This is a genomic window from Microbispora sp. H10885 (assembly GCF_014161415.1).
In the GTDB taxonomy this organism is placed as follows: domain Bacteria; phylum Actinomycetota; class Actinomycetes; order Streptosporangiales; family Streptosporangiaceae; genus Microbispora; species Microbispora triticiradicis.
Map to the genome: position 1 here is coordinate 115,344 of NZ_JABBWY010000006.1, position 57,671 is coordinate 173,014.

42 protein-coding genes (1 of these 42 only partly in view) are annotated in these 57,671 nt (G+C 72.0%); 21 read left to right on the forward strand and 21 right to left on the reverse strand.

The annotated features are described in order from the left end of the window. The 4 genes from HHX37_RS17230 to HHX37_RS17245 all read right to left on the reverse strand — a co-directional run. Positions 1-1,183 carry the 5' portion of an alpha/beta hydrolase family protein gene (locus HHX37_RS17230; protein ID WP_182886065.1) on the reverse strand. The gene continues 647 nt to the left of window position 1, outside the view, so only the first 1,183 of its 1,830 coding nucleotides appear in the window; the start codon lies at positions 1,181-1,183; its stop codon lies beyond the left edge, outside the window. Then, a complete protein-coding gene (gene lanL / locus HHX37_RS17235; protein ID WP_182886066.1) occupies positions 1,180-3,960 on the reverse strand; it encodes a class IV lanthionine synthetase LanL in 2,781 nt (926 codons plus the stop codon). Before lanL ends, HHX37_RS17230 begins: the two co-directional genes overlap by 4 nt. Positions 3,961-4,179: 219 nt before the next feature. Then, the gene (locus HHX37_RS17240; protein WP_182886067.1) at positions 4,180-4,980 is read right to left on the reverse strand and encodes a methyltransferase domain-containing protein; all 801 of its coding nucleotides are present in this window, start codon (positions 4,978-4,980) and stop codon (positions 4,180-4,182) included. Between the two features lie 123 nt (positions 4,981-5,103). Further along, entirely contained in the window at positions 5,104-5,346 is a 243-nt protein-coding gene (locus tag HHX37_RS17245; protein WP_182875266.1) for a hypothetical protein, read from the reverse strand. A gap of 587 nt (positions 5,347-5,933) precedes the next feature. Between HHX37_RS17245 and HHX37_RS17250 the strand changes: the two genes are divergently transcribed. From HHX37_RS17250 to HHX37_RS17260, 3 genes are all read left to right on the forward strand, one after another. Then, on the forward strand, positions 5,934-6,758 hold the full coding sequence (locus tag HHX37_RS17250) for a ThiF family adenylyltransferase (RefSeq protein ID WP_182886068.1): 825 nt from the start codon (positions 5,934-5,936) through the stop codon (positions 6,756-6,758). Next, complete coding sequence (locus HHX37_RS17255; protein ID WP_182886069.1) at positions 6,755-7,600, forward strand: pyridoxal-phosphate dependent enzyme; 846 nt, start codon at positions 6,755-6,757, stop codon at positions 7,598-7,600. Before HHX37_RS17250 ends, HHX37_RS17255 begins: the two co-directional genes overlap by 4 nt. A 531-nt stretch (positions 7,601-8,131) precedes the next feature. Further along, complete coding sequence (locus HHX37_RS17260; RefSeq protein WP_182886070.1) at positions 8,132-8,416, forward strand: hypothetical protein; 285 nt, start codon at positions 8,132-8,134, stop codon at positions 8,414-8,416. Between the two features lie 34 nt (positions 8,417-8,450). Here HHX37_RS17260 and HHX37_RS17265 read toward each other — a convergent pair whose 3' ends face one another. Further along, positions 8,451-8,627, reverse strand: a complete 177-nt coding sequence (locus HHX37_RS17265) for a hypothetical protein (protein WP_182886071.1) — start codon at positions 8,625-8,627, stop codon at positions 8,451-8,453. A gap of 74 nt (positions 8,628-8,701) precedes the next feature. Between HHX37_RS17265 and HHX37_RS17270 the strand changes: the two genes are divergently transcribed. Further along, the gene (locus tag HHX37_RS17270) at positions 8,702-9,430 is read left to right on the forward strand and encodes a glyoxalase (RefSeq protein ID WP_182886072.1); all 729 of its coding nucleotides are present in this window, start codon (positions 8,702-8,704) and stop codon (positions 9,428-9,430) included. A 97-nt stretch (positions 9,431-9,527) separates the two neighbouring features. Further along, positions 9,528-10,394 carry a dihydrodipicolinate synthase family protein gene (locus HHX37_RS17275; RefSeq protein ID WP_182886073.1) on the forward strand — a complete coding sequence of 289 codons (867 nt, stop codon included), beginning with the start codon at positions 9,528-9,530 and terminating at the stop codon, positions 10,392-10,394. Here HHX37_RS17275 and HHX37_RS17280 read toward each other — a convergent pair. Both HHX37_RS17280 and HHX37_RS17285 read right to left on the reverse strand, forming a co-directional pair. Next, positions 10,391-11,617, reverse strand: a complete 1,227-nt coding sequence (locus tag HHX37_RS17280) for a DUF6716 putative glycosyltransferase (RefSeq protein ID WP_182886074.1) — start codon at positions 11,615-11,617, stop codon at positions 10,391-10,393. The genes HHX37_RS17275 and HHX37_RS17280 overlap by 4 nt on opposite strands. After that, positions 11,614-12,666 (reverse strand): hypothetical protein, encoded by a 1,053-nt coding sequence (locus HHX37_RS17285; protein WP_310740413.1) that lies wholly within the window; start codon positions 12,664-12,666, stop codon positions 11,614-11,616. The genes HHX37_RS17280 and HHX37_RS17285 overlap by 4 nt, the downstream gene beginning before the upstream one ends. 98 nt (positions 12,667-12,764) lie before the next feature. Between HHX37_RS17285 and HHX37_RS17290 the strand changes: the two genes are divergently transcribed. The 7 genes from HHX37_RS17290 to HHX37_RS17320 all read left to right on the forward strand — a co-directional run bounded on the left by HHX37_RS17290 (position 12,765) and on the right by HHX37_RS17320 (position 21,497). Next, entirely contained in the window at positions 12,765-13,583 is an 819-nt protein-coding gene (locus tag HHX37_RS17290; protein ID WP_182886075.1) for an aldo/keto reductase, read from the forward strand. Between the two features lie 379 nt (positions 13,584-13,962). After that, complete coding sequence (locus HHX37_RS17295) at positions 13,963-15,414, forward strand: sulfatase (RefSeq protein WP_310740414.1); 1,452 nt, start codon at positions 13,963-13,965, stop codon at positions 15,412-15,414. Positions 15,415-15,717: 303 nt separating this feature from the next. After that, complete coding sequence (locus HHX37_RS17300; RefSeq protein ID WP_182886077.1) at positions 15,718-17,067, forward strand: ABC transporter substrate-binding protein; 1,350 nt, start codon at positions 15,718-15,720, stop codon at positions 17,065-17,067. Between the two features lie 84 nt (positions 17,068-17,151). After that, on the forward strand, positions 17,152-18,126 hold the full coding sequence (locus tag HHX37_RS17305) for a carbohydrate ABC transporter permease (RefSeq protein WP_150934900.1): 975 nt from the start codon (positions 17,152-17,154) through the stop codon (positions 18,124-18,126). Further along, positions 18,123-19,016, forward strand: a complete 894-nt coding sequence (locus HHX37_RS17310) for a carbohydrate ABC transporter permease (protein WP_182880586.1) — start codon at positions 18,123-18,125, stop codon at positions 19,014-19,016. Before HHX37_RS17305 ends, HHX37_RS17310 begins: the two co-directional genes overlap by 4 nt. Before the next feature lie 41 nt (positions 19,017-19,057). Continuing rightward, entirely contained in the window at positions 19,058-20,449 is a 1,392-nt protein-coding gene (locus HHX37_RS17315) for a GH1 family beta-glucosidase (RefSeq protein WP_182880833.1), read from the forward strand. Between the two features lie 28 nt (positions 20,450-20,477). Continuing rightward, entirely contained in the window at positions 20,478-21,497 is a 1,020-nt protein-coding gene (locus HHX37_RS17320) for a LacI family DNA-binding transcriptional regulator (protein ID WP_111701018.1), read from the forward strand. Between the two features lie 90 nt (positions 21,498-21,587). Here HHX37_RS17320 and HHX37_RS17325 read toward each other — a convergent pair whose 3' ends face one another. The 9 genes from HHX37_RS17325 to HHX37_RS36785 are packed head-to-tail and all read right to left on the reverse strand — an operon-like array spanning position 21,588 to position 39,936. Next, positions 21,588-24,764: a non-ribosomal peptide synthetase gene (locus HHX37_RS17325; protein ID WP_182886078.1), complete on the reverse strand. Its 3,177-nt coding sequence runs from the start codon at positions 24,762-24,764 to the stop codon at positions 21,588-21,590. Further along, positions 24,761-26,752 carry a non-ribosomal peptide synthetase gene (locus tag HHX37_RS17330; protein ID WP_182886079.1) on the reverse strand — a complete coding sequence of 664 codons (1,992 nt, stop codon included), beginning with the start codon at positions 26,750-26,752 and terminating at the stop codon, positions 24,761-24,763. The genes HHX37_RS17325 and HHX37_RS17330 overlap by 4 nt, the downstream gene beginning before the upstream one ends. 13 nt (positions 26,753-26,765) lie before the next feature. Beyond that, on the reverse strand, positions 26,766-28,196 hold the full coding sequence (locus HHX37_RS17335) for a condensation domain-containing protein (RefSeq protein WP_182886080.1): 1,431 nt from the start codon (positions 28,194-28,196) through the stop codon (positions 26,766-26,768). Between the two features lie 8 nt (positions 28,197-28,204). After that, positions 28,205-28,387: an MbtH family protein gene (locus HHX37_RS17340; RefSeq protein ID WP_182875280.1), complete on the reverse strand. Its 183-nt coding sequence runs from the start codon at positions 28,385-28,387 to the stop codon at positions 28,205-28,207. Between the two features lies 1 nt (position 28,388). Next, positions 28,389-30,245, reverse strand: coding sequence for a condensation domain-containing protein (locus HHX37_RS17345; protein WP_182886081.1), 1,857 nt, complete (start codon positions 30,243-30,245; stop codon positions 28,389-28,391). Further along, entirely contained in the window at positions 30,242-30,553 is a 312-nt protein-coding gene (locus tag HHX37_RS17350) for a phosphopantetheine-binding protein (RefSeq protein ID WP_182886082.1), read from the reverse strand. Before HHX37_RS17350 ends, HHX37_RS17345 begins: the two co-directional genes overlap by 4 nt. Beyond that, positions 30,547-32,130, reverse strand: coding sequence for a condensation domain-containing protein (locus HHX37_RS17355; protein ID WP_182886083.1), 1,584 nt, complete (start codon positions 32,128-32,130; stop codon positions 30,547-30,549). The genes HHX37_RS17350 and HHX37_RS17355 overlap by 7 nt, the downstream gene beginning before the upstream one ends. A 1-nt stretch (position 32,131) precedes the next feature. Next, entirely contained in the window at positions 32,132-33,754 is a 1,623-nt protein-coding gene (locus HHX37_RS17360; RefSeq protein WP_182880593.1) for a class I adenylate-forming enzyme family protein, read from the reverse strand. Further along, entirely contained in the window at positions 33,751-39,936 is a 6,186-nt protein-coding gene (locus HHX37_RS36785; RefSeq protein WP_310740415.1) for a non-ribosomal peptide synthetase, read from the reverse strand. Before HHX37_RS36785 ends, HHX37_RS17360 begins: the two co-directional genes overlap by 4 nt. A gap of 558 nt (positions 39,937-40,494) precedes the next feature. On the opposite strand from HHX37_RS36785, the gene HHX37_RS17375 reads away from it, so the two are divergent. The 6 genes from HHX37_RS17375 (at position 40,495) to HHX37_RS17400 (ending at position 47,605) form a co-directional block, all read left to right on the forward strand. Beyond that, complete coding sequence (locus HHX37_RS17375) at positions 40,495-41,400, forward strand: thiamine pyrophosphate-dependent dehydrogenase E1 component subunit alpha (protein ID WP_310740416.1); 906 nt, start codon at positions 40,495-40,497, stop codon at positions 41,398-41,400. Continuing rightward, positions 41,397-42,374, forward strand: a complete 978-nt coding sequence (locus HHX37_RS37760) for an alpha-ketoacid dehydrogenase subunit beta (RefSeq protein ID WP_111701027.1) — start codon at positions 41,397-41,399, stop codon at positions 42,372-42,374. Before HHX37_RS17375 ends, HHX37_RS37760 begins: the two co-directional genes overlap by 4 nt. Beyond that, positions 42,371-43,768, forward strand: coding sequence for a 2-oxo acid dehydrogenase subunit E2 (locus tag HHX37_RS17385; protein ID WP_182886085.1), 1,398 nt, complete (start codon positions 42,371-42,373; stop codon positions 43,766-43,768). The genes HHX37_RS37760 and HHX37_RS17385 overlap by 4 nt, the downstream gene beginning before the upstream one ends. 4 nt (positions 43,769-43,772) lie before the next feature. Continuing rightward, complete coding sequence (locus HHX37_RS17390; RefSeq protein ID WP_182880596.1) at positions 43,773-45,095, forward strand: GH1 family beta-glucosidase; 1,323 nt, start codon at positions 43,773-43,775, stop codon at positions 45,093-45,095. 606 nt (positions 45,096-45,701) lie between these two features. Continuing rightward, on the forward strand, positions 45,702-46,592 hold the full coding sequence (locus HHX37_RS17395) for an aldose 1-epimerase family protein (RefSeq protein WP_182886087.1): 891 nt from the start codon (positions 45,702-45,704) through the stop codon (positions 46,590-46,592). Continuing rightward, entirely contained in the window at positions 46,592-47,605 is a 1,014-nt protein-coding gene (locus HHX37_RS17400; RefSeq protein WP_182886088.1) for a phosphotransferase family protein, read from the forward strand. The genes HHX37_RS17395 and HHX37_RS17400 overlap by 1 nt, the downstream gene beginning before the upstream one ends. Positions 47,606-47,696: 91 nt before the next feature. Here the strand turns inward: HHX37_RS17400 and HHX37_RS17405 are convergent, their stop codons facing one another. Then, a complete protein-coding gene (locus tag HHX37_RS17405) occupies positions 47,697-47,864 on the reverse strand; it encodes a hypothetical protein (RefSeq protein ID WP_165900698.1) in 168 nt (55 codons plus the stop codon). A gap of 171 nt (positions 47,865-48,035) precedes the next feature. Between HHX37_RS17405 and HHX37_RS17410 the strand changes: the two genes are divergently transcribed. Beyond that, complete coding sequence (locus tag HHX37_RS17410) at positions 48,036-49,286, forward strand: FAD-dependent oxidoreductase (protein WP_182886089.1); 1,251 nt, start codon at positions 48,036-48,038, stop codon at positions 49,284-49,286. A gap of 11 nt (positions 49,287-49,297) precedes the next feature. Beyond that, positions 49,298-50,632 carry a class II 3-deoxy-7-phosphoheptulonate synthase gene (locus HHX37_RS17415; protein ID WP_396700325.1) on the forward strand — a complete coding sequence of 445 codons (1,335 nt, stop codon included), beginning with the start codon at positions 49,298-49,300 and terminating at the stop codon, positions 50,630-50,632. A 105-nt stretch (positions 50,633-50,737) separates the two neighbouring features. Here HHX37_RS17415 and trxA read toward each other — a convergent pair whose 3' ends face one another. Next, a complete protein-coding gene (trxA, locus tag HHX37_RS17420; protein WP_111701033.1) occupies positions 50,738-51,103 on the reverse strand; it encodes a thioredoxin in 366 nt (121 codons plus the stop codon). A 127-nt stretch (positions 51,104-51,230) separates the two neighbouring features. On the opposite strand from trxA, the gene ctaD reads away from it, so the two are divergent. Beyond that, complete coding sequence (ctaD, locus tag HHX37_RS17425; protein WP_182886090.1) at positions 51,231-52,916, forward strand: cytochrome c oxidase subunit I; 1,686 nt, start codon at positions 51,231-51,233, stop codon at positions 52,914-52,916. A 101-nt stretch (positions 52,917-53,017) separates the two neighbouring features. Here ctaD and HHX37_RS17430 read toward each other — a convergent pair whose 3' ends face one another. The 3 genes from HHX37_RS17430 to HHX37_RS17440 form a co-directional block, all read right to left on the reverse strand. Beyond that, positions 53,018-55,516, reverse strand: coding sequence for an ExeM/NucH family extracellular endonuclease (locus tag HHX37_RS17430; protein WP_182886091.1), 2,499 nt, complete (start codon positions 55,514-55,516; stop codon positions 53,018-53,020). A gap of 252 nt (positions 55,517-55,768) precedes the next feature. Next, the gene (locus tag HHX37_RS17435) at positions 55,769-56,701 is read right to left on the reverse strand and encodes a universal stress protein (protein WP_182886092.1); all 933 of its coding nucleotides are present in this window, start codon (positions 56,699-56,701) and stop codon (positions 55,769-55,771) included. Positions 56,702-56,793: 92 nt separating this feature from the next. Continuing rightward, positions 56,794-57,264: a universal stress protein gene (locus HHX37_RS17440; RefSeq protein WP_111701037.1), complete on the reverse strand. Its 471-nt coding sequence runs from the start codon at positions 57,262-57,264 to the stop codon at positions 56,794-56,796. Positions 57,265-57,671 lie beyond the last annotated feature (407 nt).

A 57,671-nucleotide genomic window follows, 5' to 3' on the forward strand; every position in this document is an offset into this window, starting at 1 on the left:
GGTCGTAGGTGAGCTGCCAGGCGGCCTCGGGCCCTCCGTGGAGGGCGAGCACCACACGCGCGGCGCGGACGGGATCACCGTAGACGACGGCTTCGAGAGGGCCGGCTGGTCCGTCGAAGCGGCGTACCACCGCGGGCGCCCAAGGGGTCCGTTCGCCGTCCGCCACGAGATGCGCTTCACGGGAATCGGACACCGTTACCACCCGTGGCGGACGGTCGGGAGCGGAGTGGACCACGTGCAGCCCGTCCTCGTTCCAGCAGGCGGCCGGCAACAGGCTGCCGCCCGCGGGGCCGATCTCCCGGAGGCCGCCCTCCTCCAGGTCGTACAGCAGGACGACGGAGCGGACGCCGCGGGTGACCGACAGCGCGAGACGCCTTCCGGCCGGGTCGAGGGCGAGCGGCCTGACCATGCCCTCGACGGCGTTCAGGTCCTCGGGGAAGACGGTCGGCCCGTCGTCGTCCCGCCGCCGGATTCCCAGCCGGTGGACGCCTCCGCCCTCGAGGGCCGTCAGCAGGACTCCGCCGCGAGGAGCGGCGAGCAGCAGATGCTCGCCCTGGCGCAGGCCGGGAAGGGGGGAGACGGTGCCACGGGACGGATCCAGCACGACGGTTCGCGTCGTCCGCCCCTGCGACCTCGCCAGGGCGAGGAGGTCCCCGCTATCGTCGAGCCACACGCCTCCGGACAGGAAGCTCGGCACGTCGGCGACCTGTTCGGGGCGTTCGGGCGAACCGGGGAGCCGCCACACGGTCGTGCCGCGCCCCGGGGTCCTCAACAGGGCCAGGGCGGCGGTTCCGGAGGTCCGGCCGGCCACCAGCGCGAGGTCCCCGTCGTGGACGGTGAGCAGCTCCCGGACCGAGGTGACGGAGCCGGTCGCGGCCGGGACGGCGAGGAGGACCCGGCGGGTCCCTCCGGCTTCGACGCTGTTCACCAGGATGTTCCCGTCGCCGGTCGGCACCGCGGCGCTCCACGGGCTCACCCCGTCCCGCAGGCGCAGGACACGGGACCGAGGACGCGTACCAGTGAGATCCCACAGCTCGGGAGCCAGGCCGTCGCGGTCCCGGGCGGTGAGGCACCCGGCGTACCGCCCGCTTCCGGAGAAGCGGAAGTTGATCCGCCACACCTGCGGGGGATGCGACGGTCCCAGCGCCCCGTCGATCACCGCGCTCGTCGTCGGCGCGTTCATCGCGTCTCCCCGCCTCGGGCCGGCACGGTGAGGCGGGCCGGGACGTCGGCCATCCAGGGACGGGCGCCGCCGTGGCGCAGCCGCCACAGGAAATCGAGGACGCCCGCCAGGCCGGTGTTCCAGCCGAAGCTCACCTTGTCGCCGCTTTCGTCCGGCACCACCAGCAGCCCGTCTCGTGTCACCGCGCGCGCCCACAGGCATGCGGCGAGTTCCTCGGCCTGGGCGCGATAGGCGGGTTCGCCGAGCAGGTCGGCCATGTCGAGCAGGAACTGGCCCTCCCCGGCCAGGCCATGGCAGGCGACGGTTCCGGAGGACAGGCGGGAGGAGTGGACGGCGATCGCGGCCGCCCTGGCGGCGTCCAGGAACCGGGCCTCGCCGGTGGCGGAGTGGAGCCGCACCAGGAAGGTGCCCACCCCTGACGACCCGCTGCACCAGTACGGTTGCCTGATGGTGTTGCCGGGAGACTCCGTCCACCAGGCGGCGTCGCCCGTGTGGTGGGCCGCGGCCAGCAGCGTCCGCCCGCCGAGCAGGGCCGTCTCCATGCAGTCGTCGCGGTCGAGGACGGCGGCGGCGGCGAGCAGGAAGGTTCCGATCCCGGCCACGCCATGGGCGAAGCCGTAGTGGACCGCACCGGCCAGCGCCGAGGCGAAGTCCTCGGGGATCTTCCACAACACGGTGCCGGGCGTGCGCTCGGCGGCCGCGAGCAGGGCGTCGGCGCACCGGCCGGCCATGTCCCTGAACCGGTCGTCGCCGGTGGCGTGCCAGAAGTGCAGCAGTGCCAGCCCGGTCCCGGCGAGGCCGTGGCAGACGTCCGGATTCGGCCAGGCGACCGGCAGGCCCAGCGCCAGGTCGACGCCCGCCGAGCGTAACCCGTCGTCGCCGAGCGCGCGACCGGCCTCGTGGAGGCCCCAGGCGATACCGGCCCGGCCGAAGTACAGCCCCGGCGAGGGCCTGGCCTCGCTCGCCAGACGCCGGACGGTCCATTCCGCCGCGTCCCTCAGGGTGGCGGTGACATCGGCGTGCCAGGACCGGAGCCCGGCGCTTTCCCTGTGCTCTTTCACCGCGGCCAGCAGTGTGAGGATCCCGGCGGTGCCGAACTGGACGGCACAGGGGTCCGAGGTCGCCCCGAACTCCATGACGGGCCACAGATGCCCCCTGCCGGCGGGATCGGCGGCGGCCTCCCGGTTCATCCGCCGGAGCGTGTGCGTGAACCCGTCGTGGAGCAGACGGTCCTGTTCCGCGACGCCGAGGCGGTAGGTGGTGACGTGCGCCGGGTACGGCCGGGGCTCTGTGTCCGGTTCGGCGAGGAACTTTTCGACCCGCCGCAGATCCCAGCGCCGGGCCGGGTCCTCCCGCATCAGGCCAAGGATCATCGGTGCCATCGCCTGGGCCAGGGCGTTGCCCGCACTCGCCACGTCCCACAGCGCCCGTACGCGGGAGTCCCACGACCGGCTCCCCGGCGGCTCGTCGTCGCCGAGCATCGGCCGGCAGGCCGTGATCAGATAGAAAACGGTCGCTCCCAGGGCGTACAGGTCCACCTCGATCCCCGGCGCGGGACCGTACCTGGGGCCATGGGCCTGCTCGGGCGGCGCGTACCCAGGGGTGTAGGCCCTCGACACCGGGGTGCCGGGAGTGGCGGCCATCTCCAGATCGACCAGCCGGCAGTCGCCGTCCGGGCCGACGATGACGTTGTTCGGGGTCAGGTCCCGCAGCACGAAGCCCTGCTCGTGTACGGCGTCGACCAGGCGGACCAGCCCGTGTACCACGGTCACCGCCAGCCCCTGCCGGCGACCGGGGTCCGCGAGTCTTTCCTCGCCGGCCCAGGTCGTCAACACGGCGCCCTCGAGATGCTCCTGCGCCAGGAACAGGTTGTCCCCCTGCTCGAACAGGCTCACCTTGCGGCTCGTGATGCCCAGCGGCGCGAGGAGGTCGAGCATGTGCGCCTCGTGACGGAGCTGGTCCCGCTGGTCGTGTCCCTGCAGGGTCGAGCTGATGTGCGGGCGAGCCTGCTTGATGACGACGTGACCCCCGGAGAGCCGGTCCTCCGCCAGGAAGACTCCGCCCTTGGCGTTGTGGCGGATCGCCTGGCGCACCACGAAGCGGCCGGCCAGCAGAACGGCCTCCGGTGCGGTGGACCGCACCGGGGCCTGGCCCGACTCGAACGGGCAGGTGGCCCATCCCGGCGGGGAGTACCATGCGTTGCGCTGGTCGACCATACGGGTGCCGTCGGGAGCGGTCAGCGTAGAACTGTAGGTGCCGTCGTTGTCGAGCACGTTCTGGGCCGAGAAGACCCCGAAGCGGTAGTGGACCAGGCTGCCCGGCCGGTACGCCCGGTCGGACAGGATGGACGGGCCGGGCAGGCCGTAGGTGGCCGTGTGCAGGTCCTCGGCGATCACCGTCGCCGCCTCGTCTCCGGGCGGGTAGACGGTGACGAACTTGCCGACCGATCCTCGCCTGGCACCCCTGGACGTGAGACCGGCCAGATCGGCGAAGGTGGCCGCGAACTTGAACGGGCAACGGTGGCGGGCCAGCACCTCGACCACCCGCGCCAGCACGACGGGAGCCGACAACTGTGTCGCCGACACGTGGAGCTTCCAGCCCTGTGCCGGTGTCTCCGCGCCCTTCGGGGTCACATACGTCCACGGCGTGCGGTGGCGGATCTCCCACTCATCCTCCGCACCGGGCGCGTTGCGGTGCAAGGCGGCCCTGGCGACGTCCTCCAGCAGGTGGATGTCCGCGCCCGCGCGCTCCGCCATGCCCGCACCGTTCTCGCTCACGCCGCAACCCTCATATCCGATGTTCGTCGGGACGTCTTCGGCGACCGCCGAGGCCCGCCTGCACAGAGAACACGAGCGGCCTTCTCGATTACTGATGAGCCGCTTAAGGACACCGTCCCGCGGGTGTCTTAAGCGGCCGCCGCCACGCACCGCTGCCCGTCGAGAGATTCACAACCGGTCTTTCAGGCTCTGCCGCTCGGCGCGGCGAGCGGCCGCCGGCTACCTCGGTCTCCTGGCCACGGCCACGTAGATCGGGAGGGCGATCGTGAGCTCTCCCCGCGCGTCGGCCAGGTCCAGTGACCGGAACCACAGGGACCTGTCGACGTCCGGGACGAGGCCTGATTCCCGCCGGTCGAGAACGGGGACCACGGATGCCGCGTCGTCCAGACGCGTGGACACCGCCTGGACCGCCCGCAGGACGGGATCGACGAGTCCTGCCCGGAGAAGCCTGCGTCGCAGGGTACGGCCGACGGTCGGGTGGGACACCTTGCCCCGGAAGGCGTGCAGAACCCGCGCGGTCAGGGTCTGGTCCACTCCGTCGACGACCAGCCCGCTCCAGTCCACATCGATGACGCACAGACGCCCGCCGGGGCCGAGCATCCGGGCCAGGGCGTGGACGGCGGAGCCGGGGTCGGCCACATGCTGCAGGACGCGCTCGCACCACACCACGTCGAATGCGCCCGAGTGGTCGAGGGAGGCGACGTCTCCGATCCGGTAGGTGATCGTTCCCGCTTCCGGGACGACGACGTGCCTCCTCCGCGCCGCCGCCAGCATCGCCGGGTTGAGGTCCACGGCCATGACCGATCCGGCCGGCCCGACCAACCGGGCGAGGTCCCGTGCCACCTCTCCGAGCCCGCACCCGGCATCGAGCACGCGTTCGCCCGTGCGGACGGACAGCAGGTCCAGAGCCGAGGCTCGTACGCTCAGCACCACCTCGTGCCGGGAGATCCGGTCGAGATACTCCTCCATGATGGATTGCGCTTCCGCGGTGGAACCGGCCTGAAAGATCTTGTCGTCCACGGAGTGTCTCTCCTTGTCGATGACGCGGGTCCGGTCCGGACGAAGCCTGTGTCAGGCCTCGGGCAGCCGGGCGGCCGTTCCGGGCCGATGCGAACGCCGGCCCGGAACGGAGTCGTCAGCGGTTCAGTAGTAGAGATAGAGGGCGTATCGGGAGCCGGCGAGCTCGCACTTGAAGTCCTGGACGATGCCGCCGCTGGTGATGGCTTGGAAACCGGCCCTGAAGCACTGGTCGCGATACTGGTAGTACCCCGTGAGGTGCCACGTCTCAGCGGCCTGCGCGGAGGCGGCCGTGGCGGAGCCGGTCACGGCGCCGAAAGCCAGCCCACCGGCTACCAGCGCCGCTGCGGCCAGACGACGGGTTCTCATTTTCTTCCTGCCCTTCATGAAGGAGCGCGTGCCACATGAACGACGATTTCCCAGAGAGAATTCGAATCGTTCACGTGATGTCCTGCACCACTGTGCGCGGGCATGCTTGAGGATCACTTATGGCCGCTCTTAAAAGGCGCTGCAAATAACCTTAACCACGCGAAGCCGAAGTCGCGGATCGCCGCAACGCCCCCGTGGCGCCGGCTTCCCGCGCACGGCGCATCGGGCCGGTACGCGAGTGAGCGCCCGGCCCACTCACCTGAGGACGACGACGTTCTCGCTGGCCATAATAATCTTGACAGTGTCACATCGGGTATGCCTAGGATGTCGGCGTGGAACCCGATGACGGTCGCCGTGGACGTCAAAGGGCGGCCCGTCATTCCGAGGAGGGCGGCGGCCGCCGCCTCCCCCTCCTGTATCCGTGACGCCGCGCGCATCTGCGCTGAGACGAACACCGAGACGCCCGTCGGGCATTCCGTGAGGCGTTTCCTCGGCAGGATTCAGATGCACGCCCCCGGCTCGGAACACAGACTCGGCCTGCCGAGGGCGCTGCGGCACTCCACAGCGGAATGGCTCCGTGTGCAGAAATGAGGTTGCCCGTGGAAGGCTTCACCGTGAATCCCCGGCTTCAACGTAATCTGGGAATTCTGGACGAGGAGTCCATGCAGAAGGTCGCGGACACCCATGTTCTCGTGGCCGGGGTGGGCGGCGCGGGCGGGCAGTGCGCGGTGGATCTGGCCCGCCTGGGCTTCGGCTGGGTGACGCTGGCGGATTTCGACGTCTACGAGGTGCACAACGCCAACCGCCAGATCGGCTGCTTCGACAGCACCCTCGGTCAGCCGAAGATCGAGGTCGTCGGCGACATGTGCCAGGACATCAACCCGGAGCTACGCATCCGCAAGGCCGCCGAGGGCGTGACGGAGGACAACATCGACTCGCTGCTGTCGGGATTCGACGGCAAGCCGGTGGACTACGTGGTGGAGACCATCGACATCGCCGGCGCCCGGGCCAAGGAATGGTTGCATCAGGAATGCCGCAAGCGGGGCATCGTCGTCATGACCGGCCTGATGCTGGGATTCGGCGCCGCCCTGCACGTCTTCCAGCCCGAAGCGCCCCTCTACGAAGACCTGTTCATTCTCCCGGACGGACGCGTCGACCTCCCCAAGATCGTTCCCGGGCTCGGCAGCTACGTCGTCCAGGAGTACTGGGACGCCTGCTTCGCCGGACGCGGACACGCTCCCACCTGCGTTCTCGGAGCCACCACCGCGGCCGGGATGATGGTCGGCGAGATGATGCGCGGCATCCTGCTGGGACGCGATCAGATGGTGTCCCACCCCGAATACCTGTACGTCGACCTGTTCGACCACCGCTATGTCCGAGGCTCGGTCGCCGGCTGCGTCTCCCCCACATGAACGCCACGCCCACTCGTTTCCCCCTCACCCGGCCCGAGGAGAACGGCCCCGCCGTGCTGTGGGGCGGGATGTACGAATCCGGCAGCCTCAAGCACCTGACGTACGAGCCGTGCCTGAACGCGGTTCCCCGGGCCGCCCGGGGATTCGTCGAGATCTCCGGCTCCTCGACCGCGCTCGCCCTGGACCTGCTCGGGAGAAGACGACGACTGCCGACCGTCGCCGTCGCCGACGCGTCCGGCCGCGATCACCTCACCCGGCGCGGCTTCCGCGGCCGGGTGCACACGATCACGAGCATCGGCGAAGCACACGAGGTGTGCCTGGAGTACGAACGGGCGGGCTGGTACTGGCCCAGGCAGTTCACCAACCCGGCCCTGGTGGGATACGTGGAGCGATGGGCGTGGCGTCTTCTGCGGCAGCTCCGCGCGGACTGGCCCGGCGTCCGCCACCTGGTGTGCGGGTTCGGCACCGGCGCCACCGTCGCGGGACTGCACCGCGTCTTCGCCCCGCTTGGGTACGCGGTCGTGGGACTGCAGGCCAGGCGAGGCGACCCCGTTCCCGGATGGCGGAACTACGCCCTGCAGAACGTGGGCGAGCGGGATCTCTTCCACCGCTACCAGGCGGACGTCCCGCTGGCCACCGCAGCCGGAGCGGACGCCCCCGGTAGAGGTGCGCTGCAGTCGCTTGTGGCGTTCGCCCATACCCACACCCATCCCGAACAGGTACTGGTGATCTCCCACGACGGCCGGCCCCGCCCGGATCTCGCAGGGCGATCCGATGACCGGCCACAGTGGGTTCAGCCCAGGAGCCCGGCCCCTACCGACAGGCCGCGGTCACTCGGTTAAGAGCGACCCGCTGCACCATGCGACACCACCGGTTCGGAGGTACGGATTTTGCTCCACGAGATCCCGGAGACAGGGCGTGGACGGATAGTCGCCGCCACGGTACTGGACGATCTCCTTCGCGAGTGTGAAGCCTGGTTCAGCCGGCGAGGGCTGACTCTGAGACACGACGAGGACGTCTCGAACTGGGTCCTTCATATGCGAACAGCGCCCGCGACCGACGGCATAAATCCTACTTATGACCCGGAACACAGCCCCGTTTCCCCAGGGAACAGTTACTGGCTGGACGTCAGGGACCGCGACGCACGGACCGTCGCGTGCATCGCCGCTCGAATGATTCATACGGACGACTTCGCGCAGCACATGAGCTCCATGCGGCTGTGGTTCGACCCGCTCCCCTCGGAGATGGGAGGGCCACTGAATCTTCTTCTGCCTTCGGATACGCAGGTCATCTCCGGCGCGGTGGCGCACTACGGTGGACATTGGGTCCACCCGGACTGGCGGGGAAACGGAATACCGGGAATCCTCCTCCCCATGGCGAAGATCCTCACGATGGAGCTGTTCGGGAGCGACTGGGACACGGGGATCGTGCTCTCGAACAGTGCTCAGAGACGCGACCTCATGGCCGCGTACGGTTTCGCGAAGGCAGAACTCTGCTACTCCGGCTTCTTTCCTCCTCTGCATCGCGACGAGACCTTCTTCCTGGTTCGCAGCACCCGGGAACAGACCCTGCGCGACCTGCCCAATGTGATGGCCGGTTTGCGCGAGGACGGAGAGACCCCGGTCCTCACAACCCGGGCCGGAAGTAGAAACGGTTGAGGCCGGCGGCGTTGGAGATGACGCCGCCCGCGGCTCAGGCATGGGAGGAGTCGGAGCGGGTGATGTCCTCCAGGCCGCCGCTCGCGTCGGTGGTGTAGCCGTTCAGGTGGGTGCCGGGATGGTGCGGCCGGTGGTGGGCAGCGCGGGACAGGTTCCGGCCCGTGACATTCCCGGCTCCAGCGCTCCCGGCGCACCTGGTGACGTGAGGCACGGCGTCTGGAGCGATCCATGTGCGAGTGCCGCCGAAGGCTGTAACCATCGCCGGGCGACAGGAAGGTGACTGACTTGAGTGAGCCCGCGGTCCGGCCGAACGAGACGACGGTGCCCTTGATGCCGTGCGCGTCGGTGGAGGAGACCCTGGCGTTCTACGAGGCGCTGGGATTCGAGGCGACCTACAAACAGAGCAAGCCCTATGTCTATCTGGCGTTGCGGTGGAGCGGATTCCAGCTCCACTTCGGTCCGGCGCCCAAGGGCCTGGATCCGGCCCGGGAGGAGTCCGGCGGCTGCCTCGTCATGGTCGACGCCGTGGCGCCGTACCACGCGGCGTTCGTCGCGGCGATGCGCCGCGTCTACGGGAAGGTGCTGAGTTCCGGCCTTCCCCGCATCACCCGCTACCGCCCCGGCGCGTCCCGGTTCACGCTGATGGATCCGTCCGGGAATTCGATCATATTCATCCAGCGCGACGAGCCGGCCGAGGTGGAGTACGGCGGCTCGAAGAAGCTGACGGGCCTGGCCAAGGTGCTCGACAACGCCCGGATCCTGCGCGAGTTCAAGAACGACGACCTGCAGGCCTTCCGCGCGCTCAAGTCCGCGGTGCGCAGGCACGGCGCGGACGCCTCGCCGGTCGAGCGGGCCATCGCCCTGTGCCACCTCCTCGACCTGTCCACGGTCCTCGGTGAGCCCGCCGATCCCTGGCTCTCCGATCTGCGTGGTCTGGAGCTCACCGCCGACGACAGGCGGCGCGTCGAGTCGGAACTCGGGCATCTCGCCGGACTCCAGGAGTGGCTCCCCTGAAAGGAACGCGGCATTGATGCCGCGATTAGAGGTGCTAATAAATAAATTCAGGAGAATTAAATTGTTCTTATAGATCGCGGTGCCGGACGCTGCCGTCATGACACTGACCGGTTTGTACGTCCCACTGATCACCCCCTTCGACGTCGAGGGCGCCGTCGCCCTGACAGTGTTGGAAGCCCTGGCGCACGACGTGCTGGACGCCGGCGCGACGGGCGTCGTCGCGCTGGGCACCACGGCGGAGCCGGCCTCGCTGACGGACGGCGAGCGGCGCGCCGTCCTCGACGTGGTCGCCGGGGTCTGCCGGGCCCGCTCGGCGGAGCTTCTGGTCGGCGCGAACACGGCGGAGGCGCTGACGGCGCTACGCCGCCGTCCCGAGGTGACCGCCGCCCTCACGCTCGTGCCGCCGTTCGTGCGGCCCGGCGAGGCCGGGGTGGTCGCGCACTTCACCGCGCTCGCCGCGGCGAGTCCGGTGCCTCTGGTCGTCTACCACGTGCCGTACCGGACGGGTCAGCACCTGTCCACCGACGCCCTCCGGCGGCTCGCCGGGCTGCCCGGTGTGGCCGGGGTGAAGTACTCCGCCGGTGGGATCGACGCGGAGACCGTCGAGCTTCTGGCGGATCCGCCGGAGGGTTTCGCGGTGCTGGGCGGTGACGACGTCGTCATCTCACCTTTGCTGGCGCTCGGCGCGCACGGCGGGATCCTCGCCTCGGCGCATCTCGCCACAGCGCGGTTCGCCGAACTGATCACCTTGTGGCGGTCGGGCGACGCCGCCGGGGCCCGGGCGCTCGGCCACCGCCTGGCGGCCCTGTCCGCGGCCCTGTTCGCCGAGCCCAACCCCACCGTCGTCAAGGCCGTCCTGCACGCAAGGGGCCGCATCCCGGCCCCCGGCGTACGGCTGCCGCTGCTGCCGGCGGGCCCGGAGGCGCTGCGACGGGCGCTTTGGGCGGCGGACGCCGTCGTCTAGAGGGCCTTGAGGTAGCGGCGCATGCGGCGCTTGGCGCGGTAGCCGTACCGGAGGACCTTGGGCGGCACCTCCAGGCGCAGCCGGGCGCGGCGGCGGGCGGCGGCGTGCTCGGGACCGTCCAGGAGCGAGCGGGCCGGCTCCAGCGTGCCTGCGCGGACCGCGGAGACCAGCGCAGCCACCCGGCCGGTCCAGTCGGTGGCCGAGGCGTCGTGGAAGTAGTTGGCCCGGCACCACTCCGCGTCCGGGGTGCGGAAGTCCGCCTTCGCCAGGTCGTCGAGCGTGCCGAGGCAGCCGCTGCCCTCGAACACCAGGTTGATCATCTCAGCGCTCACCCCGAAGTCCGACAGCACGAGCAGCGGCACGTGCCCGGCGATGGCCTCCAGCGCGGCCGTCGAGCTGACCGTGACGAACCCGGCCGCGCGCGACAGGTGCTCGTGCATCGGCCCAGCGGCGAAGCGGACCAGGTCGCGATCCACCCGGCCCTCGTCGGCCAGCGCGTTCCACAGCCGCTCGTAGTGGTGGCGTTCGTTGTGCGTCTGCCGCTCGTCGTCGCGGGCCCGCAGCTTGACCACCACATCGAGGTCCGGCCGGGCCCCCGCGAGCGCGGCCAGGGCCAGCAGCACGTTCTCGCGTTCCTCGCGGCGGCGGGGCACCTTCGCCTGCGTGGCGAACACCACCCGGTCGCGGACGCCCCCGCCGGTCTCCGCTCCGAGGCCGCCGAGGTCCAGGTAGGGCAGCCGGGCGAGCGCCACCGCCCCTCCCCCGCCCAGTTCCCGGCCGATGGCCGAGAACTCGGCGACCTCGCGGCCGCTGTGCACCACGAACAGGTCGCAGCCGCTGCGGAACAGCCAGGCCTTCTCCGTCGCGGGCACGGAGATGCCGGGCAGCCCCGACACCAGCACCGGGCGGGGCCGCAGCCCGGCCAGCGTCTCCGCCGCCAGCGCGTCCACGACGGGTCCGGTGCAGGCGAGCAGCACGACGTCGGGCCGGAACCGTTCTGCGGTCCGCCGCAACTGCCGCGCCGGCAGCACCGCGGGCAGTTCCCGCCCCGCGGCCCCGGCCCGGGTGCCGCTGACCGCGGCGGCGATCTGCGCCGCCGAGGGCGCGATGGGGGTACGGACGACGACCAGGTCCGTGGTCCAGTCCTCCGGGAGCGCGTCGAGCAGGCCCGCGGCCCACTTGAGGTACGAATCGGAGTCGGCCACGGCGAGCAGACGGGTCAAGGAGCGACCTTTCCTTCACTTGTACGGGGAGAGTCCGGCGGCGCCCCGCTCACCTGCTGGGGCTGGTGCGCGAACAACTGGAGATGGGAACGGAGGGACGGGGCGGCCGAGGAGGTCCACCAGTCGTCCGGCACGTCCACGGCCTCCACCGGCACGCCCCGGGCCGACAGCAGCACGCGCAGCGAGGTCACGGCGGTGGACGGCAGGCTCAGCACCCGCTGGCCGGGCCGCAGGTCGCGCAGCGTCATCTCGGCCGGGGCCCCGGCGTCGTACACGGTCAGGCCGGCGATGCGGCGCACCCGGTCGAGGTCGCGGGGGTCCTCGCGCCGGTGGGGGAAGTACGCGACGGGCTCCTCGATCCGCTCCAGCCAGCGCAGGTAGCGGTCGCGGTGGATGAGCCCGTTGCGTACGAGCGAGGTGCCGAGCACGACCGTGCGCTCCGGCGGCGGCCGGTCGGCAGGCTGGGCGCGCAGCCAGGCGAAGTCGTGCCGGACGAGCCGGACGCCCGCGCCCTCCACCTCCTCGGCGAGGCCGGGGGGCACGGGAAGCGCGGTGAAGACCGAAGGGCGGCGCGTGCGCAGGCGGAGCCCCGCCGCCGCGCCCAGGACCCTGCGGCCCAAGCTCGCCGTCGCGCGGGCGCGCAGCAGGGGGCGCCGCGCGACCAGTAACTCCAGGAGGCGGATCGTGGCGAGCCCGTCGTCCACGAGCACGGTGCGCCCGGGCACGGCCGTCACGAGGGCGAGCTGGACCCGCCCCGAGAAGGCGTCGCCCACCGCCCAGGTGCGGCTCGGCCGGGGAATCCGCTCGGACGGCTCGGCGAACTCCAGCCCTTCGGGCAGCCCGAGCCGCCCCAGCTCACGCCGGGTCATCCGGAGCGCGGGCAGCCCGGCCCGAGGCACCACCCGGGTGACGCTGCCGAGGAGCCCCGCACTGTGCGCCTCGACGACGCACAGAAGCTGCAGGGGGGACTCCACCCATGCGACGGCCTGCCCCTGCCCGGCGGCGTGGCGCCGTCCCTCGTCATCCACGCCGCGTGAGGATTCGTTCACGACGCGCTCACCCTAGCCACCCCGTGCGACGTACGCGGGAACTCGGGGTGAACGGACCCCGAAGGGATCATGCCGAGGCGTTGGGGCAGCATGGGGGCATGGAAGACATCGACTTGAACAACGGCGTTCCCATGCCCCGGCTCGGCTTCGGCGTCTGGCAGGTGGCCGACGACGAGGCGGAGAAGGCGGTCACGACGGCGCTCGAATGCGGATACCGGAGCATCGACACGGCCAGGCTCTACCAGAACGAGGAGGGCGTCGGCCGGGCCCTGCGCGCCTCCGGCATCCCCCGCGAGGAGCTGTTCGTCACCACCAAGCTGTGGAACGACCAGCAGGGCTACGACGAGGCGCTGCGCGCCTTCGACGGCAGCACGCGGCGGCTCGGCCTGGAGACCGTCGACCTCTTCCTGATCCACTGGCCCTCGCCGAAGCAGAACCGGTACGTCGAGACGTGGCGGGCCCTGGAGAAGCTGTACGCCGACGGGCGGGTCCGGGCGATCGGGGTGTCCAACTTCACCGTGGACACGCTGGAGCGCCTGCTCGCCGAGACCGGCGTGGTCCCCGTGCTCAACCAGATCGAGCTGCACCCGCAGCTCGCCCAGCGCGAGCTGCGCGAGTTCCACGCGCGGCACGGCATCGCCACCGAGGCGTGGAGCCCGCTCGGCCAGGGCCGGGGCCTGCTCGACCTGCCGGTTCTCGCCGAGATCGGCGGCCGGTACGGCAAGACCGCCGCGCAGGTGGTGCTGCGCTGGCACCTCCAGCTCGGCAACGTGGTGATCCCGAAGTCGGTGACGCCCTCGCGCATCAGGGAGAACATCGAGGTCTTCGACTTCGAGCTGAACGCGGAGGACATGGCCGCGATCGACGCCCTCGACGCCGGTCGCCGCCTCGGGCCCGACCCCGCCACCTTCGGATAGGAACCGGCCCGCCGGACAGGAAGACCGGCCCGCGCCCCGCGGAACCCGCGCCTCATAGAACTCGCCTATAGAAAGCGCGCCCTATAGAGAACGGTCGCGCCGCCCTCCCCGCGGCACCCCGCCGCGCGGAGGGCGGCGCGTACGAGCCGGGTGCGCGCATCCGCGGCGTGGCTCTCAGAAGTGCGCGGCGTGAGCGGATGCGAGCACGCAGCGGGCCCGGCGTGAGGGGACGGGCCCGGCGTGAGCGCAATAAGAGTGGACAGGCGTGGCCGGGCCGGGGACGCATGTCACGGCGAAGCCTCCCGAACCGGACGCGGCGCGTCCACAGGGTCACCCCGCGTGCGTTTCCGCAGGCGGGCAGGGGGATATGGTTGCTGCCGTGCCGCAACCGCGACGATCGACGAAGCTGTGGGCAGGGCTCGCCGCGGCGCTCCTACTGGCTCTCGGGCTCACCGGCGCGGCCCGGGTCGAGCCCGCCCCGCCGGAGCACCGGCCCAACATCGTGCTGATCCTGACCGACGACCTCGACGCGGCGGATGTCAGCCGGTTCCCCAACATCGGCAATCTGCTGGTGAGCCAGGGCACCACCCTGTCGCGCTTCTTCGTCACCAATCCCTGGTGCTGTCCCTCCCGCTCCTCGATCCTCCGCTCGCAGTTCATGCACAGTCACCAGGTCGAGAGCAACCGGGCGCCGACCGGCGGGTTCACGAAGTTCCGGCCGCTGGAGGCGTCCACGATCGGGACGTGGATGCACGACGCCGGCTACCGGACCGCGCTCTTCGGCAAGTATCTCAACAACTACCCTCAGGGAGCGCCGCGCACGTACGTCCCGCCCGGCTGGGACGAGTGGGCCGTGCCGGTCACCCGCCTCTACCAGGAGTACGGCTACGCGCTCAACGACAACGGGACGATCCGGCGGTACGGCGACGCTCCGGAGGACTACCTGGAGGACGTGCTGAGCGCCAAGGCGGCGGCGTTCGCCTCGTCGGGAAGCGCACCGTTCTTCCTCTACCTCGCCCCCGTCGCGCCGCACCTGCCCGCGCACCACGCGCCGCGTCACGCGGCCGCCTTCGCGGACGAGCAGGCGCCGCGGACGGCGTCGTTCGACCAGGCCGACCTGTCCGCCGAGCCCCGATGGCTGCAGGAGCGGACGCCGTTGTCCGACGCCGAAGTGCGCAGGATCGACCGGGTCCACCGCGACCGGCTGCGCGCGATGCTCGGCGTGGACGACATGGTGGGCGCCCTGGTGGACGCGCTCGCCCGGGCGGGGCGGCTCGACGACACCTATATCTTCTTCACCTCCGACAACGGCTTCCATCTCGGCCAGCACCGGCTGAGGCCGGGCAAGACGACGCCCTTCGAGGAGGACATCCGGGTCCCGATGGTGGTGCGCGGGCCCGGCGTGCCGGCCGGGGGCGTGATCGACGGGCTCGCCTCGTCCGTCGACCTCGCGCCGACGTTCGCCGAGCTGGGCGGAGCGTCCGTGCCGCTCTCCGCGGAGGGCCGCTCGCTCGTCCCGCTGCTGCGCGGGCTCGACGTGCCCTGGCGCGACGCCGTCCTGGTCGAGTTCTACCACCCCTCCTACTCACCGCAGTCGCCGCCGAGCTACGCCGTGCTGCGCACCGGCCACTACGCGTACGTGGAGTACGAGACCGGGGAACGGCAGCTCTACGACCTGTGGGAGGACCCGGCGGAGCTGCGCAACATCGCGGGCTCGGCGGAGCCCGGCGTCGTCGCCGTGCTGTCGGCCCGGCTGGCGCTGCTCCGAGCCTGCGCCGGGATGACCTGCGCGCTGACGGACGCCGTCGGCGTCGGAGACGGCTCGGCATAACGGCGACTCCGGCCGCGGGTTAGGGGCAACCGGTATTCATTTCTGCCCATATGGTGATGGGAGCGCTCCCATGCGTAGTATGTACCGTAAAATCCCATTTGAAGGCCCTAACCCCCCGTGGAGTAACAGTTAGGTTTCGGCATATTGACGCCCGCGTTGCTCATAGAGGACCCTTCGTGGGAGCGCTCCCAACAGCGCTCGCACATACAAGCACAACCATTGATCGCGGGCCGTGACGTCGGGGACCGGCCTGGGATGAACCTCCCAAGAGATTCGGGTACCACCTGAGAGGGGTCCGGAAGAATGTTCAACAACTCGCGCCGCGGCAGGCTGCTCGCGGTCGCCGCGGTGGCGGCGCTGACGCTCGGCGTCACCACCGCCTGCGGCTCGGACGACAAGCCCGCCGACAACGCGGCAGGCGGCTCCACCGCGGCGGCGGGTCCCGTGACCATCACGCTTCAGACGTTCGGCGGCGGCAAGAACTTCGGTTACAAGGAGGCCGTCGACAAGTGGAACGCCGAGCACAAGGACATCACGATCAAGTATGACAACCTGACCGACCAGTTCGAGCAGGTCTACTGGCCGCAGATGATCCAGTGGCTCCAGTCCGGCGCGGGCGCCGGCGACGTCGTCGGCATCGACGAGGGCGGCATGGGCCTCGCCAAGGCGCACCCCGAGTGGTGGGCCGACCTCGGCGAGTTCGGCCTGCAGAACCGCAAGGCCGACTTCGCGGACTGGAAGTGGGAGAACGGCGTCACCGCCGACGGCAAGCTGTTCGGCCTCGGCACCGACGTCGGCGGCATGAGCCTCTGCTACCGCCGTGACCTGTTCGAGAAGGCGGGCCTGCCGGCCGACCGCGACGAGGTCAGCAAGCTCTGGCCGACGTGGGACGACTTCGTCAAGGTCGCCCACAAGTTCCAGGACAAGATCAAGGACACCAAGTTCGTCGACGGCACCAACACGCTCTACAACGTGGTCCTGGTGCAGGAGGCCGCCAAGAACGGCAACGTCTCCTACTTCGACAAGGACAACAACCTGATCGTCGACAAGAACCCCGCGGTCAAGTCGGCCTACGAATTCGCCCAGAAGATCAGCCAGGAGGGCCTCACGGCCAAGCTGCGCAACTTCACGCCCGAGTGGAACACCGGCATGAAGAAGTCGCAGTTCGCCACCCTCGGCTGCCCGTCGTGGATGCTCGGCGCGGTGAGCGGTGACGGCGGCGCCGGACCGGACTTCAAGGGCAAGTGGGACGTCGCGGCGGTGCCCGGCGGCGGCGGCAACTGGGGCGGCTCCTGGCTCGCGGTGCCGAAGCAGTCCAAGCACCCCAAGGAGGCCGCGCAGGTCCTCGACTACCTGACCGGCAAGGAGGCCGAGGTCAGCGTCTTCAACTTCGCCGGCAACATGCCGAGCAACGTCCAGGCGCAGCAGGACCCGGCCGTCCAGGGCGCGAAGAACGAGTACTTCAACGACGCTCCGGTCGGCGACATCTTCGCCAAGTCCGCCGCCGCGCTCCAGCCGGTCTTCCTCGGCGTGAAGCACGCCCAGGTCAAGAACGCGGTCGAGTCGGTCGTCTCGGCCATCGACGACGGCTCGGTGCCGTACGCGAACGGCTGGAAGAAGCTCGTCGACGACGCAGTGAAGGCCGCGGGCTGATCCTGCCCGCCAGGTGAGCACCGGCCCGCCGCAGCGGCACCCCGCCGGCGGGCCGGTCGCCTGCTTTCACCCGAAAGGTAACTTATGAGCCTGCACGTCGACGCCGGGCGACCCACCCGCGCACCGATGCCGCCCGGCCGGAGGCACGTCCGGCCGAGATCGGGCCGGTCCTTCCTCACCTGGCTGGACCTCAAGGCCGCTCCGTACCTCCTGGTCTCTCCCTACTACCTGCTCTTCCTGCTCTTCGGGCTCTTCCCGCTCGGGTTCACCCTGTACTACTCGTTCTTCGACTACGACCTCACCGGCACGGTCGAGTGGACGGGCCTCGGCAACTACACCGCCATGCTCGGCGACGCCGACTTCTGGAAGGCGGTCGTCAACACCCTCGCGATGTTCGTCATCGCGACGGTCCCCCAGATGCTGCTGGCCCTGCTGCTGGCCAACGCGCTGAACAAGCGGATGAAGGCGCAGCTGTTCGTCCGGCTGGGCGTCCTGCTCCCCCTCGTCACCTCCGTCGTCGCGGTGGCGGTCGTCTTCACCCAGCTGTACGGCCGCGACTACGGCGTGGTCAACTGGGTGCTGAGCTGGTTCGGCATCGATCCCGTCAGCTGGAAGACCGAGCGCCTCCCCTCCTGGCTCGCCATCGCGACGATGATCGACTGGCGCTGGACCGGCTACAACGCGATCATCTTCCTGGCCGGCATGCAGACGATCCCCAAGGACCTCTACGAGGCGGCCTCGATCGACGGCGCGTCCCGGCGGCGCCAGTTCTGGCAGATCACGATCCCGATGCTCCGGCCCACGATGATCTTCGTGGTGCTGAACTCCACCATCGGCGGTCTCACGCTGTTCTCCGAGCCGACGACGTTCTACAACGGCAACGTCCACGGCGGCACCGACAGCCAGTTCCAGACCGTGTCGATGTTCATCTTCGAGCAGGGCTTCCGCGAGTTCGACTACGGCTACGCGTCCGCGGCCGCCTGGCTGCTGTTCCTGCTCATCCTCGTAGGGTCGGCCATCAACTTCATGCTCATCCGCCGGATCGGGGGCAACAAGTGACCACGCTCTCCGCGCCCGCCAGCACGCGGCGGCGCCGCGCCAAGGCGCCGGGAGGCGCCGCCGGCATCTGGTCGGCCACGCCGATGACGAGGCTCATCCTCGCGGTCACGATCATCATCTCGGCGTTCCCGCTGTACTACATGATCGTCATCGCCTCGCGCACCAACACCGAGGCGACCGACATGCCGCCGCCGTTCCTGCCGGGCGGCAACCTCGGGGAGAACATCAACCGGGTGCTCACCAACCCCGACGCGCACTACCTGACCGGTCTCACCAACTCGCTGATCATCTCCGCCACGGTGACGGTCTCGGTGGTGCTGATCTCGACGTTCGCCGGTTTCGCGTTCGCCCGGCTGCACTTCAAGGGCGGCAAGATCCTGCTGCTGTTCGTGCTGCTGACGATGATGGTCCCGCTGCAGCAGATGGGCATCGTCCCCCTCTACCGCCTCATGGTCAACCTCGAATGGGTCGGCTCGATCAAGGCGGTGATCCTGCCCTTCCTGCTCAACGGCTTCGGCGTCTTCCTCATGACGCAGTACACCGAGCAGGCCGTGCCCAACGAGCTGGTCGAGGCCGCCCGCGTCGACGGCGCGTCCACTCTGCGGATCTGGTGGAACGTCATCCTGCCGGCCGTACGGCCGGGCATGGGAGTGCTGGGCATCAACACGTTCATGCTCAACTGGAACGAGTTCATGTGGCCGCTGATCGTGCTGAACCCGGACAACCCGACGGTCCAGGTCGCGATCAACTCGCTCAACGCGAAATACGGGACGGACTACGTGCTGATCTTCAGTGGCACGCTCTTGTCGATCCTCCCGCTCATCGTCGTCTTCATCCTGTTCGGCCGACAGATCATCGGCGGACTCATGGAAGGTGCGGTCAAGGCGTGACAACGCAAGACACACGACCAGAGGCGGAGGCGGCCGGCCTGATGTTCCCCACCGGGTTCGTCTGGGGCGCCGCGACCTCCGCATACCAGATCGAGGGTGGACTCACCGCGGACGGGCGGGGCACCTCGATCTGGGACAGTTTCTGCCGTCAGGAGGGCCGGATCGTCGGCGGCGACCACGCCGAGATCGCGATCGACCACTACAACCGGTACCGCGACGACGTGAAGCTGATGGCCGACCTCGGCCTGACGGCCTACCGGTTCTCGGTCTCCTGGCCGCGGATCCAGCCCGACGGCTCGGGCGCGTACAACGCCAAGGGCCTCGATTTCTACAAGAGGCTCGTCGACGAGCTGCTCAGCTACGGCATCGACCCGTGGCTGACGCTCTACCACTGGGACCTTCCGCAGGCCCTGGAAGACGCGGGCGGGTGGCCCGCGCGGGACACGTCGAAGCGCTTCGCCGACTTCGCCGCGACCGTCCACGCCGAGCTCTCCGACCGGGTCAGGAACTGGAGCACGGTCAACGAGCCCTGGTGCTCGGCGTTCCTGGGGTACGCCTCGGGCGAGCACGCGCCGGGCAGGCGTGAGCCGGCCGCCGCGCTGCGCGCCGCGCACCACCTCAACCTCGCGCACGGCCTGGCCGTGCAGGCGATGCGGGCGCAGAACGCCGGCTCGCAGATCGGCGGGTGCGTGAACCTCTACCCGGTCACGCCGGCCACCGCCAGCGAGGCCGACCAGGACGCCGCCCGCCGCATCGACGGGCTGCAGAACCGGTTCTTCCTGGACGCGCTGCTCAAGGGCGCGTACCCGGAGGACGTGCTGGCCGACCTGAGCCACATCTCCGACATGTCCTTCATCCAGGACGGCGACCTGGCCGCGATCGGCGCGCCGCTCGACATGCTGCTGGTCAACTACTACAGCCGCTTCACCGTGTCGGGCGCCCCCGGCGGCGCCGTGTCGGCCGCGGCCGCCCCGACCGACTCCGGCTCGCCGTGGATCGGCAGCGAGCACGTCGGGTTCGTCAACGCCGGCCGCCCGGTCACCGCGATGGGCTGGGAGGTCGACGACAGCGGACTGTACGAGACGCTGCGGCGCCTCGCCGACGAGTACCCGCGCGTCCCCCTCTACATCTCCGAGAACGGCGCGGCGTACGACGACGTGTTCGGCGAGGACGGGACCGTGCACGACCCCGATCGCGTCGCCTACATCGAGGCGCACCTGCGCACCTGCCACGCCGCCATCGAGTCCGGCGTCCCGCTCCAGGGCTACTTCGCCTGGTCCCTGATGGACAACTTCGAGTGGGCGTGGGGATACGGCAAGCGCTTCGGCCTCGTCTACGTGGACTACGAGACCCAGGCGAGGACGATGAAATCGAGCGCGTTGTGGTATGCCGACACCATCAGGCACGGCGGCCTGCTGGGTCGGGCACAATAAGCGCAGACGCGATAAGGGGGCAGTATAGATGAACGGGGACCGCCGTTCCGGAGGTCGGCCGACTCTGGAAGCGGTCGCCGCGCGTGCCGGTGTCGGCCGCGGCACCGTGTCGCGGGTCATCAACGGCTCACCGAAGGTGAGCGACCGTGCCCGCGACGCGGTGTTACTGGCGATCCAGGAGCTCGGCTACGTGCCCAATCGGGCGGCGCGTACCCTTGTGACCAACCGGACCGACACCATCGCCCTGGTGGTGTCGGAATCGGAGCAGCGCGTCTTCGACGAACCGTACTTCGCCGGGCTGATCCGCGGGATCGGCTCGGCGCTGGGCGAGACCGGCCTCCAGCTGATCCTCACGATGGCGCAGAACCGCGCCGAGCACGACCGCCTGGAGCACTACCTGACCGGGCAGCACGTCGACGGCGTCCTGCTCACCTCGGTGCACGGCGCCGACCCCCTGCCGGGACGGCTGGAGGATCTGGGCGTCCCCACGGTGCTCGGTGGCCGGCCCGTCGGGCTGAACCCCTACAGCTTCGTCGACATGGACAACCGCGCGGGCGCGCGGCAGGCGGTCAAGTATCTGGTCTCCAAGGGCCGGAGCCGGATCGCCACCATCGCCGGTCCCCAGGACATGGGCGTGGGTGTCGACCGTCTGGCCGGGTACCGCGACGCGCTGCTCGCCACCGGGATGAGCGAACGCGTCTCGTACGGCGACTTCTCCGAGGAGAGCGGTTCGGCGGCCATGCGTGAGCTGCTGGCCCGGCATCCCGATCTCGACGCGGTGTTCACGGCGTCCGACCCCATGGCGGTCGGGGCGCTGCGCGTGCTCAAGGAGAACGGCATGGTGGTGCCGGACGACGTCGCGCTGATCGGTTTCGAGGACTCGAAGGTCGCCCTGCACACGGAGCCGCCGCTGACCAGCGTGCACCAGCCGACGGAGGCGATGGGCCGGCAGATGGTCCAGCTCCTGATCGCCCGCATCAACGGCGAGCCGCTGGAGCAGCCGGTCGTCATACTCGACACCCACCTGGTGATCCGCGCCTCCGCCTGACGGGAGCCCTACCGCGAGACCGCCGCACACCCCCCGGGGTGTGCGGCGGTCTCGTTTCGCGTGCTTGCGAGCCCGTCCTCTGAGCAGGGCTCAGCCGTCGGCGGACGAGAGCAGGCGCTCGGCCTCCTCCTCCGACATGCCCTCCAGCTCGGCGACGAGCAGGTCCTCCAGCGCGACCGCCAGGTCGGCCACGGTGCGCCGCTCGAAGATCGTCCGGACCGGCACCTCCACCCCGGTCGTACGGCGCAGCCTGGCCGCGATCCGCGTCGCGAGCAGCGAGTGCCCGCCGAGGGCGAAGAAGTCGTCGTCCGCGCCGACGGAGGCGACGCCGAGCAGCTCGGCCCAGACCTCGGCCACCAGCAGCTCCGCGTCCGTGCTCGGCGGCACGTGCCCGGCCGACGGCCCCCGGACCGGCGCGGGCAGCGCCGCGCGGTCCACCTTGCCGCGGCTGGTGAGCGGCAGCGCGTCGAGACCGACCCAGGCGGTGGGGACGAGATGCCGGGGCAGCGTCCGCGCGAGGTGCGCGGCGAGCTCCTCCCCCGTCGCGGTCCCGGTCACGTACGCCACGAGTTCCTCGGCGTGGACCGTCACGAAGGCCTGGCCGACCCCAGGATGGTCGAGCAGCCGCGCCTCGACCTCGCCCGGCTCGATCCGGAAGCCGCGCACCTTGAGCTGCCCGTCGAGCCGCCCGAGGAACTCCAGTTCGCCTGCCTGGTTCCAGCGTGCCCGGTCTCCCGTGCGGTATCTGCGCGCTCCCGGCGGCCCTGCGGGGTCGGGGACGAAGGCGGCGGCCGTGAGCGCGGGGCGGCGCAGGTAGCCGCGGGCCACGCCGGCTCCGCCGACGACCAGTTCGCCGATCGCGCCCTGCGGGACCGGGGCCCCGGCGGCGTCGAGCAGGTGGACCGTCGTCGCGCCGACGGGCCGGCCGATGGGCGGCCTGCCGTGCGGCGCCGCGCCGAGGCCGGCGCCGAGGCCGGCGCCGAGGTCGGCCCACGTCGCGATGACCGCGGCCTCGGTCGGGCCGTAGGTGTTCAGCAGGCGGACTCCGTCGCCGAACCGGCGGCGCCAGCGCGTCACGGCGCCGCCGGACGCCTGTTCGCCGCCGATGATCACCAGGCCGAGCGCGGGCGGCCAGGCGATCTGGTCGATCTCCTCGACCAGGTGGTGCCAGTAGGCGGTGGGCAGGTCGAGCACGGTGATCCGCTCCCCGCCCGGCGCGGCCAGCAGGTCGGGCAGCGTCGCCGCCCCGCCGGGGAGCAGCACCAGGGTCGCTCCCGCGGCGAGCGTCGGGAACACCTCTTCGAGGTGGGTGTCGAAGCTCAGCGACGCGAACTGGACGACGCGGTCGCCGGGCGTCAGGCCGTACTCGCCGCGCATCCACCGGATCCGGGCCGCGATGGCGCGGTGCTCGACGGCGACGCCCTTGGGGCGGCCGGTGGAGCCGGAGGTGGAGATGACGTAGGCGACGTCTTCCGGCCGTGTCCCGCCCGGCCCGTCCGGCCTCTCTCCGTCCGGCCGTTCGCCGGCGGCCGCCTCTTCCTCGGCGAGCCCGCCCGCCGGGTCGACGGCGGTGAGCCCGGCGGGCGGCGTACGGGTCGTGATCACATGCGTCGCCCCGGCGTCGGCGAGCGAGAAGGCCATCCGCTCGTCCGGCTCGTCCGGCTCGAACGGCAGGTAGGCCGCACCGGCCCGCCAGACGGCGAGCAGCGCGACGATCGCCTCGGCCGATCGGGGCAGGCGGACGCCGACCACATCGCCGGGGCGGACGCCGGACCCGCGCAGCGCCGCGGCGAGCCGGTCCGCCCGCCGGTCCAGCTCGCCGTACGTGACCTCGGTCTCCCCGCAGACCACGGCGACGGCCTCGGGCGTGCGGCGGACGGTCTCGGCGATCATCTCGGGGACCGTCGGCCCGGGGACGTCCGCGCCGTCGCCGGCCAGGGTGCGGATGTCGGCCTCGTCGTCGCCCGTCCAGAGGCGCAGCTCGGAGATCCGGCGGTGCGGCTCGTCGGCGACGGAGGCGAGCAGGAGCAGGAAGCGCTCGGCGAGCCGGCGGACGGCCTCCGCCTCGTGCGGGGAACCGCTGGACCCGTCGTGGCCGAACGACACGGTGATCCCGGCGCCGTCCCGCCAGGCCTCCGTGTAGAGGCCGAGCTTCACCTGCCGGAAGCCGTCGGGGAAGAAGCCGACGGACAGGTCCCCGAAGGGGCGGGTGGGTCCCACGTCCTGCGTGTGCAGGATGAACACGGTCGGCATCAGCGCCTGGGCGGGGTGCCCGATCCGCTCGAACGGCACCGAGGTCTTGCTCATCGCCGTCAGCGCCTCCCGCCCGGTACGCCGCAGCAGCTCGCTGAACGCGGGATCCCCACCGAGGTCGCCGCGCAGCACGACGGTCTGCGTGAGGTAGCCGATCAGCGGCTCCAGCTCGACCCGCTCGCGCCCGGCGACGACGGTCCCGACGAGGACGTCGTCGTGGCCGGAGTGGCGGTGCAGGAGCACCTGGTAGGCCGCCATGAGCACGGTGAACAGGGTGGTCCGGTGCTCGCGGGCGAGCCGGTCCAGCCGGTCCGCGACCTCCGGGCCGACCCGGACGATCTGGAACCCGCCCTGCCCGTGGCCCTCACCGCCCTCCGCGCCGTAGGCGTCCCCGCCGCCGATGCCCCCGATGCCGTACGGCAGGTCGGCCGGCGGCGGATCGGCCAGCCGCTCCTGCCAGTACGGCACCGCGCGCTCGGCGCGGCGGCGCTGCCAGCGGGCGTAGTCGGACGGGTGGACCGGCAGCGGCGCCAGTTCCGGCGCGCGGCCGCGCAGCCGCGCGGTGTAGCACTCCGCCAGGTCGTCGAGGAGGATCCCCAGCGACCAGCCGTCGCCGATGATGTGGTGCATCGTGACGCACAGGACGTGGTCCAGCGGCCCGATCCCGATCACCGCCACGCGCAGCGGCACGCCCTCCGCGAGGTCGAACGGCGCGTTGACGCGCTCGGCGACGAGCCGCCCGGCGTGCTCCTCGCCGGTCGCGGCCGGCCACGCCACCGGCGGCGGGGACCCGGCCGGTTCCGCGACCGCCCAGGGGACGCCGTCCTCCTCCTCGAACCGGGTACGCAGGCCCTCGTGCCGGGCCACCACGTCGGCGATCGCCCCTTCGAGGGCGTCCCGGTCGAGGGGGCCGCGCAGCCGGCGGACGAGATACATGGTGTAGGAGGCGTCGCGCGGATCGAGCTTCTGCAGGAGCCAGAGCCGTTCCTGGTCCGGCGAGAGCGGCGCCCTCATCGGTCCGACATCCCGTCGAGCACGGCCGCGAGGTCCTCGGCGCTGAGGCCGTCGAGTTCGTCGCGGAGCGCGGCGATCTCGGCGAGGTCGAAGTCGTCGTCGTCGAGCCGGTCCATCGCCGCCGCCAGCCCGGCCACCGTGGGGTTCTCGAACAGCTCCACGATCGGCACCGCGATCGCGAACCGCGCCTGGACCCTGGCGATGATCTGGGTGGCGGTCAGCGAGTGCCCGCCCAGCTCGAAGAAGTCGTCGTCGACGCCGACCGGCTCCGCGATGCCCAGCACCTCGCCCCACAGCGCCGCGAGGTCCTCCTCCAGCGCCGTGGACGGGGCCCGGTACGGCCGGCTCCCGGCGCGGGTCCACTCGGGCGCGGGCAGGGCGCCGCGGTCGAGCTTCCCGTTGGGCGTGAGCGGCAGGGCGTCCAGCACCACGAGACGCGCCGGCACCATGTATTCGGGGACGCTGCGGCGCAGCCGGTCCCGGAGGGAGGCCCACAGGCCCGCCTCGTCGGCGTCCGAGTCCGTTTCCCGGAAGGTCTCCCCGGCCGCGGCCTCTTGGATGACGTGCTCTCCGGCGGTGTGCTCTCCGGCGGCGCGCACGACGTAGGCCACTAGGCGCGCGAGGCCGTCGGGACCGGCGTGGACGCCGACCGCGGCGCCGGCCACCTCCGGCGCGGCCCGCAGCACGGTCTCGATCTCGCCCAGCTCGATCCGGAAACCGCGCACCTTCACCTGCTGGTCGGCCCGGCCAAGGTAACGGAGCCTGCCGTTCTCCAGCGCGGCCAGGTCTCCCGTGGCGTACAGGCGGGCCCCGGGCGTGCCGGAGAAGGGGTCGGGCCGGAACCGGTCCGCCGTCTGGCCCGGCATGCCGCGGTATCCCCTGGCCAGTCCGGCTCCGCCGATGTGCAGCTCCCCCGCCTCGCCGGGCGGCACCGGACGCCCGTCGGGCCCGAGGATGTGCACGGTCGTCCTGCCGATGGGCTCACCCAGGTCGATGGGGGCGGGCAGCCCGCTCTCGTCGGTCAGGGCGACCCGCCCGGCCGTCGACCAGACCGTCGTCTCGGTCGGGCCGTACACGTTCCAGAGCCGGGCGCCGTCGGTGAGGAGGGCGTCGGCGAGGTCGCGGGGCAGCGCCTCGCCCCCGCACAGCCGGGTCGCGATGTTCCCGGGGACGCCGCCGGACTCGATGAGGATGCGCCAGCTCGCCGGGGTCGCCTGCATGATCGTGACGGCGTCGGTCACGGCACGCGACCGCAGGGCCCGGCCGTCCGTCGTCTCGTGCGCGGACGCGACGACGACCCGGGCGCCGCAGGTCAGCGGCAGGAGCAGCTCCAGCACGGAGATGTCGAACGACAGCGTGGTGACCGCGAGCCAGGCGTCGCGCGGGGTGAGCTCCAGCAGGGAGGCGAAGGACTCCAGCAGGTTGACCACCGCGCCGTGCGGGACCGCGACCCCCTTGGGCCGGCCGGTGGACCCGGAGGTGTACATGAGGTAGGCGAGCTCCCCCACCGGCCCCTCACCGTCACCGTCCTGCCCCTGGCCCGCGACCGGCACACCGTCCCACGCCAGCTCGACGACGTCCGGGACGCCGTCGAGCAGCCGGGAGTCGACGCCCTGCCCGGCCAGCACCAGCCGGATGCCCGCGTCCTCGCGCATGTGGCGGAGCCGGTCCTCCGGGAACGCCGGGTCGAGCGGCACGTACGCGCCGCCGGCCCGCCACACGGCGAGCAGCGCGACGACCATGCCGGGGCACCGCTCCAGGCACAGGCCCACCGGCGTCTCCGGCCCGACGCCGCGGGCGCGCAGCAGCGCCGCCAGCCGGTCGGCCCTGTCGAGCAGCTCCCGGTACGTCAGCACGCCGCCGTCGCCGCTCACGGCGACCGCGCCGGGGCTCTCGTCACGCCACCGGCGGATCAGCGCGAGCGCCGTCGCGGCGTCCGTTCCCGGCTGCCCGGCACGAGCCGGCACGCCGCTCACCGCGTCACTCACTGTCATGCACCTTTCAATTCGAGAACGCGCCGCTCAGCGCGGACAGACGGGTCTCCGGGTCGGCCCCGGCCCGCCGTACGACCTCGGCGAAACCGCGGACGAGGCGGCGCGCGGTCGCGGGCGTGAACAGGTCGGCGCTGTAGTCGAACACGCCGCCCAGCCCCTCCGGTCCGCGCCACAGGTCGAGCGAGACCTCGGACTTGGTGTGGCTGGGCGGGATTGTGTGGACCTCGGCGTCGAGGTCGGCGAACCGGGTCCCCAGCAGGTCGTCCTTGGGCAGGTCGCTGTGCAGGTTGAACATGGCCTGGCACAACGGCGGCCTGCCGACGTCGCGGGGGACGCGCAGCGCGGCCAGGATGTGCTCGAACGGCACGTCCGCGTGCCGCATCCCGGCCAGGGTCGCCTCCCGGACGCGGTCGAGCAGCTCGTGGAACGCCGGATCGCCGGACAGGTCGGCCCGCAGCACCAGCGTGTTGCCGAAGTAGCCGATCAGCGGGGCGAGCTCGCTGCGGGTCCGGCGGGACACCGGGACGCCGACGCAGAAGTCGGACTGGCCGGACGCGAGGGCCAGGGTCGCCTGGTAGGCGGCGACCAGGGCCATGAAGGACGTGCAGCGCCGTTTCCTGGCCACCCGCTCCAGCGGGGTGACCTCCTCCGGCGGCAGCAGCAGCTCCTCCCGCGCGCCGCGCCCCGACCACCGGGACGGCCGGGGATGGTCGGCCGGCAGGTCGAGTGAGGGGGCTCCGGCGAGCCGGCCCGCCCACTGCTCCACCCCCGCCGTGTGGTCCCGCCGCCTCTCCTGCACGGCGAAGGAGGAATACTGCATGGGCAGCTCCGCCAGGACGGGCTCACGTCCCTCGCGCGTCGCCGCGTAACACTCGGCGAGCTCGCGCATGAGCACGTCGAGCGACCAGCCGTCCACCACTATGTGGTGCAGGACGATGCACAGCACCACATCGTCCTCTCCCCGCCGGGCCACGCCGGCCCGCAGGGGAGGCTCGTTCTCCAGGTCGAACGGGCGCTCGGCGAACTCCCGCAACGCCTCTTCGACCCCCGTCCCGTCAGGACCCGCCTCGCCGGAGGTCGCGAGGTCCTCCACCGGCGTCGGCGCGGGCGGCAGCACGACCTGCACGGGGGCGTCCCCGCGCAGCCGGAAGCGGGTCCGCAGCACCTCGTGCCGCTCGGTGACCCGGGTGAACGCCGCGGCCAGCGCGGCCGTGTCGAGCGGCCCGCGCAGCCGTACGGACCAGGGCAGGTTGTAGCTGGTGTCGGCGGGGTCGAAGCGGCTGAGGAACCACAGGCGCTCCTGCCCCGGCGACAGCGGCCACTCCTCCCCGCCGGGGTCCGCCGCGCCCCCGAGGGAGCGCAGCAGCGCCGCCCGGCGCTCGGGGGGCAGCCCGGCCAGCTTCTCGATCAGCGCCGCGCGGCGGTCGGCGGTGGTCATCCGCCCGGTCATCTGCCGCGTACGCTCAGCGGGCGCATGTCGGTCCACACCGTCTCGATGTGGTCGAGGCATTCCTGGCGGGTGCCCGTGAAGCCGGTGGACCGCCACCCGGCGGGCGGCTCGCGGTCGCTCCACCACACCGAATACTGCTCCTCGTCGTTGACGACCACGAGCATCGGGGATTCGGTCATGTCACCTTCCCAAAGCAGTCATTGCGGAAGCAGGGACCCGGCCGCCGCCCTCCATGAGGCGGGGGCAGTCCGGCCAGCCGGAGGGGCCGGCCGGCGGCGCCGGGCACAGCACGTAGTGCCGGGGGGCGAGCACGCCGGTGCGACCGGCCGCGGCCCGCATCACCGCGGCGTGGACGGCGTCGGGCGTGTCCAGCCCGGGACGCGCCACGAGATAGCCGGTCAGCCGGGGCGGCCCGTCGCTGCCGGGCTCCACCGCGACCGCGGCCGGCCCGGGTGCGCAGACCCGGCGCAGCAGCGCCTCGGTCTCCGGCAGATTCACCCAGTCGGGACCGATCCGCGTCCATCCGGCGGGGCGCCGCACCGGCTCCAGGCCGGCGACCTCCGCGACCCGGTCCAGCGGCACGTCCGCCGAGACCACCCGGACCAGCAGCTCCTCCAGGCCGCCGAGCATCCGCTCGGCGACGCGCCCGGGCAGGAAGGCCGTGTCCACCAGCACGAAGAACTCGCAGGTGGACGGGGCCGGGCCGGTGGCGAAGAAGATCTTCGCCTTGACCTTCGAGTAGGCCCCGACGAAGAACGTCCTGGAGCGGCCCCGCAGCGCGGCGAGCGCCGCGGCGTCCCCGGGGTCGACGTCCGGCAGGCCCGACCAGCGGCCGCCCTGCCGGACGTCGTTGAAGAACGCGTCCAGGTCGATGTCGGCGCCGCGGTTCCACGCCTCCGCGTCCCGGGCGGCGAGCACGAGCGAGGGGTCGTAGTGCCCGTTCCGGTAGGTCGCCATGGTCCTGCGGTGCCCCGGCCCCAGCGCCTCGGCGAAGGTGCGGGCCACCGGATCGACGCGCCCCGGATCGCCGGCGCCCAGGTCGATGACGCAGAGCCCGTCCTGTGCGGCCGGCCCGGCCATCGCCCCCGTACGGAGGTGGTGCCGGTTCGACACGATGAGCTGCAGCGCGGCCGTGGAGTGCCCGGTGACGGCGGCCAGCAGGGCGGCGCTCGCGACCGTGAGCACGCTGGAGGTCGTCACGCCGTGCCGGGCGGCCAGCGCCTCGGCGGCGACGGCCGCCGCCGGGGAGTCCATCCCGTAGCGGACGAAGCGCGGCTCCTCCGGCTCCCGCTCGGGAAAGTCGAACATCGAGCGCGGCGCGGCCGCCAGACCGCTCCGCCAGTGACGCAGCGCCTGGGCGCCGGGCGGCGGGTCCGACCGCTCGAAGGCCGCCTGGTCGAGCGGCTGCCACTCCGGGACGGGCAGGTCCTCCCCGGCGACGAGCCGCGGCCACTCCGCGGCCACCATGTTCAGCGACCAGCCGTCGAGCGCGAGATGGGACAGCGCGAGCGCCAGCGCGCGCGGCCGGCCCCTCAGGCAGACCACCGCGCACCGGACCGGCAGCTCGGCCGCGTAGTCGAACCCGGTCGAGGCCAGCTCGGCGGCCAGCGCCTTGGCCGCGGTCATCGGCTTCGCCGCCGCCTCGTACACGCCCACGGTGAGCCGGCCCTCCCGCCTCACCCGCTGGACGGTCCCCGCCCCGGCGCCCGCCTCTGTGCCCGCCCCGGCGCTCCCCTGCGTGCCGGTCCCGGGGCGTGCGCCCTCCCGGACGTACGCCGTGCGCAGCGTCTCGTGCCGCTCGACGAGGCGGCCGACGGCGCGCAGCACGGCGTCGAGGTCGGCGGCGCCGGTCACCGGCAGGGCCCAGGGCAGGTTGAAGTAGGGATCGCCGTCGTCCAGCCACTGGGTGGACCGCCAGATGCCCTGCTGCCCCCAGGTCAGCGCGGCCTGCCCGCCCCGCGCGCCGCGGAACTCCACGGTGCGGGGCGGCAGCGCGGTGAGGCCGGGCGTCCGCGCCGTCGGCGGGCTGCCGGTCACCTCCGCTGCCCGCCGGGGTGCCCGTCGTCGTGCCCGCCGCTGTCGCCACCGCCGTCACGGTCCCCGGCACCGTCCCCGCCGGTGTGCGCGGCGATGTGCCCGGCCAGGCCGTCGAGCGTGTCGAGATAACCGCCGTCCAGGTCGACGTCGCAGCCGAACTCGGTCTCCACCATGTCGATCAGCCGAAGGTAGGCGAGCGAGTTGAGGCCGAGCGCGGGCAGGCTGCAGTCGGCGGCGAGCACGTCGGCGGCGGCCAGGTCCCCGCCGCTCGCCTTGGACACCAGCTCGGCGAGGCGTTCCCTCAGCATGCCTCCTCCCGCAGGAGGGCGACCTCCGCGGCGACCCCCGCGATCGTCGGCTCGTCGAAGAACAGGTCGAAGGACAGCTCCACGTCCATGCGCTCGCGCACCTTCGCGATGATCTCGACGATCGTCAGCGAGTGCCCGCCGAGGTCGAACAGGTCCTCGTCCGGCCCGATGCCGGGCCGTTTGAACACCTCGCTCCAGATCTCCGCGACCTCCGCCAGGTAGGGCGTGGCGTCCGCCTCGCCGGCGCGCGGCACCGCGGCCGGCTCCGCCTCGGTCCGTACGGAGGACGGCCCGGCCGGGACATCGACCGTGACCTCGACCGGGGCCGGCAGCGGCAGGTGGGAGATCTCGGTGTCCGGGGCGGTGACCACCGCCTCCAGGAGGTCGAGCAGGTGCTCGACCAGGGACTCGCAGCCGGAGCGGCTGAGGATCGCCGGGTTGAACTGCAGCCGGGCCGTGATGCCGTCCGGCGCGTCGACCACCTGCAGGTGCAGCGTGCCGCGCACCGCGTGGTTGAACGACATCCAGTCGACGGACGCCGCCACGCCGGGGAACTCCGGCGCGCTCCCGTCCCGCCCGCGGTAGCTGACCGAGACCGGCGTCAGCGCGGTGCGCGGGCTCACGCCGCCGACCGCGCGGGCGAGCGGCACCTGCCGGAACCGGTAGACGGCCCGCAGCTCGCCGCGCACCGACCGGGCGAAGTCGGCGAACGTCCCGCTCGGGGTCCCGGCCCGCACCGGAAGCTCGTTCACGAAGAGGCCGATGTGGTCCCGCGTCTCCTCGGTCCTGGTGGACAGGTCCACCGACACCGCCGCGTCCTCGTTGCCGTACGCCGCCAGCAGGGTGTGCACGGCGGTGAGCACCAGCTCGAACCGGGTGACGCCCATCTTCTCGGCGGCGACGGCGAGTCCCGCGGGAAGGGCGAAGTCGACGGCCTCTCCCGCGGCGGCCCGGGTGGAGACCCCCGACAGCCCGGGGAGCCGCAGGTCCTGCCGGTCCTGCCAGCGGTCCCGCCAGAACGCGGCGGCCTCGTCGAGCAGTTCGGCCACCCGGGCGTTCTCCCGCTCGACGGCCTCGCCGTACGTCAGCGGAAGGACCGGCAGCGGCAGCCCGGCGTAGGCGTCGGCCAGGCCGCGCACCAGGAGGTCCTTCGACATGCCGTCGAAGACCGCGTGGTGGGCGACGACGACCAGGAGGTGCCGCTCCGGCGCGAGCCGGAAGAGCCTGAACCGGGCCGTCGGGCCGGTCCCGAGGTCCAGGTCGAGGGACGCCTCGCGGTCGACCAGTTCGCCGGCCTCACGCCCGGAGGCGTCCTCGAACCCGATCGGCGGCGGAACGGCGGCCAGGGCCGGGCGCAGCACTGCGTCCCGCTCCGCCAGGGCCGTGGCCAGCTGGGGATGCGCGCCGACCACGTCGTGGCAGGCGGCCAGCAGCCGGTCCGTGTCGAGAGGGCCGTCGAAGCGGATGGCGAGCGGCATGTGGTACACCTGACCGCCGCAGCCCATCCGCTCCGTCACCCACATGCCGTGCTGTGCGAGGGACGCCTGCTCCCCCTCGCCCGTGAGCGTCGGTGACATCTCACTCGCCTTCTTTGCTGATCGTGGAGTCGCCCAGCAACGTGAGCAGTTCCTTCTTGATGACCTTTCCTGACTGGTTCCTGGGCAGGTCGTCGACCACGAGGATGCGTTCGGGCAGCTCGTGCCAGGCCAGCCGGTCCATCAGGAAGGCGCGTACCTCGCTCGCCGACAACCCCTGCCCCGCCCCCGGAACCGGCGCTGAGACCGGCCCTGAAACCGTCGCCGCCACCGCTGCGGGGCCCGACCTGGCGACGACCGCGGCGCCCAGCACGGAGCCCAGCACCGGGTGCGGGAGGCCGAACACGGCCGCCTCGGCGATCCCCGGGTGCTCGTACAGCGCCGCCTCCACCTGGAGCGTGGACACCTTGTACGCGCCGGTCTTGACCACGTCGCTCTCGCGGTCGACGAGGTAGAGGTAGCCGTCGGCGTCCACGTATCCGACGTCGCCCATCCGCACCCAGCCGTCGCGGAACGCGCGGGCGCTGGCCTCCTCGTCGCCGTAGTAGGACCTGCTGGCGGCGGGCGACCGCATCCACACCTCGCCGGTCTCCCCGGGCGGGAGCGGGTTGCCCTCCTCGTCGGCGATGCGCAGCGACCCGTCGAACGCGGGCCGTCCCAGCGCGGCCGGCCGGGCCCGGTCGTAGATCATGATGGTCTGGGCGGGGGCCGCCTCGGTGGACGTGTAGTAGTTCGTCACCGTCGCGTTCGGGAAGGCCGCCGCGAGCCGCTCCGCCAGGGCGGGGGGCAGCGCCGCCGCCGCCGAGCCCAGCAGCACCACGCCGGACATGTCGTGCCGCTCGTGCAGCCCGGCGTCGAGGAGTTCGACCGCCATGGAGGGCACCAGGAACACGGTGCCGGGACGGTACGTCTCGATGAGCCGGGCGAACCTGCCGGGGGTGAACCGCGCGGGGGTCAGCACCGTGGGCCGGGCGTCCAGCGCGTTGATCAACATGGTCTGGCCGGCGTTGGTGCCGATCGGGAAGGCGTGCAGCAGGTGCCGTGAGTGGGCGAACCTGCGGTGCCTGGGCTGCGTGACGCACCCGTAGGCGAGGTTGGCGTGGCTGGCGCCGACCCCCTTGGGCCGGCCGGTCGTGCCCGAGGTGTAGAGGATCTGCGCCAGGTCGCCGGGCCGCACCGGCGAAGCGTCCGGGCGGGAGCCGGGCCCGGCGACGGACTCGAGCTCCGCCGGGGTCGCGGTCCACGGCTCCGGCGCCGCCGGGCCCGGAGCCGAGCCGGAGCGGTCCGGCGGCAGGGTGAGGTCCCGGCCGAGCAGCACCGCCGACGCCGAGCAGTGCCCGATCATGTAGCGGATCTCGGCCGGCGCCAGCCGGTCGGACATCGGCACGGCCACCGCGCCCGCTTCGAGCACCCCGCAGAACGCCACGGCGAAGTCGATCCAGTCGCGGCTGCCGAAGTGCACCGCCACCCGGTCGCCCGGGGCCACGCCTCTCTCCGCCAGCCCGGCGGCGAGCGCCGCCGACCTGCGCTCCCACTCCGCGAAGGTGAGCGTTCCCTGCCCCTCCACGATCATCGCGACGCCGTCCGGCTCCTGCTGGGCGCGCAGCCGCAGCAACTCCGGCACGGTGAGCGTGGGCGTCCTCCGCGTCCGCGTCGTGCGCGTCATACCTGCTCCTTCTCGGCTGCCCGGCCGGACGTGAGGGTCGACACGGGGGCCGGCTCAGGGGCCGGCTCATTCGGGGCGGCCGCGTCGAGCAGCGCCCGTCCCGGAGCGGGCCGGACGTCCACCGCACCGTCTGCCGGGCCGTCTGCCGGGCCGTCTCCCGCACCGTCCTTCCGGCCGGCGCCGGCCGCCCGGACCGACGCGATCCGCCGGGTCAGGGCCTGGTAGCCGACGACGTCGTCCGGCAGGGCGTCGGGCACCTCGTCGTCGAACCGGCGCAGCACCCCGATCCGCATGCCGACCAGTGCCACGGCGGCGATCGCCAGGGCGAAGCAGGCGTACATGAAGCCGATCCCGCGGCCGGGCCCGGTGCCGAGCACCGCGCCCACCGTCCCGGCGAGCGGTCCGCCGGGGGCGAGCAGCGGCTCGAAGACCTGCGCGCCGTACGGCGCGACCAGGCCGAACCCGATGGGCAGGGTGGACCAGGCGACCAGCGTGTTCAGCGCGATGACCCGGCCGTGGAACCGCTGCGGCACCTTGACCTGGATGATCGTGGCGTAGACGCCGTTCAGCAGGGTGAGGCACAGCGACATGCCGAACGCCCCGGCGGCGATCGGGAACAGGTCCGCGCGCAGCCCGGTCAGCAGGCAGAACACCGACAGGGCGAGCGTGGACAGCAGCACGCCGTGCAGCCTGCGGCGGCGCGGCCCGCCCCACGCGGCCATGGCCAGGCCGCCGAGGAAGGCGCCGAGCCCGCCCGCGAACGACACCCGGCCGACCTCCGCCAGCGACGCGAACGACAGCACCAGCGGCGAGATCATCAGGAACAGCGGGGACAGGAAGATGTTCAGCACCGCGAAGTAGAACAGCATCGCGCGGAAGCCCCGGTTGCCCCAGGAGTGGCGGATGCCGCCCATCATCTCCGCGAGCACGCTCTCCCGCCGCTTCCACGCCATCGTCGCCGGGAAGCGGACCAGCAGGATGGTGAGCGTGGCGACGGCGTAGCTCGCCACGTCGATGACGAGGATGCCCTCCAGCCCGATCGCCGCCATCAGCCCGACGGCGATCAGCGGCACGATGAGCTGCGCGGTGCCGGCGGCCATCTGGACGACGCCGTTGGCGTGCCCGAGGAACCGTTTCGGCACGAGCTGCGGGATCGCCGAGCCGTACGCGAGCCGCTGGAAGGTCAGCGCGATGGACAGGCAGACCAGCAGCGGGTAGATGTGCCAGATCTGCAGGTTGCCGGTCCACAGCAGCACCCCCAGCGCGAGCTGGGTGCCGCCGGCGGCCAGGTCACCGGCGAGCATGACCCTGCGCCGGTCGAACCGGTCGACGATGGCGCCGGCCAGAGGTGCGACGAGCATGCCGGGCAGCAGGCCGAGCACGGAGAACAGCGCGAACCTGGCCAGCGACCCCGTCGTGAGATAGATCCACAGCGGGATGGCGAACTCGGTCAGCGCCGAGCCGGTGATCGAGACGAGCTGGCCCGCCGCGACGACGAGGAAGCGGCGCATGCTGGGAGGCGGGCCGACCGGTGGAGACGAGTCCGCCGAACCGGCCTGCCCGTCGCGCCCCGCCTGCCCATCCCGCCCGGCCATGCCGTCCCGCGCGGCGCCGGCCGAGGCGCCCTGACCGGCGGCCTCCGGACTCGTGGCTCCCGGACCCTCGTGGCTGGGGCCTTGCGCGCTGTTCCTCGCGGTGACCGTCGGGCCGTCATGGCCGACGCCCCGCGCACCGTTCCGTGTGGCGCCTGCCGGGCCGTCCTGGATGACGTCGTCCACGCCGCTCCGACCGGTTGCGGCAACCTGGGCCTCGGCTTCGGGTCGTCGTGAGACGCCCTGGAGCCACCAGGTGCGGCTCTCGTCCCGTTCCATCCCCTCGGTGCGCCCGGAGGCGAGGGCGGTGTGCGTGCCGGTGACGATGTCGGCCAGCTCGGTGTTCCGGTATCGCAGGAAGAAGTGCCCGGCCTCGTCGAGCACGACGCACGCCGTCTCGTCCGACAGGCAGTGCCACTCCTTGTAGCGTTCCTGGTAGAACTCGGCCGCCGGGTCGCGTTCGCCGACCACGGCGATCACCGGCGCGCGCAGCGCCGGGCCGCCGCTTTCCTCGAAGATCCGGGTGAAGTACCGCTCGGCGGCGCGGGTGCCCTCCCGGCGGTTGCGCACGATCAGCTTGATCTGCTCCCGGCCGAGGTCCTCGACGTCGAGCCCGGCCGCGGTGAGCATGTTCACCCGCTGCTGGTCGCTGGTGAGGTGATCGAAGAACGTCCCGATCCAGCTCATGCCGCGACCCGGCCGGGCGAAGGGGAACACGCCGCCGAGGTACAGCGCGTCCACTGTGTGGCCGTCCGCCTCCAGTTTCCGGGTGATCTCGGCGGACAGCATGACGCCGAGGCCGCAGTGGCCGTACAGAACGAGCGAACCGCCGTTACGCTCCATGATCTCGGCGATCTCGGCCACGCAGCCGAGGACGACCTCGTCGAACGGCCGGGGCTCCTCGCCCAGTTCGTGGCCGGGCACGGCGACCGAGTAGAGCGCCCAGTCGGCGGGCAGAGCGTCGGCGAGCGGCTGGTAGACGACCGCGCTGCCCCCGCCGTACGGCACGCAGACCAGGGTGGTGGTCGCGGTGCGGGCGGGGGTGAGCCGGTGCAGCAGGGAGCGCGGCACGTCCCCCTCGGCCGTGAGCAGCCGGGCCAGCTCGCGGACGGTGCGGTGCTTGAACACGTCGAGCACGGTGACCGGCCGGTCCGGGTACGCCCTGCGCAGCCGGGCGATGACCCGCATCGCGAGCAGCGAGTGGCCGCCCAGTGCGAAGAAGTCGTCGTGCGCCCCCACCCGCTCGACGTCGAGCACCTCCGCCCAGACGCCCGCCACGTCCTCCTCGGGGCCGGGCTCCGGGGCGACGTACTCGGCCGCCGGGACGTCGGCCTCCGGCTCGGGCAGGCGCGAGCGGTCCACCTTGCCGTGCGACTTGAGCGGCAGCTCGTCCAGCCAGGCGTACCTGGAGGGGATCATGTACGCGGGCAGCCGGTCGGCCAGCCAGGCGCGCACGGCCGCGGCACTGGGCCGTTCGCCGGGCCGCTCCCCGGGCCCGCCGTCCGGTGTGCTCCCTGGCGTGGTCCCGGCGGCCGGCCCGGCCGTGCCTCGGGCCGCGCTTGCGGTCGCGTTTCCGGCGGCGGGGACGAGGTAGGCGACGAGCTGTTCCCCACGCGGTTCGACGACGGCCTGGGCGACGTCCGGGTGGTCGGTCAGCACCGACTCGATCTCGCCGAGCTCGACGCGGTAACCGCGGATCTTCACCTGCAGGTCGCGGCGGCCCAGGAACTCGAGGTCGCCGGAGTCGGACCATCGGCCGAGGTCCCCGGTGCGGTACATGCGCGCCCCGGGCGGGCCGTACGGGTCGGGGACGAACCGGTCGGCGGTGAGACCCGGACGGTTCAGGTAGCCGCGGGCCAGCCGGTCGCCGCCGAGATAGACCTCGCCCGGCACCCCTGCGGGGACCGGCCGCAGCCGCTCGTCCAGCACGTACGCCCGCGCCCCCGGCAGCGGCGAGCCGATCGGCAGGCTCACGCTCGCCTCGGCCGGGCCGTCGGGAGCCGGGAGCCGGGCGACGTCGTAGGTGGTCACGCCGACGGTGGCCTCGGTGGGCCCGTAGTGGTTGACGACCCGGCAACGGCTCGTGGCCTCCAGCTCGGCCGCCCAGCCGCGCGGGGCGGCCTCACCGCCCAGCAGCAGCAGCTTCCTGGGCAGCAGGTCGGCCGGTCCGGCGCCGGCGGGCCGACCGGACGCGGGGAGGGCGGCCTCGCTTCCGGACGCGGGGAGGTTGGCCTCGCTCACCGACGCGAGCAGAGTGGCGAGGTGCGACGGTGTGATCTTGAGGTAGTCGATCCCGGTCCGGCGGAAGATCTCCGCCAGCTCCGGGCCGGCGGTGCGCGATGGCACCAGGTGAAGGGTGCCGCCGGTCATCAGGCACAGGTAGAAGACCGTGACGCCGAAGTCGAAGGCGAGCGACTGGAGCAGGGCGAAGGACGAACCGGGTTCCACCTCCAGCCTCTCGCGCACTCCGGCGAGGTAGACCAGCACCTCGTGGTGCTGCACGGCGACGCCCTTGGGCCGCCCGGTGGTGCCGGAGGTGTAGATCACGTACGCGAGGTCGCCCGGCGTCCCGGTCTCCCCGTCGGCGGCGGGCGGCTCCGGCACCCGATCGTCGTCGAGGTACACGGGGGTGACGTCGTCCGGTAGACGGTCCAGCAGGTCGGCGCTGGTGACGACGAGGGCGGCCCCGGCGTCGGCCAGCACGTAGCCGAGCCGGCTCTTCGGGTGCTCCGGATCGAGCGGCAGATAGGCGGCGCCGGACTTCAGCACGCCGAGCACCGCGACCGCGAGCCCGGTGGACTGCTCCAGGCAGATCGCCACGCGGTCGTCACGCCGCGCGCCGAGCGCGCGCAGCCGCCGGGCGAGCCGGTCGGCCGCCGCGTCCAGCTCGGCGTACGTGAGAGCGTCGTCGCCGCACACGACGGCGGTCGCGGTCGGAGTGCGGGCCGCCTGCGCCGCGATCACCTCGTGCAGGCTCACGGCGTTCCAGCCGTGCGGACGCGCGGTATCCCACTCGTGCGGACGCGCGGCGGCCGGCGGCTCAGCGAGCCGCGCCGGGGCCGGCTCCTGCGGGTGCGCGGCAGTTGGCTCGTACGGACGCGCGGCGGTGGGCTCGGGTGACGCCGGGGTCGCGCCGGATGCGTCGGCGGCGGGCCCGTCCACCGGCACGCCGGCGAAGCCGAGCACGCGGCGCCGCTCCGCCTCCGGAAGCAGCTCCAGGTCCGACACCCGCGTGTCCGGGGCGGCGACGATCGACCGCAGCAGGTTCTCGAAGCACTCCGCGAGGCGTGCGACGGTGGCCGGGCGGAACAGCTCGGTGCGGTAGGTGAGGTTGCCGTGCAGGCCGTCGCCCAGATCCATCAGGTACAGCCCGAGGTCGAACCGGCTCGCGGTCACCTCGAACGGATACGCCGACAGGGTCAGGCCCTGCCCGCGCAGCGGGGCCGACCGGTAGTTCTGCAGCGCGAACATCACCTGGAACACCGGTGACCTGCTCACGTCGCGCTCGACCCCGAGCTCGCCGACGAGCCGGTCGAAGGGCAGCTCCTGGTGGGCGTAGGCGTCCAGCGCCGTCTCGCGCACCCGGCCGAGCAGCTCAGTGAAGGCCGGGTCGCCGGACAGGTCGGCCCGCATCGGCAGCGAGTTGATGAAGAGGCCGACCACCCGCTCCAGCTCCGGCAGTTCGCGTCCGGACACCGGGGATCCCACCGCGAAGTCGTCCTGACCGGAGTACCGCGCGAGCAGCACCTCGAACGCGGCGAGCAGCGTCATGTACAGCGTCGCGCCGTTGGCCCGGCCCAGCTCGGTCAGCGCGTCCGCGAGCGCGCGGTCGAGCACGAAGCGGTGGGCGGCGCCCGCGGCGCCCTGCTCCGGCGGGCGCGGCAGGTCGGTCGGCAGCTCCAGCGGCGGCAGCCCGGCGAGCCGCTCCCGCCAGTAACGGATGTCGTCGTCGTGGGTCCGCCCGCGTTCCCACACCGCGTAGTCGCCGTACTGCACCGGCGGGGCGGCGAGATCGGCCTCGGTCCCGGTCCGGTACGCCTCGTGCAGGGCGAGCAGTTCCTCCATCACGATGTCGCAGGACCAGCCGTCGGTCACGGCGTGGTGCATCGTCAGGACCAGCACGTGCTCCCGGGCGCCGAGCCGGACCAGGAGCACCCGCAGCAGCGGGCCGTTCGCGAGGTCGAACGGCCGGTCCAGCTCCTCCTGCACGATCTCGTGCACGGCGGCGGCGTCATCGGACACCCGGAACCCGACCGGCGGATCGTCGTCCAGCACGATCTCCGGGGTGCCGTCGTCGGTGGTGACGAACCGGGTGCGGAGGCTCTCGTGGCGCCGGGCTACCTCGGCGAGCGCGCGCTCCAGGGCCGTCTCGTCGATCTCGCCGCCCTCCAGCCGTACGGCGAAGGCGACGGTGTAGGCGGTGGTGCCCGGCGCGTACTGCTCCAGGAACCACAGGCGCTCCTGGGCGTGCGAGAGCGGCGGGTGGGTGCCGGCCGGCCGCGGCGGCACGGTGACCCTCGCGGCTTTCCCGGCCTTGAGCCGCTGCGCCAGCAGGGCCTGCTTGGCAGGTGAGAGACCGGTTCGGGTCACGGCGCCGGCACCTCGGGTGAATCCTGCGTTATGAACATGGCATTCCTCTGTGCGCTTCGCGCACCGGCACGCCGGCGGGCCGGTGCGGATATGCGGGCGGCCGACGACACGACGGTGACCGAATCACCGCCGGCGGGCCTCCCGCCTGATGCCGGCGCGCGCGGCGCGAATTTCGCCGCTCTTCGCGCCGGTAACCCCCCTCAAACAAGACGCATAAGTGGGAACGCTCCCACGGCAACGGAGGCTAGGGATGGGACCTTTCGTTCGTCAAGAGTCATGGAAGTTTCTGTCCGTTATTAGACCCAGGACGGGGAATGTGAGGATATTGCCGCAGATCACGGACAATATGGGCTACAACCAGCCAAATCGCCCTATCGTCGAGGATTGACAGCACCCCTTACCCCACCTACGCTCCGTGGGAGCGCTCCCAGAATGGGTGCTCCTGTCCCTAGGCCGGGAACCCGGTGACCGAGCGCGCCCCTCCGTCAGTGACGCACCAGGAGCGGACCACCTTTGACCGTCACCGCCGCCGCACCCCCTCGGAGCCCACGGCCCGCCGTGAGCGACCAGGATCTCCGCTCGCTGCTTCTCATCCGGCACTTCGAGCGAGCCCTGCTCCGCCTGTTCGAGCGGGGTGTGCTGAGCGGCACCACCCATACCTGCCTCGGGCAGGAGTACGTCCCGGTCGCCCTTTCGGCCCTGCTCCGGGACGACGACTTCGTGTTCAGCAACCACCGCGGGCACGGCCACTTCCTCGCCCGCCATCCCGACCCGGACGGCCTGCTCGCCGAGATCATGGGCCGGGAGGGCGCTCTGTGCGGAGGCGTCGGCGGCAGCCAGCACATCTACCACCAGCGCTTCCTGTCCACCGGCGTACAGGGCGAGAGCCTGCCGGTGGCGACCGGGGTGGCCCTGAAACTGGCCGGCACGGGCGCGTTGGCCTGCGCGTACATCGGGGACGGCACCTGGGGTGAGGGCGCCGTCTACGAGGCGCTCAACATGGCGTCCCTGTGGCGGGTGCCGCTGCTGGTCGTGGTGGAGCACAACGGCATCGCCCAGTCGACCCCGACGTCCGTCCAGATGGCCGGCACGATCGCCGCCCGGGCGGCGGCCTTCGGCGTCCGCCACCACCGCATCGCCTCCACCGACGTCGATGAGATCAGGGCGGGCCTCGCCCCGCTGGTGGACGCCGTACGGGCCGAGCCGTCCCCGCTGGTCGTGGAGTTCGCCACGCACCGTCTCGGACCGCACAGCAAGGGCGACGACACCCGCTCGCCGGAGGAGATCCGCCGGGTCCGGGAGTCCGACTGGTACGACCGGTACGCCGAGGCCGATCGCGAGCGGTTCGCCCGGATCGACGGGGAGCAGCGAGACCTCGTCGAACGGGTGGTCGCCGAGGTCTCCGCCCGGCCCGCCGCCGCCTCGGCCGCCCTCGCCGCTCCGTCGCCGGAGGGCCGGTCGTGACCAGAGTCTCCGAGCACCTCAACCAGGCGCTGCACGATCTCATGGAGTCCGACCCCTCGGTCCACCTGCTCGGCGAGGACGTCAGCGACCCGTACGGCGGCGCGTTCAAGGTGACCCGTGGGCTGTCCAGCCGGTTCGGTTCCCGGGTGCGGTCCACTCCGCTGAGCGAGGGCGCCATCGCGGGGGTCGGCGCCGGGCTGGCCCTGGCCGGCGACAAGGCCATCGTCGAGATCATGTTCTCCGACTTCGTCGCCCTGGCGTTCGACCAGATCACGAACTTCGCCGCCAAGTCCACCTCGATGTACGGCAGGCCCGTGCCGGTGCCGCTCGTGGTCCGCTGCCCCACGGGCGGCAACCGCGGCTACGGTCCCACCCACAGCCAGAACCCGCAGAAGCACTTCATCGGGGTGCCGGGGCTGTCCCTGTTCGAGATGACGCCGTTCCACGACGCCGGCGACCTGCTCACCCGGATGTTCGAGCTGGCCCGGCCCTGCCTGTTCTTCGAGGACAAGGTCCTCTACACGCGGCAGATGCACGACACCGGCGACCTGTTCCGGTTCGAGGTGACCGACGACGTGGCGCGGGTGTACGTCGACGGCGCGGGCCCGCCCGACTGCACGCTGGTCACCCACGGCGGACTCGTCCACCGGACGCTCGACGCCATGCGGGCGCTGCTGCTGGAGGACGAACTGGTCTGCGAACTGCTCGTGCCGGCCCAGCTCTACCCGGTGCCCCACCTGCCCGGGCTGGAGGACGCGCCGCACGTCTGCGTGGTGGACGACGGCACCGAGGGCGGCACCTGGGCGGCCGAGGTGGCCACGGCGCTCTACCCGCGCCTGTGGGGCCGCCTGCGCCGCCCGATCACCCTGGTCAACTCGGCGGACAGCGTGATTCCCGCCGCCCCCCATCTCGAACGCGAGGTGCTCGTGCAGGCCGGCCACATCCGGGCCGCGGTTCGGGAGGCCCTGTCGTGACCGGCTTCCCCGTGCCCAAGCTCAACAACAACGACACGACGTACGTGCTGGTCGAGTGGCTGGCCGAGGACGGCCAGGCGGTGCGCGACGGCGATCCGGTCGTGCTGCTGGAGACGTCGAAGGCCACCGAGGAGGTCGTCGCCCCGCGGGACGGCGTGCTGCGGCGGCTGCTCGCCGAGGGCGCCGAGTGCGAGCCGGGGCAGGTGATCGCCCAGCTGCTCGGGCCGGGTGACGAGGCCGCCCTGGAAGACCCGGCAGGCACCGTGAGGAGTGCGGGAAGCGCGCAGAGCGCGGGCGGCGACCCGCGCGGGCCGGGCCTCCCGGCGGCGCCCGGCGACTCCGTTCCGGGCGGTCCCGGCGGCTCGGGCGACGGCTCCGGCGTCGTCGTCACCATGCCCGCCCGCGAGTTGATCGAGGCGCACGGCGTCGCGATGGAGCGGGTGTACGCCCTGGGCCGCAAGGTGATCAGGCGGGCGGACGTCGAGGAACTGCTCGGCGGCCCGGCGCGCCCCTCCCCCACCGGGAGCACCGCCGGGGCCGGGATCACCGCCACGAGCGGAGACGCGTCCGCGAGCGACCGGCCGAGCACGCCGGGGCACGTGGACGGCCTCTCGGCCACGGCCGGCTCGACCCCGAACGGTGCGGGCCGGGCCGGTCCCGCCCTGGCCGAGGCGGCGCCCGACGGCGCGGGCCGGGACGACGCGGAGTGGATCACGCTGTCCCGGGCGCAGCAGCGGACGGCCGAGGTCGTCGAACGGTCCCGGCGCGAGATCCCCGCGGCCTTCACCGTGATGAGCGTCGACGTGACCGAGGTGCTGTCGCTCGCCCGCGACCTCACCCGGCGGCTGCGCGCCCTGGTCGGCCTGCCCGAGATGGTGGTGAAGGCGACGGGTGGGCTGCTCGACCGCTTCCCGGTGTTCTTCGCCCAGCCCGGCCCCGGCCCTCGCCCGCGCCTGCGGCGGGCCACCGCCGCCAACGTGGGCGTGACCGTCGACGTGGGCCGTGGGCTGTTCATCCCGGTCGTCCGGGACGTGGCCGACCGGCCGCTCGCCGAGATCGCCCGCGACCTGGTCGATTACCGCAAGACGGCCCTCACCGGGTCCTTCCGGGAAAGCGACCTCGAAGGAGGCAATATCACGCTCACCCTGCACACCAGCGACGGCATTGTGCACGCCGTCCCTATCGTCTTCCCCGGCCAGACGTGCGCGCTTTCGCTGACCGCGCCCCGCCCGGAAGTCGTCCCCGACGGCTTGGGCTTCGCCGTACGGAAGACCGCCGCGATCGGCCTCGCGTACGACCACCGTTTCGTCAACGGCCGCGACGCCGCGGAGTTCCTCGGCGAACTCCGGTCGGCGCTCGAATCCCCCGCGCGTTTCCTCACCGAGAATGGATGAAGCCATGAACTCACCCGCACGGTTTCCGACCGACTTCGTCTGGGGTGCGTCGACCGCGGCGTACCAGGTCGAAGGCGCGACCACGGAGGACGGCCGCGGGCCCTCGGTGTGGGACACGTTCTGCGCGGTTCCCGGAAACGTGCTCGACGGCGACAACGGTGACCAGGCCGCCGACCACTACCATCGCTACAACGACGACCTGGACCTGATCGCCGATCTCGGTCTGGGCAGCTACCGCTTCTCGATCGCGTGGCCGCGGATCCAGCCGACCGGCTCGGGCAAGGCCAACCAGAAGGGCCTCGACTTCTACCGCAGACTCGTCGACGGGCTCGTCGAACGCGGCATCCGGCCGATGGCCACGCTCTTCCACTGGGACCTGCCGCAGGCGCTGCAGGACCGAGGGGGCTGGGAGAACAGGGACACCGCCGAGCGCTTCGCCGAGTACGCCGAGATCTGCTTCGACGCCCTGGAGATCAGGGACTGGCTGACCATCAACGAGCCCAAGACGGTCGTCGACTGCGGCTACCGGGAAGGTCAGCACGCGCCGGGCTTCAAGGACGACGCGCGCGCCTTCGTCGCCTGCCACCACCTGCTGCTCGCCCACGGCCTCGCCTCGCGGGTGCTGCACGAGCGGCACGCGGGACGCCGGATCGGGCCGGCGCTCAACCTCCACCCGACGTACCCGGCCGACGACACTCCCGAGGCGCTTGAGGCGGCCCGCCACCAGGACGGCCTGGAGAACCGGCTCTACCTCGACCCCATCTTCAAGGGCTCCTACCCCGAGGACACGCTGCGCTGGATCTCCGAGCGCGGCCCGATGGCCGATTACATCCTGGACGGCGACCTCGCCGTCATCAGCGAGCCCATCGACATCCTCGGCGTGCAGTACTACACGCCGATCTTCGTGGACGCCAAGGGCGAGCGGGTCTTCCTGCACGAGCGGACCCAGGCCGAATGGCTGGAAATCTACCCCGAGGGCTTCCACGACATCCTGGTGCGGGTGCAGCGCGACTACCCCGGCGTACCGATGATCATCACGGAGAACGGCCTGCCCACGGAGGACGCGCCCGGCCCCGACGGCCGCGTCCGCGACGAGCGGCGCATCACGTTCCTGCGCGACCACCTGGCCGCCATGCACCGCGCCATGGAGGACGGCGCGCAGGTCGAGGGCTACCACGTGTGGTCGCTGCTCGACAACTTCGAGTGGGCGCAGGGCTACAGCCAGCGATTCGGCATCGTCTACGTGGACTACTCGACGCAGAAGCGCACCCCCAAGGACAGCGCGCTCTGGTACCGCGACGTCGTCAAGAGCGGCGAACTGCGCTGACGCGAGGGCGCCGCGCTCCGCGCGGAAGCGGCGCCACCCGTGCCCCGTGGACCCACCCCCGCAACCCGCCTCGCAGGGTCGTGCCACTCGCCCCGCAGGGCTGTGCCATCCGCCCGGCCGGTTCCGCCCCGGCCGGTCGGCCCTCGCCGGATCCGGCTCGGCTCGGCGGGCCCTGACTCCGGGCCGCCCGTCCACTGCCGGCCCACGGGCTCGGCTTGCCCTGCCCATCGCTCCGGGCCGCCCGGCCCGGAGAGCACGGCGCGCACGCCCGCGTGTCCCGCGCCCGCCCGCGGGCCCTCGCCCGGCGAGGGACGGCGACACGTGCCGTGAGCGGCTGAAACTTTCAGCGTGGTCAGGTGGGCGGTTTCCCATGCACGTGCAGCGGGACGCCGTTGAACGGCAAATTCAAAGCCGTTATACCGATCTACACCACAATCCCGGAATAAGTTGACGCGTTCGTCGGAAAGACTTAGCTTTACCTCCGGTGGGAGCGCTCCCACTCATCCCCCACCCCGCTTGGATCAAGGGCGATGAGCTGGGATAAAGTCCCTGCACACCGGCAGATGACCCGTTTCTTGACCTCGCGTCAGCGAAAGGACTCCCCCCGTGCCTGATTACACGATCACCGGCGGCGGCTACCAGGCCACGATCAGCGAGCGGGGCGGCGCGCTCCGGGTGCTGCGTCACGGAGACCGCGACCTGGTGACGAGCTGGCCGGAGGGCGGGCCGGTCCCCTACTACAGCGGCACGATGCTCGCTCCCTGGCCGAACCGGGTGGTCGGGGCCGAGTACGCCTTCGACGGACGGTGTCACCACCTGCCGGTGAACGAGCCCGACCGCGGTCACGCCCTGCACGGCCTGGTCTCCGACCGCGACTGGGAGTGCGCGGAACTGCTCGTGGTGGAGGACCACCACGGCCACGTCCGGCTGACGTACATCGTGGAGCCGGTCGAGGGCTATCCCCACAGGATCGCCCTGGAGGTGCGGCACGCGCTCTCCGAGGAGGGCCTGTCCACCACCCTGACCGCGCAGAACGTCGGCGAGAACGCCGCGCCGTACGGCTGCGGGCCGCACCCCTGGCTGCTCGCCGGGCCGGACGTGACCACGTACGAGCTGGAGCTTCCGGCCGGCCGGGTGCTGCTCACCGACGAACTGCTCGCCCCCACCGACCTGGTCGACGTGGCGGGCACGCCCTACGACTTCAGGGCCCCCCGTGTCATCGGGGAGACCGCCGTCGACCACGCCTTCACCGGCGTGGCGGACGGCCGGGTGCGCGTGCGCGGCCCGCAGGGCGGGGTGGACCTGACCTGGGACCCGGCGGTCATGCCGTGGGTGCAGATCTGCACCGGTACGGGGCTCGGCCACCAGGGGCTGGCCGTGGAGCCCATGACCTGCCCGCCCGACGCGTTCAACTCGGGCACCGATCTGATCGTCCTGCAGCCGGGGGACAAGCACGAGGCCACGTGGACCATCGCGGCCGTCAACGAGGAAGGCTGATGGACAGCAGGACCAAGAGACGACTGTCCCCCGCGCAGCTCGGCGAGATCGCCCGTGACGCGCTGGGCTGCGGGCTGACCTCTTCGGAAGAGCTCACCGACGGCTTCGCCAACGCCGTGTGGCGGCTCGGGCTGGACGACGGGCGCCAGGTGGTGCTCAAGGTGGGGCCGCCGCCGGACCTCCGGATGCTGACCTACGAACGGCACCTGCTGCGCACCGAGGCGATGGTCTACCACCTGGCCAAGCCCGCGGGGCTGCCGATGCCCGACCTGCTGCGCGCCTCGTTCGACGACCCGGCGCTCGGCGGCGACTACCTCGTCCTGTCCGCCCTCGACGGCACCTCGTGGAGCGACACCCCTCTCGGCCCGGCGGAGGAGAACGCGGTCCGGTTCGAGCTGGGCCGCCATCTCGCCCGGCTGCACGCGATCCCGGGCACCGGCGTCTTCGGCTACCCGTACGCGGGGCTGACCGGCCGGACGTGGCGGGACGCGTTCCTCGTCATGATGGGCGCGGTGCTGGACGACGCCGTCCACTACAACACCCGGCTCCCCGCGACGATCGTGGAGATCGCCGGGCTCGTCCACAAGAACACGCACGTCCTCGACGAGGTGGTCGCCCCGGCGCTGGTCCACTTCGACGTGTGGCCCGGCAACGTGTTCCTCGACGGCGACCGGCGCATCCAGGCGGTCATCGACTTCGAGAGGGCCTTCTGGGGCGATCCCCTGGCCGACTTCGTCACTCCCACCCTGTTCGGCGAGTTACGCGAGGACGACCCGCTGCTCGTCGGCTACCGGGCGGAGGGCGGTGAAGCGGACCTCGGCGACGGAGCCCGGATCCGGCTCGCCCTCTACCGGGTCTACCTCTACCTGATCATGCTCGTGGAGGACGGCCCCCGGCAGTACCCGGAGGAGTCCTACGGCCGCATCCGCGACCTGTCCACCCGATCACTCGCGAGCTGCCTCGACACCCTGAGGGCCGGCCTGCGACAGCACGGGCCACACGCCCGCGTCTGAACCGGGCTCCCGCCCGGCCCGTCACACCGTCCGACGGGCACGCCACACCCCCGTGACCACCCAGGGTCACGGGGGTGTGGTCCGTTCCGGGTCAGGCGTCCAGCACGAGGGACTGCGAGCCGCAGCCGGTGCCGGTGTGCGGTTCGGCGTCGCCGGTCGCCGCGACGGCCGCGGGGGCGCCGACGGTCACCGAGGCCACGAAGGCCAGGACCATCGCTCCGGCCGCGACACGCGGCGCGCGGGGGACACGAGCAATCACGACGACTCCTCACAGCCGACTCTACTGATCACAAAATAGCGCGCCGTGGTCCGCTCCGGTAGGCCCGCTTCCCCTCACACCTCCCCCGCTCCCAGCGGGTCACCATCTGGTGGCCTGCCGGGTATGGAGTCACCGAGCCGCTCGTGCGACAATCTCAACGGGTGATGAATTATGGACACGACATGTGTGATCGCGGGCGGCGGGCCCGCGGGGGCCGTGCTCGGGCTGCTGCTGGCCCGTGCGGGCGTCGACGTCACGCTCCTGGAGAAACACGCGGACTTCCTGCGCGACTTCCGCGGCGACACGATCCATCCCTCCACCCTTCAGGTGCTGCACGAGATCGGGCTGGCCGAGGCGTTCCACCGGCTGCCGCACTTCGAGGCGCACACCATGTCCCTGGAGACCGACGAGGGCCGGGTGCGCATCGCCGATCTGAGCAGGCTGCCCGGCAGGTACAAGTACATCGCCTTCGTCCCGCAGTGGGACTTCCTCGACCTCGTGACCGGCGAGGCGCGCCGTTACCCCAACTTCCGCCTGCTGATGAACGCCACGGTCACCGACCTCGTACGGGACGACGGCGCCGTCCGGGGGGTGCGCTACCGCGACGAGCACGGCGCGGAGCACGAGATCCGGGCCACGCTGACGGTGGCGGCGGACGGCCGGAACTCCGTCCTGCGGCAGGCGGCCGGTCTCGCGCCCCGGCGGTTCGGGGCTCCGATGGACGTCGTCTGGTTCCGGCTGCCGCGCGAGGCCGGCGATCCGGGGCAGCCGTTCCTGCGGGCGTCGGCCGGCGAGCTCATGGTCGCCATCGTGAGGGAGACGCACTGGCAGCTCGCCTACGTCATCCCCAAGGGCGGCTTCGAGGCGCTGCGGGCGCAGGGGGTCGCGGAACTGCGCGACCGGGTGCGGCGGCTGCTGCCCTTCCTGGGCGGCCGGGTGGACGAACTGCGCTCCATCGACGAGGCCGGCGTGCTGCGCGTCGAGGTGAACCGGATCTCCCGCTGGCACCTGCCCGGGCTGCTGCTGATCGGCGACGCGGCCCACGCGATGTCGCCGATCTTCGGCGTCGGGATCAACCTCGCGGTGCAGGACGCCGTCGCGACGGCCAACATCGTCGGACCGGCCCTGCTGCACGGACGGGCGCCGTCGGCGCTGCTGGCGAGGGTGCAGCGCCGCCGCCGGATACCCACGGTCGTCGTCCAGACCGCGCAGCGGGTGGTGCAGGACCGGTTCGTCCGGCCCGCCCTCGCCTCCCGTTCCGTACGGACGATTCCCGATCTCACCCGCGTGCCGGTGGTCCGCTCGCTGCTGCCCAGATTCATCGGCCTCGGCGTGCTTCCCGAGCACGTCCGTCTTCCGCCACGAGTGAAAGGATCTCAGCAGATGGACAAGGAGGGGGCCACAGGGGACGCGGTGCAATAACCTTGGTGTCCGTGAGCGCATCGAACCTCGACACCTGGCGTGACCTGTCCGCGGCCCAGCAGCCCGACTGGCCCGACCGCGGTGAGCTCGACAAGGTCGTCGCGGAGCTGGCCGGCCTGCCTCCGCTGGTCTTCGCGGGCGAGTGCGACCAGCTCAAGGACAGCATGGCCGCGGTCGCCCGCGGCGAGGCGTTCGTCCTGCAGGGCGGCGACTGCGCCGAGACCTTCGCGGGCGCCACGGCCGAGAACGTGCGCAACAAGCTCAAGACGCTGTTGCAGATGGCGATCGTGCTGACCTACGCCGGCCGCGTCCCGGTCGTCAAGATCGGCCGGCTGGCGGGCCAGTTCGCCAAGCCGCGCTCCAAGCCCACCGAGGTGCGCGACGGCGTCGAGCTGCCCGCCTACCGGGGTGACATGGTCAACGGGTTCGACTTCACCCCCGAGGCCCGCCGCCCCGACCCGAACCGGCTGCTGCGCGCCTACCACTCCTCGGCCGTCACGCTGAACCTCGCGCGGGCCTTCACCAAGGGCGGGTACGCCGACCTCCGCCAGGTGCACGCGTGGAACCAGGACTTCGTCGCCGAGTCCCCGGCCGGGCGGCGCTACGAGCAGCTCGCGCGGGAGATCGACCAGGCGCTCGCGTTCATGCGGGCCTGCGGGGCCGACCCCGAGGAGTTCCACACCGTCGAGTTCTACTCCTCCCACGAGTCCCTGATCCTCGACTACGACCGGGCGCTCACCCGGATCGACTCGCGTACGGGCCTGCCGTACGACGTGTCGGCGCACATGGTGTGGATCGGTGAGCGCACCCGGCAGCTCGACGGGGCGCACGTGGAGTTCTTCAGCCGCATCCGCAACCCGATCGGCGTGAAGCTCGGCCCGACGACCACGCCGGAAGAGGCCATCGCGCTCATCGACAAGCTCAACCCGGACAACGAGCCGGGGCGGCTCACCTTCATCACGCGGATGGGCGCAGGGAAGGTGCGCGACGCGCTGCCGACGCTCGTCGAGAAGGTCAACGCGAGCGGCGCGACCGTGGCCTGGGTGTGCGACCCCATGCACGGCAACACGTTCGAGGCGCCGAGCGGCCACAAGACCCGCCGGCTCGACGACGTGCTCGACGAGGTCGCGGGCTTCTTCGAGGTCCACCACGCCCTCGGCACGCACCCCGGCGGCATCCACATCGAGTTCACCGGCGACGACGTGACCGAGTGCGTCGGCGGCGGGCACGCGATCGTGGAGGAGGACCTGGCGCTGCGGTACGAGACGGCCTGCGACCCCCGCCTCAACCGCGGTCAGTCGCTCGACCTCGCCTTCCGCGTCGCGGAGCTCTACCGCTCCAGCTGAAGTCCGGAGCTGACGTCCGGCTGAGACCGGCACCGTCGCCCCGGCCGGTCCACGTCCGGGGTGACGGGAGGGCCGGGCCGACACGGCCCGGCGCGGCCCGGCGCCTCAGCCGTTCTTGGCCTCCGCCTCGATCTGGGCACGGATGGAGTCCATGTCCAGCGCGCGGAGCTGACTGATCAGGTCCTCGAGCGCCGGCTTGGGAAGCGCGCCCGGCTGCGCGAACACCACGATGCCGTCCCGGATCGCCATGATCGTGGGGATCGCGGTGATCTCGAACCCCTCCGACAGGCCCGGCTGCGCCTCAGTGTCGATCTTGCCGAACGTGATGTCCGCGTGCTCTTCCGACGCCTTTTCGAAGATCGGCGCGAACGATCGGCAGGGGCCACACCAGGACGCCCAGAAATCGAGCAGTACGATGCCGTTGTCGGCGATGTCGTTGAAGTTCTTCTCGGTCACCTCGACGGTTGCCATGGGCGACTCCTTTCAGTCGGTCTTCAGCGGGCATAACCAGCCGGACGATTCAAGCATTCCATTCGCAGTGAGCCTCATGTCACCGGGCAGGAGACCCCCTTGAGCTGACGTCCGAAGGAGCAGGCGGATGACGACCCACGCCGTACGGCCGAGTGATCTGGTGCCTCACCGGGGCCCCGGCGCCCGTCTCACCTCGTGGCTGTCGACCACCGACCACAAGGTCATCGGCAACCTGTACATGGTCACCGCGTTCTGCTTCTTCCTGGTCGGCGGCATCGAGGCGATGATCATCCGCGCGGAGCTCCTCGAGCCGGGGATGCAGTTCGTCACCCTGCAGCAGTACAACATGATGTTCACGCTGCACGGCAGCGTCATGCTGCTGCTGTTCGCCACCCCGCTGTTCGCCGGGTTCGCGAATGCGATCATGCCGCTGCAGATCGGCGCTCCGGACGTGGCGTTCCCCCGGCTGAACATGGCGAGCTACTGGCTGTTCCTGTTCGGCGGGCTGATGGTGGTGGGGTCGTCGCTGGCGGGCGGGGCGCCGACCTTCGGGTGGACGGCCTACACGCCGCTGTCGACCGCGCCCTTCACCCCGCAGCTCGGCGGAGACCTGTGGATCATGGGGCTGGCGCTGTCCGGCCTCGGGACGATCCTCGGCTCGGTCAACTTCATCACGACGATCATGTGCATGCGCGCGCCGGGCATGACCATGTTCCGGATGCCGATCTTCACGTGGAACGTCTTCTTCACCTCGATCCTCGTCCTGCTCGCCTTTCCGGTGCTCGCCGCCGCGCTGCTGGCGCTGGAGATCGACCGCAAGCTCGGCGCGCACATCTACGACCCGCAGACGGGCGGCCCGCTGCTCTGGCAGCACCTGTTCTGGTTCTTCGGCCACCCCGAGGTCTACATCATCGCGCTCCCGTTCTTCGGCATCATCACCGAGGTGATCCCGGTGTTCAGCCGCAAGCCGCTGTTCGGGTACGTCGGGATGGTCGGCGCGACGATCGCGATCACGGCGTTGTCGGTGACCGTGTGGGCCCACCACATGTTCGCCACCGGCCGCGTGCTGCTGCCGTTCTTCGCGCTGATGACGTTCCTGATCGCCGTGCCGACCGGGGTGAAGTTCTTCAACTGGACGGGCACGATGTGGCGGGGCCATCTCACGTTCGAGACGCCGATGCTGTGGGCGGTGGGGTTCCTCGTGACGTTCCTGCTCGGCGGGCTGACCGGGGTGATCCTGGCCTCTCCGCCGCTGGACTTCCACGTGACCGACACCTACTTCGTGGTCGCCCACTTCCATTACGTGGTGTTCGGCACGGTGGTGTTCGCCATGTTCTCCGGCTTCTACTTCTGGTGGCCCAAGTTCACCGGGCGGATGCTGAGCGAACGCCTCGGGAAGATCCACTTCTGGATGCTGTTCATCGGGTTCCACCTGACGTTCCTCATCCAGCACTGGCTCGGCGCGCAGGGCATGCCCCGGCGGTACGGCGACTACTCGGCCAACGACGGCTTCACCTGGATGCACCAGGTGTCGAGCGTCGGGGCGTTCCTGCTTGGGCTGTCGACCCTGCCGTTCATCTACAACCTCTTCTGGACCTGGCGGCACGGGGAGAGGGTCACGGTGGACGACCCGTGGGGGCACGCCAACTCGCTGGAGTGGGCCACCTCCTGCCCGCCGCCGCGGCACAACTTCGTGTCGATCCCGCCGATCCGGTCCGAGCGGCCCGCCTTCGACCTGCGCTACCCGAGGGTCGGCGGCAAGCCGGGCGAGCCGCCGGAGACCAAGCGGGACTTCGTCGATCCCAACGCGTGAGCCGCCCACTGCGCCGGGCCCGTCCTGGGGCGTCACAGGTCCCGCGGCGGCATGGAAAGGGGCCCCCGTCTCCGGGGGCCCCTTCCTTCACGTGCGGACCGTCAGCCCTTGCCGCCGGGCAGGTCCAGCCCGATGAGCAGCGGGTCGTGGTCGGAGGAGCGGAACGCGTCGGGCTGGTACAGCCCCGGCGGGTTGAACTCCGTGTTGTAGTCGAGAATGCGGGACTCGTCGGAGTTGACGTGCCAGATCGTCGCCCCGGTGACCCGGCTCGCAAGTTCGCCGCCGGCGAGGGCGTGGTCGAGCTCGCCCGACAGCCCGTCGAACAGGTAGCTGTAGCGCAGGGCCTCGGGGACGAACCTCTTGGTGAGGCTCACCAGCCCGCCCTGCTCCAGGGTGTGGATCGGGTCCTCCTCGCCGTAGGCGTTGAGGTCGCCGATCACCAGCGGGCTGGTCAGGTGCATGCTGTCGATCAGCCCGAGCACGGCCCTGGCCTGCCGCACCCGCTCGTCGTTGTAGCAGCCCTGGCCGTGTTCCTGGTCCGGGGCGGGAGCGTCCGTGTCGCAGCCCTTCGACTTGAAGTGGTTGACGACCAGCGTGAACGACGGCCCGCCGTACACGCGGCGGAACTCCTGGATGAGCGGCGGGCGGCGGAAGACGGGGTCGGTGGACGACCTGGCGGCGCCGACCGGGGTGACCCTGGCCGGCTTGTAGATCGCCGTCACATGGATGGCGTCGCCGCCCGGGTACGGGTGGGTGAGCGCCTTGTAGGTGCCGGCGCCGACCTTGGCGTTGAGCGCGTCCACGAGGGCCTGGACCGCGGTCTGCCCATTGTTCTCCACCTCCATGAGGCCGACGACGTCGGCGTCGAGGCCCTGGAGGGTGGCGACGATCTTCGCGAGCTGGCGCTGCTGCTCCACGACCGTGTTCGCGCCGCGGGAGCCGAGCGTGGTGAACCAGTTCAGCGTGTTCAGGCTGGCCACCCGTACCGTGCCGCCGACCGCCTGGGGGGTGCCGAGGCGCGGGTTGGTGCGGGCGAAGCGGATCTCGGTGGTGGGCTGCAGGCGGTACACGTCGAAGCCGTAGGTCAGGACTCCGGTGACGCCGTACGCGGTGTCGCCCAGGCGGGGGACGCCCCGCGTCCCGACGTACGGGATGGTGGCGGGGTTCTGCACCGTCGAGCCGTCGTCGATCAGCAGGGAGCGGCGCGCGTCGAGCGCGGGGTCCACGCCGTTCCGGTCGGTCGGCTGGAAGAGGCGGCCTCCGGCCGCGACGGTCACCTCGCCGTACCGGCCGAGGTTGTAGTGGTCGGTGAGGGTCAGCGGCTCGGGGAACGTCACGAGCATGTTCTCCAGCGGCTCGAAGGTCGTGCCCGCGGCCCTCGGCAGGGCGGTGTCGGCGGGCTTGACGCTTCCGGTGCCGCAGACGTCGACGGCGGTGACCGGCGAAAGCTCGGTCAGGCCGTTGAACTCGGCCACCCGGCCGGTGACGAGCACCCGGTCACCGACCTTGACGTCCTTGAAGGATTCGCGGGCGAACGCGAACAGGCCGTCGGAGGTCGCGGGGTCGGCGTCGGGCGTCGGGTCCTGGAAGTAGAACCCGCTGAGCTGGTCGGTGCGCTGGAAGTCGCCGGTCACGACGCCTTCGACCCGGACCGTCTGCCCGACGAGCGGGGAGGCCGTCCCGCTGCCCTGCACCTCGGCGATCTGCCGGTCCGGCGACACGCCGCAGGGATCCCCGGTGGGCGTGGACGACGGCGACGCGGACGGCGTGGCCGAGGGAGAGGCAGAGGGTGAGACGGAGGGAGAGACGGAGGGCGACGGCGTGACCGAAGGGGACTCCGACGGAGTCGCCGAGGGGGTCGCCGACGGCGACGGCGCGCCACACGGGGCCGGCGCCGTGGCCGTGTTGCGCGGGGCGGGCGCGCCCGAGGCGAAGTCGGCGGCGTTGTCGTCGGTGTCGGCGCAGCCGCCGCCGGCCCGCAGCGCGGCCGTGGCGTTGCTCAGCGTGGGAGCCGCCGCCGTGCCCTCGAAGTAGTTGGCGTTGCCGTATCCGACGAGGTCCGCGATCTGCGCGGTCTGCTCGGGCGTGCAGGGGATGGAGCCGCCGTTGCACGCGAGGCCCGTGGCCGAGCGGACCAGGGCGACCTTCCCGGCCGTGCCGCTCAGCGTGAGCGTGCCCACGGTGTCGGGCGCCGGGAGCGCGCCGCTCGGCGTCGTCCCGGCCGAAAGCTGGACCAGGTGATACTGCCCGGGGGCGAGCGAGCCCGACAGGTTCTGCTTCTGGGAGCCGAACGACCCGGTGCCGGTCGCGCTGGCGTACTGCAGCGACCAGCCGTCCAGGCTGACCGTGGCCGTGCCGCGGTTGAACAACTCGACGAAGTCGTTGGTGTAGGGGGCGCCGGTGTTGCCGCCGCCCCCGTACACCTGGCTGATCACGGCGGTGCCCGGCTCGGCCGAGGCGGGCACCGGGGAGATGGCGGTGGCGAGGACGGGCAACAGGCCGGCCGCGGCGAGCACGGCGACGGCCCGCCCGCGAACACGGCGGCGAAGGCCGCGACCACCGGGGTGGTCAGCGGCGCTGACTCGGGAGAGAGCACGCATGCCCCGGACTTTAAGGGCAAGCCCCCTCAACACCAGGACCAAATGGTGTCTTTAGTAAAACATTGGCTTAATTTGACGATCTGCGTACGGCACGGCAGTGCGCGTGCTGCCATTACGCGGCGCGACCGGTGCTGGATCGGTCCATCGGGCGGGCCCGGCCCCAACCGGCTCAGCCCACCGGCTCAGCTCCCTGCGCGCCCTCCGGCCGCACAGATCCGGTCGGATCGAAGCGGGCGGATCGGTGCGGGCGGGTCAGGGATGGACGACCGCCACCGGACAGGTGACGGCGTCGATCAGCGGCCGGGTGACCGACCCGAGCCTGGCGAGCGCGCCCTTCTCCCGGGTCGCGCCGACGACCAGCATGGTCGCGCCGGAGGAGGCGTCGGCCAGGACGTCCAGCACCGGGCCCGAGACGGGCTGGAGCGCCGTCCCCACCTGCGGATACCGCTCCCGCCACGGCCGTACGGCGGCCTCCAGAAGCTCGACCGCCTCCCGGCCGGGGACGTCGGACATCACCATGGGAGCCATGCCCGCGCTCCAGGCGGCGGCCGGGTAGCGCATGGCGTGCACCGCGATCACCGACAGCCCGCGCAGGGCGGCCTCGCGGTAGGCGAAGGCGAGGACGTGGTCGTCACCGCCCCCGACGCCCGCGACGATCGGGCCGGGGTGACGCGGGTGCGGCAGCGATCCCACGCCGCGCACCACGATCACGGGACAGTGCGCGTACGTGGCGACGTGCCCGGCGACGGAGCCCATCACGCGACGGGCCGCCCCGCTCAGGCCCCGCGAACCCACCACGACGAGATCGGCCGTCGCCGACAACGCGACGAGCCTCTCGGTGGCCTGGCCCTCGAACAGGTCCTCCCGCACGCGGACGCCGCTCGTGCACTGGCGCGCGCACTCGGCGCCGTGCCACAGCACGTGCTCGGCCGCGTGGTGCAGCGACTTGCGCGCCTCCTCGTCGCCCGGGGCGTACGGCGACTGCCAGGCGTGGCACACGGTGATGGGCGCCCGGCGGAACTCGGCTTCGTCCATCGCCCAGTCGAGCGCTTGCATGGCGAAGTCGGAGCCGTCGTACCCGACGACGATCCCCCGGCCGGTCTCCTCGCCGCTCTCCCGGCTGGTCCCCTGGCTGATCCGCCGGCCGATGTCCTGGCCGGTCCCCTGCCGCCTGTCAGCATCCATGTCCTCAGGCTGCCCCGGCGCCGTACGGCCGGGCAGGGCGGAAAGTCCCGAAACGGGGAGGACGTCCGGCCCCGGGCCGGATCAGCGGCGGATCAGGAGCGGCTACCGGCGAGCATCCCGGGACGGCGGTCGTGCTCCATTCCGGGCAGCACGACGACGACCGGGCACCTGGCCCGCAGCAGGCAGGCGGAGACGACGGGGTTGAGCACGGGGTAGGGCTCGGACTCGGCCTCGTGGGCGCCCAGCACCAGCAGGTCCGCGCCGTCCGTCGCGCGCAGCAGGACCTGGGCCGGAGGGCCCTCCACGACGACGGGCTCGACATGGCGCTCGCCGAGCTCGGCGACCGCCCGCCCGGCGATGTCCAGTGCGGCCCCCCGCTCCTCCTCCCGGGAGGTACGGCCCGCGATCGGCGCGTAGTGCGCGTGCAGCCCGCCCGTCCACTCCCAGGCGTACACCGCCTCCACCACCGCGCCGCGCAGCGAACCCTCGGCGGCGGCCCACCGAAGTGCGGCCTGCGACGCCATCGATCCGTTGATTCCCACCACGATCTTCGGCTGGTTCACGTCCCGCCTCGCTCTCCGCTCTCAGTCTCGCCCACCGGGGTTAACGGCATGTTGCCGTGGCGAAACGGTCAGAAGACAGGGGTCCACGAGCATCCTCGTACCCACAATGCCCCTCTGCCCCTCTCGTCCCATCGGGAACAGGCCATGTTTTGGAATGCGGCCCGGTCTGAGGACAGGGTATCGGTGGACCGGAGCGGTGCCGTTCCGCCGTTTTGCTCAGTCGAGAGCAACTCCTTTCCCGGCCGTTGCCGTGTCTCAAGAGGACCATGTCGGGGTGGGCCGGCGGCAGTGCCGTAGGGCTCGTGCCGGGGTGGCGCAGGTCCCCGCGTCCTGGGACCTTCGCCCAGGCCCACCGGCGGGCGAGCACGGCGGATGGGGTACGGGATCGGGGATCACCCTGATGCGCC

Excerpts from the sequence above, each read along its gene's own strand:
- HHX37_RS17245 (WP_182875266.1), bottom strand. The coding sequence starts at position 5,346 with ATGAGAACCCGTCGTCTGGCCGCAGCGGCGCTGGTAGCCGGTGGGCTG.
- HHX37_RS17250 (WP_182886068.1), top strand. The coding sequence starts at position 5,934 with ATGAGGTTGCCCGTGGAAGGCTTCACCGTGAATCCCCGGCTTCAACGT.
- HHX37_RS17255 (WP_182886069.1), top strand. The coding sequence starts at position 6,755 with ATGAACGCCACGCCCACTCGTTTCCCCCTCACCCGGCCCGAGGAGAAC.
- HHX37_RS17260 (WP_182886070.1), top strand. The coding sequence starts at position 8,132 with ATGGCGAAGATCCTCACGATGGAGCTGTTCGGGAGCGACTGGGACACG.
- HHX37_RS17275 (WP_182886073.1), top strand. The coding sequence starts at position 9,528 with ATGACACTGACCGGTTTGTACGTCCCACTGATCACCCCCTTCGACGTC.
- HHX37_RS17290 (WP_182886075.1), top strand. The coding sequence starts at position 12,765 with ATGGAAGACATCGACTTGAACAACGGCGTTCCCATGCCCCGGCTCGGC.
- HHX37_RS17300 (WP_182886077.1), top strand. The coding sequence starts at position 15,718 with ATGTTCAACAACTCGCGCCGCGGCAGGCTGCTCGCGGTCGCCGCGGTG.
- HHX37_RS17305 (WP_150934900.1), top strand. The coding sequence starts at position 17,152 with ATGAGCCTGCACGTCGACGCCGGGCGACCCACCCGCGCACCGATGCCG.
- HHX37_RS17315 (WP_182880833.1), top strand. The coding sequence starts at position 19,058 with ATGTTCCCCACCGGGTTCGTCTGGGGCGCCGCGACCTCCGCATACCAG.
- HHX37_RS17320 (WP_111701018.1), top strand. The coding sequence starts at position 20,478 with ATGAACGGGGACCGCCGTTCCGGAGGTCGGCCGACTCTGGAAGCGGTC.
- HHX37_RS17325 (WP_182886078.1), bottom strand. The coding sequence starts at position 24,764 with ATGAGGGCGCCGCTCTCGCCGGACCAGGAACGGCTCTGGCTCCTGCAG.
- HHX37_RS17335 (WP_182886080.1), bottom strand. The coding sequence starts at position 28,196 with ATGACCACCGCCGACCGCCGCGCGGCGCTGATCGAGAAGCTGGCCGGG.
- HHX37_RS17340 (WP_182875280.1), bottom strand. The coding sequence starts at position 28,387 with ATGACCGAATCCCCGATGCTCGTGGTCGTCAACGACGAGGAGCAGTAT.
- HHX37_RS17350 (WP_182886082.1), bottom strand. The coding sequence starts at position 30,553 with ATGCTGAGGGAACGCCTCGCCGAGCTGGTGTCCAAGGCGAGCGGCGGG.
- HHX37_RS17355 (WP_182886083.1), bottom strand. The coding sequence starts at position 32,130 with ATGTCACCGACGCTCACGGGCGAGGGGGAGCAGGCGTCCCTCGCACAG.
- HHX37_RS17360 (WP_182880593.1), bottom strand. The coding sequence starts at position 33,754 with ATGACGCGCACGACGCGGACGCGGAGGACGCCCACGCTCACCGTGCCG.
- HHX37_RS17390 (WP_182880596.1), top strand. The coding sequence starts at position 43,773 with ATGAACTCACCCGCACGGTTTCCGACCGACTTCGTCTGGGGTGCGTCG.
- HHX37_RS17400 (WP_182886088.1), top strand. The coding sequence starts at position 46,592 with ATGGACAGCAGGACCAAGAGACGACTGTCCCCCGCGCAGCTCGGCGAG.
- HHX37_RS17410 (WP_182886089.1), top strand. The coding sequence starts at position 48,036 with ATGGACACGACATGTGTGATCGCGGGCGGCGGGCCCGCGGGGGCCGTG.
- trxA (WP_111701033.1), bottom strand. The coding sequence starts at position 51,103 with ATGGCAACCGTCGAGGTGACCGAGAAGAACTTCAACGACATCGCCGAC.
- ctaD (WP_182886090.1), top strand. The coding sequence starts at position 51,231 with ATGACGACCCACGCCGTACGGCCGAGTGATCTGGTGCCTCACCGGGGC.
- HHX37_RS17430 (WP_182886091.1), bottom strand. The coding sequence starts at position 55,516 with ATGCGTGCTCTCTCCCGAGTCAGCGCCGCTGACCACCCCGGTGGTCGC.
- HHX37_RS17435 (WP_182886092.1), bottom strand. The coding sequence starts at position 56,701 with ATGGATGCTGACAGGCGGCAGGGGACCGGCCAGGACATCGGCCGGCGG.